Origin of the sequence: Dyadobacter jiangsuensis (genome assembly GCF_003014695.1) — a bacterium.
Classification (GTDB): Bacteria; Bacteroidota; Bacteroidia; order Cytophagales; family Spirosomataceae; genus Dyadobacter; species Dyadobacter jiangsuensis.
In genome coordinates this window covers 634,386-692,056 of sequence record NZ_PYAS01000001.1, presented here as the reverse complement: position 1 = coordinate 692,056, position 57,671 = coordinate 634,386, and the positions used below count along the sequence as shown (strand labels likewise).

The following is a 57,671-nucleotide window of genomic DNA, read 5'->3' as shown; positions in this document are numbered from 1 at the left end:
CACATCCGCTGAATACCCGCCAAAATGGCTCGCCGCCGGGTCGAAATTCGGGTAGCGCGCCATATGCAGCTTTTTCTTTGCGATAAAAAGCTGATCGAAAATGTAGTCGCCAGTAATCGCCGCTTTTTTCACATTCCCTTTGTATTCCTGCCATTTCACCGCCACTACTGCCGCCCCGCTGATGGTAACTTTTTCACCCGGGTACGACTTGAAAGTAAGCGTCTGCCCATCACTCCGGGAATCCTCCGGCCCGAAAACCAATGGCTTGGAGAGCATATATGTACCCTTCCGCAGAAATACGGTAACCGCCCCACGCATTCCACGTACTTTGTTACGAGCAGCTTCCAGTGTTGCAAGCGGCCTCTCCCGTGATCCCGGGTTTCGATCGTTGCCATCCGGTGCAATGTAAATGTCCGCGGCGAACGACGGGCCGGTAAATACCGTGTACGACACGACGGTTATCAGGCTGGCAATAAGGAATCTACCAACACGACTTCTAAATAAGGTCATAAAGAGCGGGAAAATGTTCTGCTATTCTTTACAAATCACACGTAACAAAGCAATCGATCGGCTGATATCTACCTAAGACGAAAACTCATTAATACCCACCGATGGCTAAATGACCGAATAAGAACTTCCGTAGCGAGCCTTATATCTAAACCTTGTTACCCGGATTAATTTATCACTTTTCAGAACTTTCATCAACCTGACTTATGAACGAAGCACTTATCTTTTTAGAGCAGAGAGTCTTTTGCCAATCGTTTATCGCCGATATCCTTTCGGGCTTCATTACTTCCTTTTCCTTTCTTTTTGCGCTCCTGTTTTTATTTCGTCCCCGGATCAAAATAGGCCGTCAGATTGCAACACATGTCAAATCGTACGGCGGTCGATCCAACAAATGGTATTGCTTCAAAATCATCAACAGATCGCTGTTCAGGGCATTTGACCTTCGTGTGGAAGTCACTCAAAAGATTCCTATGACCGGTCCGGAGGGGAAAACGAATCATCGGACTGCCCCGCTGGCGCTGGTAAAAGATCACTATAACTATGTAGCACCATACCGAATTGGCGAAAAATCCGAATATGCACTTTGGTTTCTAACCACCGACGACATTTTGACTATACTTAACGAAAATGAACATCACATCGTCGAACTAAGAGTAATCTGTAAACATGAACTCACCGGCTTAGGAAGCGTATTTGTAAGAACATATTCAAAACATGATATCAAGGAAGGTACTTTCAAGTCTGGGAACACATTTGAAATTGTAAATTGAAAACCGTATCATTACATTACTTTTAAGGCATTAAGATTAAAACTCAATCTGATATGAAACTAGACATTATCGTGATCTAAGCCCTTCCGGGTATAAGATCAAACCAGAACGACAAAGGGCACCTCTGATACGAGGTGCCCTTTGTCGTTCTGGTGCATAGCCAAACCGCGCGTTTACCGTCTGGATTGCCCAATCCCTACCACCCCATATAATAACCATCACTCAACCACGTCGGCCTTGTCAGGTGGAAATGGGATTCCAGCATCTTCTCTGCCTCGCAGAATGCACCTTCTACCCAGCCCTGCTGATCGGAGTAGGCCTCACCTACGACGTAAATGTTCTCGCCGTCATCAGGCTTGCGCATGTAGGGCATGACGTTCCAAACCGCGACGCCGGCTTTCCAGGCGTGGTATCCGGCGCCAAACGGGTCGTCGGACCAGTCGCGGAAGTAGGTCACGTATGGCTCGGGGATTTCTACCTCCGCACCATGCAGCTCGCGAAGCTGGTTCATGATTTCGTTCACCATCAGTTGCGTAGCCTGCTCTCTTTCAAGCGCTTTCAATTCCACGAGCGAAGCCGATTCCGCTGCACTCACTTTGAAAAGCACGGTATCATCCGAAAGCGCCTTCCAAAACGTCTCCGTTTCCATATCCCCGTAGCTGCCTAGCAGCATCGAGTTATTGTTCCGCGGATCGGTTCCGAAATAATAGCACTGGCGCATCGGGAGGTCGGTGATAGAATGCCCGGAGTCAATGCCCAGCTTCTTCCACCACGGTTCCCGGAAGCCCATCAGTATTTTGAATGCCGGCTCCATGATCACCGAGCGGATATTACGGTCGAGTACGGTATTCTCATTGGAATTGAAGAAGAAGTTCTGCTGATCGAGCAGTTCGAGCGACTTCCGCGGCATACCTAATATAATATGATTGGCATAGGCATGCCAGATCTGGTTACTCGGGATGTTCAGGAACGTCAGCTCGTAGCGGTAGTGCTCGCGCTGGTCGTGGCCTTTCGAGAAGGTCAGCAGCTTGTTCTCCGACCAGATACAAGCCCCCTCAATTCCCATGTATTGGTTCGCCAGCGCGTAGGCAATGCTGTCGTAACCTTCCTCGATGGTTTTGTAAGTCACATCAGCCGAAAAATCGCCTACCATATAAGGAAATGCTTCCGCCGCATTCCAGTTGATCGTGTTGGAATAATAACCACCGGCATTCGCCACAAAGGTGTAACCCTCCTCGGAAACCTGGTCCTTGATCAGGTTCCAGAAGCCCAGGTCGTTTACTTTCCGCCCGTCATACGGTGAACCTGCAAAATGGTAGGTAAGGTTAGGCTTCACTTTGTCCCAGTCCTCGCTGGTAAGCTTGAATTCGTAGTCGTACTCCCCTTTCTTGGTAGCCAACCCTGGGAAATTGCTCACATACCAGGGATCCGCGACGAGTACGTCGTAAATGATTTTGTTGAAAAGCTGGTCGGAGCTGAAACCAATGTCGTCGTCGTTGAGATAATAGCGGGTTACCAGTTTCTCGCCTTTGTCCTGCGCCACATTCCACGCATTCTGTTTGAAATGCTGCTTGCGTAGGTAAAAAAGAAGGTCAGCCGGATTGCCCATCGGGAACGGAACGGGCGTCATATGGTCTTTGAGCACCGGCGTGCGTTTGCTCAAATCCTTTTCAGACAGCGGGTAACCTTCGATGAGCGTGGTCACGATCTCCTGCGAGGTGAGGTAGCGCATGCCGCCCAGTTCGCCCCAGAAGTTCATTCCCGGCAGGATCACCGATTCGAGCCGCCCACCGAGCCGCTCACTCATATCGAAGATCTGTACCTGGTCGCCGGTGTATTTGCCCACGTCCGTCAGACGGAAGGCGCTGTACAAACCTGATGTTCCCGCACCAATAATCGCGACTTCCGTCTGTAAGCCGGGCTTCATCCCGTTGTTAAGTGGTGTGTTTTTATTCATGTTGATGGTTTTAAATGGCTTTGAAATAATTGTAACCCAGCTTGAACGGCGAGATATCGAACGTCGAATGGCCATCAAGCGCCAGCTCTGTCAGTATTTTGCCCAAAAACGGCGTAAACTTGGCCGCCCAGCCGGTGGCATACACCACGATATTCTGGCTATTGGGCACATAAGGCGGTGCAAAGTCGATGAGCAACTCCTTGTTCGGGATCTTGCTGAGCGCAATGAGGCATGTGGATGTGAAATAAGGTGTCGGATCGAGGCCCGTCATGTGGTCGCGGACCCACGCCGCCGTGTACGCGAGCTCCTGCGGGTTGGGCACGAGCGTGCGCTGCTCGGGGCTCGCGAGCGGATCAATCACAAAATCGGGTGCCACGCGGATGTATTCCGGGTGGTCCCAATCCACGCCGGGAAAACCATAAAACTGGTTCCCATTCGAGCCGATCGCGTTCTGGAACACAAACCACGTCGGGTATTGAATCTTCGGATCGGTCTTTTTGAAATAGCACGAGGACATATTCCAGTAAGTCGCCTCGATCGTAAAGCCGAGCAGATTGATCACGCCATCGATATACGGGCCGGGCACCAGCACCAGTTTTTCACCCGTAAAAACCCCTTTCGGCGTAGACACGGTAAACAGTTTTCCGTCCTGTTCGATGGCCGTCACCGGAGACTCGTCTTGTAAGATCGTATAAGGGTCACGCTCGCAGGCCTGGTACAAGGTTTCGATCGTAGCACGGAAATCGATGCTGGCGCCGTCCGCCTGAAAAAGGCCCGTGTAGGTCTCCGGCAGGTTGCGGAAATGGTATTGTGCCTCAATTTCCTTTGCCGTAAGGCTGGTGTACGGCACATTAAGTGCTTTAAGCGCCTGCTCCGCCTCGGCGATATTTCCCTCGGTTGAATGTACCGCCGGGTCGCCAAACCAAAGCGTGCCCACCTTGTCGAGCAGCGTTTTGGGAGTGAGGGTTTGTAGCTCATCCCAATACGGTTGCGCGTCGAGCGCCATTTGCACCATATATTCCTCGGGGTACGGAATGCGGTATTGCCGCGAAACGCCCGCCGAGCTACCGAGCTGGTTTTTGAAATTGAACTGTTCCAGAACCAGTGTTTTAGCCTTTCTTTTTCCCAGATGGTAACCGGTGGAGAGGCCAATCGCCCCTCCCCCGACCACGATCACATCAAAATGATGATCTGCTGGTTGCGCCATGAATATTCTACTTATTGTGAAGGTTTTAGGAATCGCTTATTGTTTCACCAGCGTATTGATATTCACGTGCGGCCACTCGATCAGCTTGGACGGATCATGGAACTGCGGGATAAATTCGATGATGGAGTTCTGCGAATATTGCAGTTGCAGGAACGAGCCGCCCGTGTTCGGGTTCTTCACGGTTTCAATCCAGAAAGTAGCCTCGAAGCTCGTCGTGTTGGCGTTTTGAACGATGAATGGAATGTTGGTAATACCTCCCTTGTTGGCTGTGCTGACCGAAATAGTGGTGGTCGAGGTAATCGTCTGACCGGCAATCGCGTCGCGCAGGGTAGCATTCGGGTTCACCTTGTTGAAACCTTCCAGCGGCGTGAGGTAAGGATCGGTATAACCCAGTGGCTTGGAGCCCAGCCCGGTAATGGGCAATGTGCTGATATCCGGGATGTTGGGCGCACCAGGCGTCACCGACGACCCGCCTAACGCCAGCAAGGAGTCTCCGTGCGGTACCGAAGCCTGGCGTGCGATGCTGAATTCATCCGGGCAATCCTGCAATAGCAGCCACGTTCCGTTTTCGGCATGGAGCAAGCTGCCGTCGATATTGCTGTGGATCGAAAGGCTGTACAGCAGCGTCGGTACCTGCTGCACGATATGCGTTCCGCGGTTGGGTGTAGGCGTGCTTAGCGGCGTCACCGTCAGCGTTTCGGTGTAAGGCTGCACCAGGAGCAGGAAGCCGCCTTTCTGGTTGGGAACGGCCACCAGGTTCCACCCCTTCCGGCCTACCCAGGTACCGATCAGGTCGGTCAGCGGACCGAACATCGATACGGTTTCATCGGGCGCGCCGCCTAAGCGTACGGTTTGAAGGGCATTACTAGTAACTTTTAACATGGTGTATGATGGTTTAAGTGAAAAAAGAGAATGCGTACCGGGCACTCATGGCCTGTCAATCCGATCGTTACCAACCTGCCACAACTCACCCGATCCGGATTTCACCATGTTGTTCATTATAGAATTAGTTTTATAATATTTGACAAACTAGCTGAAATAAGGTGCAACCAAACTAATACTACCTTCGAACTTATTTAACGGTCAAAGGATTTCGCTGGCCCCCAAGCAAATTTCCACCGCCCCCATTATGTCCTACAAAAGGAATTATTAGCTTTACAGCCGAAATCCATTTCCGGTCGGGACTACCGGCTGCTGCATTTTATGAGTGATCTGAAAAACGATATCCGGCCTTTGGAGCCATCCACGATGACCGATCTGGTTGAATCCAGGCTTCGGGAGTATTTGAAACGCAAGTCATTTGTGCCCGGCGACGCGCTGCCGAAGGAGCAGGAACTGGCCGATGCGCTGGGAGTGAGCCGCAACGTGGTCCGCGAGGCACTTAGCCGCCTCCGTATGCTGGGGATGATCGATACCCGAAAAAAACGGGGTATGATACTCGCACAGCCCGACATCCTCGGCTCGCTCGAACGCGTTCTCGACCCGCTGCTCCTCGGCAAAAACACTTTGAAGGATATCTTTGAACTACGCCTGGTATTGGAAATGGGCCTCGCCGACCTGATATACCTCCGCAAAACGCCCGAAGACATCGCCGTGCTGGAAGACATCGTCGCGCAGGAGGTGAACAAGCAGCAGAAGCCCTTCCGGGTGGAACACGAAATCGCTTTCCACGGCAAGTTGTATCAGATGACGGGTAACGATACCTATATGCGTTTTCAGAAAATGCTGCTGCCGGTGTTCGAATATGTGCTCGATTATGAAATCCAGGTCGATGGCCGCGCCGACGTCGGCAAAGTCACACACCGCGACCTGGTTGAAATCCTGAAAACCGGCGATTCCGAAGATTTCCGCCGCGGTATGAAGGCGCATTTGAAACCCCATTTCGATCGGTTGAAGCCCTGATAATAGCGTTCAATGATGCCGTAGCAGATCGGTAGTTTACATCGCTACGAGATTGAGGAAAATAACGTATCCTGGTTATACAGGGTAAAAGTACATTGCTGCGTGGTTCCCCTCTAGATGCAGGCCGTCGCGGCCTTTGATTGAAAGTCCTAAATGCCGTCAGGCATGCAACATTGGTAGAAAAGAGTAGATGCAAGGTTCAGAAATCCTGTCAAGGATGCAACAACAAGTTTAGACGCGCACATTCCAGCCAACATTTTGCATTATTTTCTGAATAAATATTTGGATGTTCAGCCTCAATGCTTTTACATTTACTAATATGTAGAACATAACTACTAATTATGATCAAAAAGACATGGCTGCTCCTGATCGTCCTGGGCGCCACTCGTGCATTCTCACAAGATATTCCCCAAACCCGCGCATTGTTCAGCGCAGGTGAGAGCGGCTATAAAAGCTACCGCATTCCTTCGCTCATCCGGGCTAAAAATGGCGCACTGATCGCTTTTTGCGAGGGCCGCAAAGAGGGAGCCGGGGATGCGGGAGACATCGATCTGCTGATGAAGCGCTCGACGGATAATGGCAAAACATGGAGCCAGCAAACGGTCGTCTGGGACGATGGAGCCAATACCTGCGGCAATCCCTGCCCGGTACTCGACGAACAGACCGGCGAAATTCTCCTGCTGCTGACCCATAATCGTGGCGACGCATCTGAAAAAGACATTATTACTAAAAAATCCGAGTCGACTCGGACGGTATGGCTCTCCCGGAGCTCCGACAACGGCGCCACCTGGGCTAAACCGGTTGAAATAACCCAAACCACCAAAAAACCCGAATGGGGCTGGTATGCGACCGGCCCGGGTATTGGCATACAGATTCAGAACGGCCCCCGCAAAGGCCGCCTCGTAATCCCCTGCGATTTCAGCTACGACGACCCGAACGGAAAAGTCCGCAACGGCCCGTTCGAATATGGCGCGCACGCCATTTACAGCGACAACCACGGCAACACGTGGCAGCTAGGTGGCACAATTACACCAAAAATGAATGAATGCCAGGTTGTTGAAATCGAGGACGGTAATGGCACACTGCTGATGAACATGCGCTCCTACCTCGGTCGAGGGAAGCGGGCGCAATCGCTGAGTTACGATGGCGGCGTGAGCTGGACGGCACCGGAGGACAACCCGGAGCTCGTAGAGCCGGTATGCCAGGGATCAATCATCCGCTACCGGCGCCCGAATGCAAAAGGCCTCAGTGCAATGCTTTTCCTCAATCCTGCCAGCACCACCAAACGTCATAACCTGACGTTGCGGGCCAGCTTCAATGAGGGAAAAACGTGGCCGGTAATCCGCACCATTTTCCCCGGCCCATCGGCCTATTCATCCATGGCCGTATTACCCGACGGTAATATCCTGTGCCTCTATGAAGCGGGAAAAACCGGCGCTTACGAACAGATCGTGCTGCAAACGATCACCCCAAAATGGCTATTCCGGCCTCACAAATAGCTGTTTTTCAATACATCCATTCCATATGCCTACCATCCAACACACCGACGGCCTCATTGCCGCGCTTTTCACGCCGTTACATCCCGACGGCGCCGTACATTACGAGCTGCTGCCCGCATTGGTCGAGCATTTGATCGCCTCCGGCATTTCGGGCATATTCATTTGCGGCAGCAACGGCGAGGGCCCCAACCTCACCCTTGAAGAACGCATGCAGGTTACCGAAACCGTGATTAATGCCGGTAAAGGTCGCCTGCGCATGATCGTACACGTGGGGCACGCAAGCATCGCGGAGGCACGCAAGCTGGCACGTCACGCGCAGGAAGCGGGTGCGGATGCCATATCGTCGGTGGCGGCATTTTATTTCAAACCCACCTCCGTGCAAAACCTCGCCGACTGCATGACCGAAATCGCGTCCGGCGCACCGGAATTGCCATTCTATTATTACCATATTCCCTCGCTCACCGGCTTTTCGGTGGATGTCCTTGATTTCATGCGCATTGCGGAAAAGCAAATTCGGAACTTCGCTGGTGTCAAATACACCGCTTCGACTCTATGGGAATACCAGGAATGCCTGAATTACGAGGGTGGTAAATATGACGTGTTATATGGTTTTGATGAAAACCATCTGCCTGCATTGGCGATGGGTGCCAAAGGCTGCATCGGCAGCACTTTCAACTTCGCAGCCCCATTCTATTTGAAAGTAAGGCAGTATTTCGAAGCGGGTGAGATCGATAAGGCACGAAAACAAATGCTTTTCTGCGTAGAAATGGTGCGTATTGTGGTACAATATGCGCCGATTCCCGCTCAAAAGGCGGTGATGAAAATGCTCGGTTTCGATATGGGACCTTGCCGGCTCCCGCTCGAAGCACTGTCCGACGAACAATACCACGCGCTGCATTGCCAACTAACCGACATTGGCTTTTTCAAATTCCTGCCCACCGGGGAAGCCCTCCCTGCGCCCCTGACTACCCTTGACAACTCCTGACCACTCTTGACCTAATGACAACCAATGATTGAATGACCGAATTTCAAATGAGTGAATGAGTAACTGAAAGACCTCATGACCCGCTTCCTTTTCTTCCTGACCATTTTCATGCAAACTTTGGTTTCCTACGCCCAGGAGGCCGGTCCGTCGCCCTTTGTCTGGAAAGACCTTCCGGCGCTGCCCGATGCGGTTGGATTTGCGGGTGCTTATGCGGGCGTCAGCAACGGTGCGCTGATCGTCGGTGGCGGTGCTAACTTTCCTGGGAATGCGGGTCCCTGGAGCACAGTGTCGAAGAAATGGTACGATGCAGTATTTGTACTGGAAAGTCCGTCGGGAAGTTGGAAGAAAGTAGGAAAACTGCCCCGAGCTATGGGTTATGGCGTTTCGATCACCACACCCGAGGGTGTTTTTTGCATTGGAGGCGCCGACGGATCGCGTCATTACAGCCAGGCATTCTATCTGCATTGGAAAAACGGACAGGTTAGTACCACACCGCTTCCGGCTTTGCCGGTTCCGCTTGCCTATGCTTCCGGCGCGTTGCTGAGCGACAAAATATATGTAGCAGGCGGCACGGGCTCGCCGTCCGACACCCTTGCATCAAGCCGCTTCTGGGAATTTGATTTACACCAAAAACAATGGACCGAACTACCCGCATTACCAGGAAACGGCCGGATGCTGGCTGTCGCGGGGGCGCAGGATGGCCGATTCTTCCTTTTCAGCGGTGCGGAACTGCATTATGATGCAACTACCGGCGCAGTACAGCGTAATTATTTGAAAGAATGCCTTGCTTATAATCCGGTAACCAAAACCTGGAAACGCATGGCCGACTTGCCTCATGCGGTCGTAGCTGCGCCCTCGCCTGCGTACGCGGCCGGGCAGTCGCACCTACTCGTCGTGGGCGGTGACGATGGCACGCTTGCGCAACGGGTGATGGAGCTGCGCGAAAAGCATCCCGGCTTCCGTAGCGACATCCTGGCTTACCACAGCATTACCGATACCTGGGCATCGCTAGGTGCGTTTCGCGAAGGAAAAGCCGCTGTTACGACGCCTCTCGTGACCTGGAATGGGCAACTGGTGATCCCTTCCGGCGAAATCCAGCCCGGTATCCGTACGCCCCGCGTGATAACCGGCAATCCCGTTATGGGTACTGGTACATTCAGCGGAATCGACTGGGGTGTAGTGGCCGTTTATTTTCTGCTGGTACTGGGCATCAGCATTTATGTTTCCCGCAAAATGAGCGCCAGCACCGACGATTTCTTCCTCGGCGGCCAGAACATCCCCTGGTGGGCGGCCGGGCTAAGCATTTTCGGAAGCAAAGTGAGCGCGCTCACTTTCATTGCCATTCCCGCTAAAACCTACGCTACCGACTGGGTGTATATTTTTGCCAACGCGATGATCGTCGCCGTGGCGCCGATCGTGATCTGGTTTTTCCTGCCCTATTTCCGCAAACTGAAAATCACCAGCGTGTACGAATACCTCGCATTCCGGTTTAACAAAACGGTGAAACTGGTAGGGGGCCTCACATTCGTAATTTTTCAGGTGGGAAGATTGGGGATCGTGATCTACCTCCCCGCATTGGTACTGAGCACTGTTACGGGCATGAACCTCATGCTTTGCATTGTTCTTACCAGCCTCATCACCACCGCTTACACGATCTCCGGCGGCATTGAAGCCGTGGTTTGGACCGAGGTAATGCAGGTCGGCGTACTGCTGGGCGGGGCGTTCGTCAGTTTATTCTTCATTGCCCACGCATCCGGCGGCTTCGACGCGCTGTTCGGGCAGGCACACGATGCGGGTAAGTTCCATATGGTCAACACCGGCTGGGCCATTACCGAGCCGGTGTTATGGGTGGTTCTGGTGGGTAATTTCCTGACGCAGATTGTCACCTATACGTCCGATCAGGTGGTGGTGCAGCGATACCTTACCACACCCACCGAGGCGGAAGCCCGCCGGTCGATCTGGACTAATGCATTCCTGGTCATCCCCGCCACGCTGATATTCTTCCTCGTCGGCACGGCTCTGTGGGTCTATTTCAAACAAAGCCCCCACCTGCTGAACCCGATGGCGCGTACCGACGATATTTTTCCGTGGTTCATCTCCACGCAATTGCCCGCCGGGCTGCGCGGGTTGGTGATTGCCGGCCTTTTCGCGGCCACCATGTCGACCATCAGCTCTTCCATGAATTCGATAGCCACGGTCGTGACCACTGACTTCTTTCAGCATTTTGTTCCCCAATCCAACGATCTGCAACGCTTCCGCTTTGCCCGCTATACCACGCTTGCATTGGGTGCGGCGGGGATCGGCATTGCGGTGTGGCTCGTTTTTATGGAAAACAACAGCATATGGGATCAGTACCTTAAACTGATCGGTATATTCGGCGGCTGCCTGGCGGGAATGTTTGTAGCCGGGATATTCGTCCCTTCCATTCATAGCACGGGCATCCTCGCCGGCTTTTTCCTGAGTGCGGTACTGCTCTATTTCGTGCAGGCCAATGGTTGGGTGCATTTTTTCCTGTATCCCGGCGTCGGCATTTTCGGATGTCTCATTTTCGGGTGGCTGGTCAGCAAAGCCTTCCCCCGGCTTTACTGAGCAAGTTGTCAGGAAAAACTATGCACGCGGCATTTTATAGCCATTATGATATTCGCTGGTGATCAATTGATTAGCCATAGAATCATCAAACTCTCCTTTTTGCGCATTCCAATGCAGCATATTGCCGGTGCGGTAAGCGATGTTGCCCATTTGCGAAAGTGTCGCCACCTCTGCGCCTGCCTGTATGGGCGCGTGCAGATCCTCCATTCGCCGCGAGCGGATTACTTCCACGAAATTTTTGGCGTGCTCATCTAACCCATTGTCCGAAGACTTCGTGAACGGAACGGCCTCCATACGCTTTTCGTAGGGTACCACTTCCCAGCCCTGCCGGTCGACGATAAGCGTGCCATTCTCCCCCATGAATGCGATGCCGTGCTGGCGGTTGTAAATACCAGCGCCATAGCCGATCACGTGCTCCCATTGGATGTTAAAATCGTCGTATTCGAAGAGTGCCGTCAGCGTATCAGGTGTTTCAGCACCAGGGTTACGGAGCATGGCCCCGCTGGCGCTAACCCGTTTCGGCGTGGCATTTGCCTTCATTCCGAGCAGGGCATAGTCGAGCAAATGCACGCCCCAGTCGGTCATGATACCGCCTGCGTAATCCCAAAACCAGCGGAATGAACCATGGAAACGGTTTGGATTAAAGGGCCTCGTAACAGCGGGACCTAGCCACAGCCCGTAGTCGACACCGGTCGGAGCCGAGCCATCGGGCTGCTTTAAAATAGGATTACCATAATTAAAATACCCCCATACTTTCACCAGCCCCACTTTTCCCAGCTTTCCCGAATGCACGAAATCGACGGCGTCGCGGAAATGCTTCTGGCTGCGCTGCCATTGCCCCACCTGCACAACCCGATTGGTCCGCTGCTGCGCCGCTACCATCGCCCGGCATTCCGCGATCGAATTCCCGATCGGCTTTTCGACGTACACATCCTTACCGGCATCGCATGCTTCGGCCATCATAAGGCAATGCCAATGGTCGGGCGTACCGATCACCACCGCATCGATATCCTTGCTGTCCAGGATCCGCCGGTAATCGCTGAAAGTCTTGACCTGCATTCCCTTCCCGGCCAGTTCCGCTGCTCGCTTGTCGAGCACATTACGGTCGACATCGCATAGCGCCACACATTCCACACCCGGGTTTTTCATCACCGCGTTGACGTCCGCCCATCCCATACTGTTGATCCCGATCGCCGCCACCCGGATCTTGTCTGCAGCCGCAGATCGGATTGGCCTTTCAGCATACGCGAAGTCGGTGATAACGGGCGAAACGGCAGCGCCCCCGGCGACGGCAGCGGCAGTATGGATGAATTTTCTTCTGGAAATAGTCATGACAACTCAGGGGGATGATGATGGCAAAACAAAGCAGGTTTCCGCACACTTTTACCGCTGTTTTTACACAAAGTATTCTTGCAATATTTCAAATGTCAATCTGACAAATCTTGCCTTATAATTTGGTATTGCCGGGAAAAAGTATGGCTTTCCCTATAAAAATCACGAATGATAACGTTCCCGGCAACGTCTGCGTAAAAAAATCGGCCGATTGCATTGGTCACGATTAAAAATGGATTCAAATTAAGTCCGGGCAAGGATGACCGGATTTACACCATACCGGAAAAATCCAATTTCAAAAAACATCCAACCCATCGCATTTTCACAGTATCGGTAACCACTCATGAACCTCAGATCTCTCCCGGACCAGCATCTTGTCGAAGCCCTGCGCGACGACGACAGCCTGGCGTTCCGCGAGATTTACCAGCGTTACTGGAAAAAAATGTACCTGCTCGCCCTCCGCAAGGTCGACGACCGCGAAGTCGTGGAAAGCATTGTCCAGGATGTATTTCTTCGGTTATGGGAGCGACGCAGTCTTTTGCAGATCGATAATCTCGAAGCCTATCTGATCACATCCGTGAAATACACGTGCATCAACCATTTCAAATCGGCGATGGTGCATGAAAAATACCTCGCTCACACGTTCGCAGGCTATTCCGACGCGACCTACACGACCGAAGATCAACTGAATGCAAGCGAACTAATGAGTAACATCGAGGCCCGCCTGAGCCATTTCCCCGAAAAAGCACAGACCATTTTCCGCCTCCACCGCCTCGAAAACCGCTCTACGAAAGAAATTGCCTCGGAAATCCAAATGCCGCAAAGGACCGTTGAGCATCATTTGAGTCTGGTGGTGAAGGCGTTGCGCAGCTATCTGAAAGATTATCTTTGAAATGGAGGAAGGACGAAAGGGAGGAAGGACGAAAGGGAGGAAGGAGGAAAGGGAGGAAGGAGGAAAGGGAAAATGCTCTTGGGCATGTAACAACCATGCGTTACAAACATTATTCGCTGTTGTCACATCCCTGACGGGATTTCCGGATGGTACCCACGATATTGATAGCTACCAATGTTACATCGCTACGCGATTTTGCACTCCATCGTACCTTCCTCCTTCCTCCTTTTCTCCCCATTGCACAAAAGCCAGAACATTCGTCCATAAACGCCACAGAAACATAACTTATCCAATAATATTTAAAAAGTTTTGCGGATCAGCGGCGCGATGGTTGACTACTCACTAAAAAGCAAGTAGCCAACCATCGGCCATGAATCGGGAACAATTCGCAGCATTATTGGAGAAGTATCAAGAGGGCCGATGCACAGAGCAGGAAAAGCAGCTGGTCGAGCATTGGTATGCACTCCTTGAAAACGACAATGCGGGGGGTGTTTCCGAAGACGATCTCGACGGTGCCGAAGAGCGGATGTGGTCCGGTATGCAGGAAAAGGCCAGTATTCCAGACCTCAATGGGCGCGACGGCAACAGCCCGTTTCGATCCATTTACCTCCGATGGGCAGGTATGGCCGCCTCCCTCCTGCTGATTGCCTGGTTTTTTGCAGGGAAGGTCCTCGACCGCCATGTGCCTCTAACGGCTTACACCTGGCAGGAAAAACGCAACGACAGTCAAAATGTCCTTCCTATTGTACTGGAAGACAGCAGCGTGGTGGAGCTCCGCCCAGGCAGCTCGTTGCGCTACCCGAATCGCTTCGAGGGAAGCAAGCGGGAAGTGGTGTTAAAGGGAAATGGCTTTTTCAGCATTCGCAAGAATCCCAGGAAACCTTTTTATGTGCATTCGGGCGGGGTTACTACCAGGGTATTGGGTACCAGTTTCCACGTAAGTACGGCGCCCGGCGGCCGGCAAACAAAGGTGGAGGTAGTAACCGGGCTCGTCTCGGTTTACAGCGAAAAAACGAGCGAAGAGGCTGTCGATATGCTGGTGAGCCCCAACCACACCGCCACATTCGACCGTAACTCGGGTAAATTCTCGCCCGGGCTGGCGGAGCGCCCGCGATTGCTCAATGCGAATATCTCCTTCCAATTCCATCACGCGCCGCTTGCGCAGGTCGCCCAGCATATGCGTGATGCGTGGGGCGTGGATGTACAGGCCGAAAACGGCCAGATCATGAATTGCACACTGACGGCCGATCTGAGCGGGCAACCGCTTTACACCCAGCTGGACATTATTTGCGCTGCATTAGGCGCGAAATACAAAGTCCGCGGCTCGACGATCCGCATTGCGGGTCCGGGATGCAAAATGCGCGGAACACACGCTTTTCAAACACGTAAACCCAATCCTATGCAAACATAGCCGCAAACGAAAACGCTGGCCATGCAGCGAACATGGGCCAGCGCCAGCAAATCCTGCGAGGCCGACAGCGAATCGCGCCTTTTCGGGAGCTTCATTTTATCAAATCTCCATTTAATAAAACATTTAAAGGTATGAAAAAAACGGAACCTTTACTTTTCAAGGCCTGCCGGCGTACAAAAGCCGTCGGAAACATACTGCTGCGAATGCTCCTCGTGGCGTTGCTGGTTTGCCCGGCAGCCCTCGCCGCCGATCAGCAGGAAGTGATGTCGCGGCTTGTCACGCTGAAATTCCAGAACCAGCGCTTCGAAAAGGTCATTAATAGCATTGAAAAACAAACCAAAGCCCGCATTGTGTACAGTTCCGAGCGGGTGAATGTCGCCCGGAATGTGAGCGTTGAAGTCAATAAAAAACGGCTGGATACGGTGCTGGACGAGATCCTTGCTCCGCTGAACCTCACCTACCGCCTCGTGGGCGGGCAGATTGTCCTGGAAAACGCTGTTCGCGAAGAATCGGCGGCGCCGACAACGCAGCAGGCCATCGACAGGACAGTTTCCGGCGTGCTGACCGACGAAAAGAACGCTGTACTTCCAGGCGTGAGTGTGATCCTGAAAGGTACCAACCGCGGTACCAGCACCGATGGCCAGGGTAAGTTCAGCCTGCTCGTCCCCGACGATGCTACGGCGGTGCTGACTTTCTCATTTGTGGGTTACCAAAGCCAGGACATCGTTTTGGGTTCGCAAACGACCTTCAATGTTTCGCTGAAACCGGATGTGAGTGCATTGGAGGAAGTAGTCGTGATCGGCTATGGCGCCGTGCGCAAGCGTGACCTGACCGGATCGGTCGTGCAGCTTAAAAGCGAACAATTGAAACAGGTACCCTCCAACAACGTCCTCGATGCCGTGCAGGGTAAGATCGCGGGTGCGGACATTACGCGCAGCAGCGGTCAGGCCGGTGCGGGCGTGAATATCACCATCCGGGGTAACCGGTCGATAGGCGGGAATAACTCGCCGCTCATTATCGTCGACGGTGTGCAATATGGCGACCTGGCCGACATCAATTCGAATGATATTGAATCGATGGAAGTTTTGAAGGATGCTTCCTCGATAGCCATCTACGGTTCGCGCGGTGCGAATGGCGTTATCCTCATTACCACCAAAAAAGGTAAAAGCGGTCGCCCGGATATTTCGTTCAACTCTTACGCGGGCGTTTCGCAGGTAACCATGTACCCGCGCGCGATGAATATCAATGAGTTCCGTGATTTCAAGCGGGAAGCATGGCGCGCAGCCGGTGTTTGGAATACCCCCGCCGACGACCCCGCGATTTTTACCAATGTGGCCGAATATGATGCATTGCAAAAAGGCATCTGGACCGACTATCAAAAGGAACTCATTCATCCGGGTTTCCAGCAAAACTACCAGCTGGGTTTCCGCGGCGGTTCCGAAAAATTGAAATCCTATGTTTCTGTGGATTATTTCAATGAAAAAGGAATCCTGAAACTGGATGAAATGAAGCGCTATACCGCGCGCCTCAACGTGGACTACACGCTGACCGACTGGATGAAAATCGGCTTGCAAAGCCAGTTGACCTATTATAACCAGAGCGTCCGCCGCGACCCTTTGAACCAGGCCAACAAGATCAGTCCGCTCGGCTCGCTGTATGACGAGAACGGCAATTTCAACTTCATTATGCTGGATGGACAAACCGCCAACCCGCTATCCGACGAGCAGCCGGGTGTTTTTAACAACAACATCCTGACCACCCGCACCCTGACCAACGGCTACGTCGAAATCACGCCGCTGAAAGGCCTGACATTCCGCAGTACCCTTGGTGCAAACCTGTCGAGCACGCGAAACGGAGCTTACTCTTCGCCCAAATCGATCGACCGCTCGCTGACCGGGAAATCGCTTGCTACCTACAATGTTTCGAACGGCCGCACCATCAACTGGGAGAATGTGGTAACCTATCAAAAGGCATTCGAGCAGCATAGCTTTACATTTACCGGTATCGGGAGCTCGCTGGCCACTGTTTCCGACAATGCTTCGGCATCCGGCGTGAATCAGCTGATCCCTTCGCAGCTATTCTACTCATTGGGCAGCGCTACCGAAGAGATTAAAATCAATTCGGCCTATTCCAAAAACAACCTCGTGTCGTTTGCTGCACGGGTGAATTATGGTTTTAAAGACCGCTACTTACTTACGTTGACGGCCCGGAAAGATGGTTCTTCCAAACTCGCACCGGGTAACAAATGGACGTTCTTCCCGTCGGCTGCATTTGCGTGGCGGATCATCGACGAGGGTTTTGTGAAGAATATCAAAAAACTCAGCGACCTGAAATTGCGTGTCAGCTACGGTATTGCGGGGAACGACCCGTCGGGCCCTTATGCGACGCAGACCACGCTCACGCGCATTGCATTCGGATTTGACGAGGTGGCTTATCCGGCCTACACTTTCTCCCGCAATGTCGGAAATGCAGCCCTGGGCTGGGAGCTTTCGGCTACGCAAAACCTGGGTCTCGATTTCGGATTGTTCGATGGCCGCATTAATGGTTCGATTGACTATTACGACACCCGCACCTCCGACCTGCTCCTCGACCGTGGCCTGCCTCCTACCACCGGTGTAACGACTGTAAAGCAGAACATCGGTAAAACCCGCAACCGGGGTATTGAAGTCGTGCTGGGAAGTACCAACATCCGTACCGCCGATTTCACCTGGAATTCCAGTCTTACATTTACCAAAAACAAAGAGGAGATCACCGAACTCGTGACCGAGGGCAACGATATCGGCAACGGCTGGTTCATCGGCAGTCCGATCAGCGTCTTCTACGATTACGAGAAGCTGGGCATCTGGCAAACTTCGGAAGCCGAGCAAGCCAAAGCCATGTCTCCCACGCAATTACCGGGTGAAATCAAAGTAAAAGACCAGAATGGCGACGGCAAGATCGACGCTGTGAACGACCGGGTGATTCTCGGCACGCCACGCCCGAAATGGAGCGGAGGCTTGGATAACACCATCAAATACAAGGGTTTTGACTTGAACTTCATGATCTACGCACGCATCGGATCGATGATCAACTCCGACCGCTATGCACGTTTCGATCAGCAAGGCGTAGGTAACAGCACCGCAGGCCTCGATTACTGGACGCCCGAAAACCCAACGAACGAATACCCGCGCCCCAACAAGAACGCGGGATTGAAATACCTGTCCACACTGGGTTACCGCGATGCCTCCTACGCACGTATCCGCAACGTAACGCTGGCGTACAACCTGCCGGTCGACAAGTTCAACTGGAAGATCATCCGCGGCCTGCGCATTTACGCGACTGCCAAAAACCTGGCGACATTCACCAAGCTCGATTACGACCCCGAACGCGGCGGATCGGAGAACTTCCCGATGACGAAACTGTTCATTTTTGGCCTGAATGTGAACCTGTAACCCTTTAAAACAGTCAAGACAATGAGATCACAACTATTGAAAACAGGGGTTATAGCGGTTTCCCTCATGGGACTGTTTGCCTGTGAAAATACATTGGAAGAATACAACCCCTCCGGCCTGACGTCCGAGACCGTTTACACCACACCCGAAGGTTTCGAAACGCTCGTGAATGCCGCCTACTCCTACCAGCGCTGGTGGTATGGCAAGGAAGAAGGCTACAACATCGCCGAAACCGGTACCGACATCTGGACCAGCGGCGCCGGCGAAGTATACCGCGATTTGACCCAATACCTGAACCTCCAAGGCAGTAATGCGGCCCTTACCAACGAATGGAGGGAGTTTTATGCGGCTATCAACCTTTGTAACGGCGGCATCAACCGCATCGAGGGGGCCGGTCTTTCGGCTGCGTTACGCCCCGTGCGCGAGGGTGAGCTGCGGTTTCTTCGGGCATTTTACTATTGGCATATTGTCGAAACGTGGGGCGGCGTGCATTTCACCACCACCGAGACCAACGGCATTGTGACCACCGCCAACAAAACACCGGTAGAGACTTTTTATAACCAGATCTTCGAAGATCTCAAAATTGCCGTCAACAACCTGCCCGCTACTCAGCCGCAATATGGCCGGGTTACGAAAGGGGCGGCTCAGGCGTTTCTGGCGAGAATGTACCTTACCAGGGGTATGAACAAAGAGGCTCTGGAAATGGCCAAGGCCGTTTTGGATGGAAATTATGGGTATAAGCTCGAAGCTAATTATGCCGATCTATGGAAAATGAGCAACCTCAAATCCAAAGAGGTGATTTACACGGTGGATTACTCCGCTAACCTTGCTTTGAACGACCTGGCCAACTCGACGTTCAATCCATACGGACACAGCCGCGGCAGTAACAATGCGCATTTGCTGTTCCTGATGAAATACGACGACCGCCCGGGCATGACCCGCGACATTACCAACGGCCGGCCGTTCAACCGGTACATGCCTACCCGCTTCCTGCTCGACCTTTTCTCGGCCGACGACGCGCGTTATGAGGGCAGTTTCATGGAGTCGTGGTATGCCAATTCTGCGACATTGCCGACTGGCATCGCCAAAGGGGATACCGCTGTGTATTGCACTAAACTCGACATTGCCGACGCCGTGGAGGCTTCTAAAAAGTACCAGACTTACGACCGCAGCGACATTTACCTTGCCGACGGCACCGTGAAGGATAACCTGCGCTACCCTACTCTTTCCAAATTCATGGATCCCACCCGCGCCAGCCTGAACGAGGCCCAAAGCGCACGCGACGTGTTTGTGATCCGGTTGGCGGAGGTGTACCTCATCGCTGCCGAAGCTGCGATGCAAACCGGCGACCTTGCCAAAGCAGCGGAATATGTAAATGTGGTGCGCACCAGGGCCGCCAAACCGGGCAAAGCAACGGCTATGCAAGTGAAAGCAGCCGATATCACGCTGGACTTCATCCTCGACGAGCGTGCACGCGAGCTCGCAGGCGAGCAGCTCCGCTGGTTCGATCTGAAACGCACCGGTAAACTGGTGGAACGGGTCAAAAAGTATGCACCTGATAATGCCGTCAATATCCAGGAACACCATATCGTCCGCCCTATTCCGCAGACGCAGCTGGACGCGGTGGTGAACAAGAGCGAGTTTAAACAGAATGCCGGTTACCAATAATAATCCATTTAAATGCCTTCCTGCCCTGAGAAGCGGGAAGGCGCTTTTGCTATGACCTACAAAAAACGAATTGCAGCATTGGCCACCGCCGCATGGGCGTGCTATGGCGTATCCGCCCACGACGCATCCGGGCAGGATGCATACAGCTGGTCGAACCTGCCAAAGATCCAGCAGCCGGTTTTCCGGAAGGACACTGTCCGCATTACCGCATTCGGCGCATTACCCGACGGCCATACGCTGAATACCAAAGCCATTAACCAGGCTATTGAAAGTTGCAGCAAAAAAGGCGGCGGTGTGGTGCTGGTGCCTGCCGGACTCTGGATCACGGGCCCGGTGGTGCTGAAAAGCAATGTAAACCTGCATTTGCAGGAAGGCTCGCTGCTGCTTTTCACGACCGACAAGTCGCAGTATGCGATTACCGAAGGCTTTTATGAGGGGAAAGCCGCAGCCCGGAACGAGTCACCCATTTCAGGAAAGAATCTTGAAAACGTTGCCATTACCGGCAAGGGCATTGTCGACGGGAATGGCGATGTGTGGCGGGCTGTCAATAAAAATCAGCTTACCGAACCGCAATGGAAAGAGAAAATCGAGTCGGGCGGTGTGTTGAAAGACGATGGCAAAGTTTGGTACCCGAGCGAGCAATTCAAAAAGGCCAGTGTCGAAAACAAAAGCATGCTGCTCACCGGCGGTAAAAAACCGGCAGATTTTGCGGATATCAAAGACTTTCTGAGGCCGAATCTGGTGGTTTTCAACAACTGCAAGAAAGTTTTGCTGGAAGGCGTGACGTTTCAGAACTCCGCCGCCTGGTGTCTGCACCCGCTGATGGTCCAGGATCTGACGATCCGTAATGTGCGCGTCAAGAACCCCGAATATGCCCATAATGGCGATGGGATGGACATCGAATCCTGCAAAAACTTCCTCATCGAAGGCTGCGTGCTCGACGTGGGCGATGATGCAATTTGTATCAAGTCCGGCAAGGACGAAGAAGGCCGCAAGCGCGGCATACCCACTGAAAACGGCATTATCCGTAACAACATCGTGTACCAGGGCCACGGCGGGTTTGTGGTAGGCAGTGAAATGAGCGGAGGCGCACGCAACATTTTTGTGGAGCAATGCACCTTCATGGGCACCGACAAGGGCTTGCGTTTCAAGTCGGTACGCGGGCGCGGCGGCGTGGTCGAGAAGATTTATGCGCGAAATATCAATATGAAAGATATCAAGCAGGAAGCGATCTTTTTTGACCTCTATTATTTTGTCAAATTCGCCACCGATGGCGAGCGGGATATGCGCCCGGTGGTGAATGAAGGTACGCCGGTTTTCAAGGATATGATTTTTGAAAACATCGTGTGTAATGGCGCTACCAAAGGCGTTTTCGTGCGCGGCCTGCCCGAAATGCCGGTCCGGAACATTCGCATGGAAAATATGGTGCTTTCCGCCGAAACCGGGGTCGAACTCACAGACGCCGACAAGATCAGCTTCAAGAATGTGAAACTGATTACGAAGCATTCTAAACCCGTTATTCTCGCCGATAATGCAACCAACATCAGCATCGACGGCCTGCAATACAACGATCACGCCGAGACGCTCATTTCGGTTACCGGCGAGCGCAGCCAGAACATCAGCATAGCACATACTGACGCTTCGAAGGCCAAAAAAATAAAGGAATTTTCAAAGGGAGCACAGGACAAGAGCCTGGTCATTCATGAAGGTAAATAATCACTTTTGGGTCGCCGGCGCATTGCTGGCGACCTCCGCTTTTGCACAGAACAGGACTGTTTCAACTACAAAAACGCAAACCGAAGTTTCAAAAGCATTCATTTCGAAACCAGCCGTTTCCGAAACCTGGGTCGCCGATTTGCAGGACGGCCGTTACAAAAACCCCGTTCTCCATGCCGATTACTCCGACCCCGATGCCTGCCGCGTTGGCGAGGATTATTACATGACCGCTTCCAGTTTCGATGCGATTCCGGGACTTCCTATACTGCATTCCAAAGATCTGGTCAACTGGGCATTGATCGGCCACGCATTACCCCGGCAAGTACCGGTCGAACATTTCGAGCAAACACAGCACGGAAATGGCGTGTGGGCACCGGCAATCCGCTTCCACAAAGGCGAATTTTACATTTATTATCCCGATCCGGATTTTGGTATTTACGTAATGAAAGCCCAAAACGCCGCCGGGCCGTGGAGCGAGCCAATACTTGTGGAAGGCGGCAAAGGACTCATTGACCCATGCCCGCTTTGGGACGACGACGGCCAGGTGTACCTCGTACATGGGTGGGCGGGCAGCCGCGCGGGGATCAAAAGTGTGCTCACCGTCAAGAAAATGAATGCGGAAGGTACAAAAGTGCTCGACGCAGGTGCGCTTGTGTACGACGGCCATAAGGTAGACCCGACCGTCGAAGGACCTAAGTTTTACAAGCGAAATGGCTACTACTACATCTTCGCACCGGCTGGCGGCGTCGCTACGGGCTGGCAAATTGTGCTGCGTTCCAAAAATGTGTACGGGCCCTATGAGCGAAAAGTGGTCATGGCCGAAGGGAAATCGGGCATTAATGGTCCGCACCAGGGTGCCTGGGTTACGACCAGCCCCGTGAATGGTAAATCCGAAGATTGGTTCCTGCATTTTCAGGATAAAAACGAATATGGCCGCGTGGTGCATTTGCAGCCGATGAGATGGGTAAACGACTGGCCGGTGATCGGCAACGACCCTGACGGCGACGGTATCGGAGATCCCGTTTTGACCTGGAAGAAACCAATGACCGCCCGCAAATATCCACTGGCGACGCCGCCGGAATCGGACGAATTCAACGGACCGGCGCTGGAAAAACAATGGCAATGGCAAGCCAACCCAAAAGGTACCTGGGCGATGCCGGCGGCCGGATTTTTGAGATTATATTCTTACAAAACACCTGATAATGCGAAAAACCTGTGGGATGTGCCGAATGTCCTCCTGCAAAAATTTCCGGCCGAGGAATTTACCGTTACCACCAAACTACGGTTTACCCCGAATGAGAAATTGACCAACGAAAAGACAGGATTAGTGATCATGGGACAAAGTTACGCGGGTATTTATCTGAAAAGCGGCAAGAATAAATCCGAACTGATTTACGCCGTTTGCCAGAAGGCTTCGGATGGGAAACCGGAAACGACGCGTATTGTGGCTGAATTCAAGCCGGAAACCGACTTGTATCTTCGTGTGAAAGTCAGTAAAGGAGGTAAATGCGAATTCGGGTTCAGCGAGGATGATGCGAACTTCACAATGACCGGCGAAATGTTCCAGGCGGAAGTCGGCAGGTGGATCGGCGCGAAGGTGGGGTTGTTTTGTACCCGGGATACCCAGACGAACGATTCCGGGTATGCGGATTATGACTGGTTTAGATTAACCCAATAAAAGAAATGCTATGCCGGGCGAATGCTATCCAGGTTCAAAACCACGGAGCGCTTGCGGCCTGAGTAATTGTATTTGACCGAAACGCGGTCGCCGGCCTGGGGAATGCGGGTAAGTTGTTCCCGCAGCACATGGACTTCCGTCACAAAGTTACGTCCCCGGGCCGGCTTCACATGCACCTGAAACGTGTAGTAGCTTTCCCCCTGAAGGTAGGACCCGCGATGCTCTTCCGAAAGCAGTACCACCGCGTCGGCAACCTGCCCATCCCGGAGATTCTTTCCCCCCAGTAACAGCATCATCCGGCGGAACCGCAGCACGAACCAGAGCCCGCCGATGATCAGAAATGCCAGTAATAAAATGAGCAACAATTGCCCTGCGCGTATCGCCAATATCTCCATAGCCAATAGAATTCGATGGCTTCAAAGAAAAGACGCAATGTTCCAAAGAACGACAATTGTGATTTAACGGACAGTTTCACTTATCGAGTGGCTGGTTTCCGAGGGGCAATTGTAAAAGCACTTCCTCCTTCTTTCGCCTGGATATTTCTACGCGGCTGCCGTCCAGTAGTTCTACTAAATCGTGGTCGGCCATGAGTTTTGCAATAAATTTGGGGTTCACCAAATGCGACTTGTGCGTCCGTATGAAGCCAAACTCCGTCAGCATTTCCTCATAGTATTTCAAAGTCTTGCTGGCCAGTACCGGCTTGCGGCTTTTGATGAAGATATTGGTATAATTTCCCTCCCCCTGCAAACGAATGATCTGATCCAGGGTAAAGAAAGACACGCCGTCCTGATAAGGTACCGCGAGCCGGAACTCGCTCGCCCGCTTATGTGCGATGTTGCGCACGAGGTTATCGAACAGGACAGGGTTCTGGTGCACGTTCTGCTTTTTCAGAAACCGGTCCACTGCCGAACGCAATTCATCGGGATCGACCGGTTTGAGCAGGTAATCCAGCGCGCTGAACCGGATCGCCTGCACGGCATATTGATTGTAAGCCGTCGTGAATATGACCTCGAAAGCGGGCTCCTTCAAAGCCCTCAGAAAGTCGAAACCATTTTTACCAGGCATTTCGACATCTAGAAAAACAATATTAGGGCGGAACGTTTTGAGTATGTCGAGCGCACTATCCACTGATTCGGCCTGCTTCACTTCGCGTATCTCTTCCACGTAGGTTTCAATGTAATGCGCCAGCACGTTTCTTGATTTCGGCTCGTCGTCGACAATAAGTGCTTTAATCATCGTCTAGGTCTGATATAAGTAGGTGGATAATTCTATTCTGACAAGCGTTCCGGTAGCATTGCCGGCGGCATCGTACCGGTCGATCACTTCCAGGCGGGCGTGGTTGCCCTGGCGGGCGAGGACATCGATCCGGTCTTCACAGATACGTATTCCGCGCGATTCGTGTTCCCGCGTGCGCGAAGAATTTGCTTTGAGTTCGGCCGACTTTTTCCGGCCAATGCCGTTATCCTCGATTTCGCAGGCAAACTGCTCAGGACCGAAGAGAAAAAAACGAATGCTCATGTGCCTTTCGCCATCTTTATGCATCAATCCGTGCCATAAGCCGTTCTCCACGAAAGGTTGAAGCAGCATGGACGGCAGCCGCACGTAGTCATCTTCCAGCTCGGGATCCAGTTCAATGGAATATGTAAATCCCTGCCCGAAACGCATTAGTTCCAGTTCGAGATACAGTTCCAGCACATCCCGCTCTTCGGCGATCGTTACCAGGTTCCTGCCCGAATTGTTCAGTACCAGCCTGAACAGCTTGGCGAATTTGTTGAGGTACTTACTGGCCTCGGCGTATTTTTTGGTAACAATGCATTCCTGGATGCTATTGAGGCAGTTAAAAATAAAATGCGGGTTCATCTGCGCACGCAGGGCCATCAGCTGGCTTTCCGCGAGCATTTTATTGATCCGCAGGAGCATAATTTCCTGCCGCTCGGCCTGTGCGCGGGCCATCGCTTCCGTGATCTTGTTGGCACTGATGGCTGCGATCGTCGAGATCACCCGCACGTGGTTATGGTTATAGAAATTCCTGCGCGGGTGCTCCGAATCGATAACGCCAATTACCTGCCCCTCATGCAGGATCGGCACCGCCAATTCCGACGCCCTTGCCTGATCGTCGATAATGTAGCGCGGGTCTTTTGAGGTGTCACCGATAATCTGGGGCATGCCGGTAGCGGCGGCGGCACCCACAATCCCCTCGCCTACCGGTATTTCGATCGGATTGAGGATTTCATACTCCTTCGGACTTTTCGGCCCGTACGCCGCTTTCTGGATCAGTTTGCCGCTCTCTTTATCCAGCAAGTAAACCACGCAATCCTCGAAATGCAGCTTGGAAATGCAGTTACGGGCAATGTCCCAGCATATTTCGTTCACGGAGTTATCACCGTAAACGCTGTTTGCAAAGTACTCGATGGTGTCGTCGAGGTCCTTTTTACGCTGCCTTTTGGTATAAACACTATAAATCCAATACAGAATGCCCATGATGCCGATAGTGCATGCGATCAGAAACCACCAGGTCTGCCACCAATGCGGCAGCACGCGTATTTTGAGGGTTTCGGCTGATTTCATCCACCGGCCGTTCTCATCGGTACTCCTTACCTTAAAGACGTAGTCGCCAGGAAGCAGGCTCGTGTAGGACGCCATGATATTGCGCCCGGCCACGACCCAATCGTCGTCCAGCCCCACCAGCTGGTAACTGTATTGGAGCGAGGGAATATCGCGGTGACTGAGCGAGGCATATTGAAAGGCTACGAATGATTCGTCCGGCTTTAATTCCAGCAAATCCCCTTTGAGGTCGCGAATGCGCTCCTGCCCGAAAATCTTCACGGAAGTAATGGCAGGCGGCTTTTGCACGGGAACGGAAGCAAAATGCCGCGGATTGATCACCACCACGTGATCGAGCATGACTGCATAGATTTTGCCGCCGGCCACAGTTACATAGTTCCAGTAATCCTGCAAAGTCTTGCCCAGATCGAGTTCCACCTTACTTACATTGTTACTGACGGGGTCGTACGCGGCAAGCCCTTCGCGCGTAGCCGCCCACACCACGCCATTGTCGTCGATATCCAGCGAGGAAACCTGATCATAAGGCAAGCCATTTTTCGTACTGATGCTGCTAATAACCTGGCCATTAGCATCAATTTTCACCAGTCCGGCCGCCGTTGACGCAGCCCAGATATCGCCGGTATTGCTCTGGCGCATGGCATATATGTACTCATCCGCGATGGCAGGCGTATTCAACTGCGTGAAGCGTTCGGTGGCATAATTGTAGCGCAACAGTCCTTTTCCCTCTACCGCAAAAAGGATGTCGCCGTTGGCAAGCAGGACGAACGCTTGCGAATTGGCAAATTTGAACAGCCCGTATTTCGGGTCGGTGCCATCGAAGCGGATGCAAACTTTGGTAACCGGATTGTACCGATAGAATGCATCCCCATCGATTTCGAACCAGATATGACCTTGTTTATCCAAAAACACGAAAGGTGCCTGATACGACGACAACCCTTTCTTCATCTGGTCGAAACGCTGCAAAACCGTTTGCCCGGGCGCAAGCGAATAAATCCCATCGAATCCTGCAAACCACCAGACATCACCCACTTTGGCTGTCATCACAGAGCGGTTATTCCGCAACCTTTTGCTGGGGGTAAGGTATTTCTGATAGGTGCGATCATCGGTATTATAGAACACGACGCCGTCTTCCTTGCAGGCGATGATCGTCTTACCCTCAACGGTAATGGAGTTGGCATGGGCAAAACTCGTTTCCAGAAAGAAATGAAAACTGGGGAGCTTGTAAATCGCCTCGATAGGGTTCTTCGGTAACGTTTTGCTCACGCCATTGATGGTACCCAGCCAAACGTTGCCTTGCGCGTCGGATATAGCATCCCGAAAATGCCCGTAAGCAATCGTATAAGCCTGATCCTGACTGTACTCCAACTTTCGAAATGGCTGCCCTGGCTCTTTCAGAAATGCGGCAAACAGCCATGTAGAAACCCACACCCTGTCCTGACGATCGATAAATATAAAGTTGCACCCCTCGCCGATCTGCTTGCCGTCCAGCTCATAATGCTTATCCAGCTTGCCGGTGCGGTAATCCCAGTAGTTGAGCGTCGGCTCGGTGTCGCAGCCATACCATACATTTCCGCGACGATCGAGCACAATGGCATTCACATGCTCCGATTCGAGCAGCGGGCTTTTCAGGGGATTATTGCCTTTGAAATAAACCCGGTTGGATTTGCAATCGACGAAAAAAGGCCTGTTTCCTCCCACCCATAACCCTCGCCGCAACGTGTCATACACCATGAAAGTGAGTTGAAAACGCGAAAAGTCGAACTTTCGGGCTTCGGGGAATGCCTCCGTCAGCGGCCTCAGCTTTTGATGATCATACAAGTAAAGCCCGTCGGATGTGCCGATCCATATGCGTTGCTGGGCGTCGGCACGGATACTCACAACATAGCTTTGCGCAAGCGACGCAAACCGGGGATCCCGCGAGAACCTGCCCGTCTTTTTATCGAACAACAGAATGCCTCTACGCAGCCCGATCATGAGCGTATCTTCGCCCTTAAACGGCAAAATGGCATTCACAAAGTGTTTTTGCACTCCATTTGCATCCTGAAACCGCTGCACGACGGCACCGTCGTAGCGATCGAGCCCGGCAGAAGTGCCGATCCAGAGAAAGCCCGACGAATCTTTATACAGACATCTGATTTGCTTCGCGCTGAGCCCGTCCTGCCACCTGATGTTTTGGAACAGCGTCTGCGCCCCAAGTTGTCCTGCGAACAAGCACAGACTTACAAGGGATAATGCATGAACCAGCTTTTTAAGGGATAGCAACACTGCCGACAGGATTTTCATTGATGATTCGCGCCCAATATCTGCGATCTCGAGACCAAATACGTCAATTCTATACAACTGTACTACCTGATTTATTTATCGGTAAAAACCCATAACCGCCTCAAAATCGTTGAAATGGCCTTTTTCGGAGCTCCGGATAATCAATGATTTACCGGTAAATAGTCAATAGTTACCGTTGCATCATTAATACTGGACGTTACTTGCCCCGATATGCACTTTTGCGGCTCTATTGCCAACGCCATGAAAAATAAACCTCATCACACTCAACCTCATCCTATACCGTTATGCTGATCCTGCTTCTGATAACCAGCGTATGTCTGACACTCGTCGTCGCAAGTCTGTTCCTGCTCCGCCCTGCTACCGAATCTTTCGTCCCCTCGCCGTCCTTCGACGTTTACGAAATCGAAAACAAACTGGTTTTTTACAAAGGAAAAGATGGCAGCAAATCACCGATCGCCGAAGCGCACGCCAGGACATTCCAGATTCTGATGACTGGTCAGCTCGGGCAATCGGATCCGTCGCTTTACGCACGCGATTTTGAAAATGTCTACTTCCGGGGCAAAAGCATTCCCGGAGCGAATCCGGTTTACTTTCAAATACTGGGGCCTGATCTCGGGCGAGATGACCGGCATGTTTTCAAAGCCAACAATCTGATGTCTTCCGACGCCAGAAATTTCAAATGCCTCGACGAACACCTGAGCAAGGACAGTCAGCGCGTGTACTTCGACGACCAGGTAATCTCAGAAGCCGCCAGCCATTTCAGATACATTGGTAAATGGCAGAAAACCTCATTCTACAAAGACCACAGCAAGGTATTCGCAAACGGAAAGGGTTACCGTGTCGCCGACATCGACACTTTCGATTACGCAGGAAATGGTATTTTTACAGATCGTTACCAGGTTTACAGATTCAACGGAGATGGCTTTCAAAGCAACTCCGGGCAACCGGTTTTCAGGGCAATGATGCAATTCCAGCCAGCCTTTGGGTAAAAATATGAACTATCTGAAAATTGTCACCATCATCAATTGGGTGGTGATTGCCCTGTTGTTCCTCCTAGTAATGGCCGAAACGCTGTTCCCGACGAAAGGCGGCGGAGATGCTGCTTCGGGTATGGGAAGAGCCATTTACTACCTGGCGATCATTCTCCTCGTCATTTTGGTGACGCTCAATCTGCTTCCATTTAATTGGAGCAAGTACACGGCATTCATCATCGTGGCGGTGCCTGTTTTTTGGATAGCCTTCGGGTCTTCCATCGGCAATTTCAAGAGAGGCATTACAAACATGATTGAGGCAAAGCCGTTTTTTGAAGATAAGGAGAGGAACAGAATGGCTATTGCAATCTTTGATGCGAAGCCCGATAAACTGAAAAAATACATCGCGGAAGTACAGCCAAAGCTTCGGGATAACGCTTATGGCTATCCGTTGCTTGAACTGGCCATCGCAAACGCCGGTTCGGTCAACAATGACGGCGAACAACGCCTGGAATGCATTCGTGCGCTGTTGCAGGCGGGCGTGAGCATTAAAAGTGACGATCCTGAGGTCGAGAAGATTCACTTCTCGCCCGCGACAGGCGGAAACGCGCCCGTACTTCGCCTGCTACTGGAACACGGGGCTGACGCCAATGCAAGGGTGACCGATTACGGTAGCGGCAAACGCGACGTAGTTCCCATCATTTTCGAAGCGCTGTCAACTTCCTATGGCGCCTACGATTGTGTAAAAGCATTGCTGGACCACGGTGCCGACCCAAATGCCATCATGCCATGGGATGGCGACCATGAAAAAATGTCGGCCCTGCTCTACGCCGCCGAGCGGCAGTACTGGGGCGTATGCAAGATGCTCATCGAAAAAGGCGCCGACCCGCGCTATACCACGCCGGACGGCACCTCTATACAAACGTTTATCGAACAGGGTGATAGCTTCTATCCCGAAAACGAGCAAGCTTTGGCCGATTTTGAGGCCGTGCGGGGGATTGTGGAAGGGCGGTCGGCAGACCGCTGACGGCCGTCAGCGCCCCTACTTCATCCGCTTGGCAGTCGCGTCGAACATGCTCATCATACTTCCTTTCAGATTGTCATCATCCACCTTCGAAAGGTCTACCGTCACGTCGTAGCCCTGAGCGGAAAAACCGATTGTAATCTTGTCAGCCGCTTCGTCGACGCTGGTGATGGCTATTTTTTCGGCGCTGGGGTCCGTTGCATTGGTGATTTGGCCGGTCAGCTTTCCGTCGGTCCGGGCGAGATCCGCAACGAGTTTCGCATCGCCATTGGGTGTTCCGAAAACGGTGATCTCCCATTTACCGGCAAAGAAATCGGCAGGCGCCGTTTGGGCAATGCTCGTATAAACCGCGCCCAACAGGCACAGGATCATCATCATAGAGCTAATCCTTCTCATAATCAACTTGTTTTTAGTGAAGAAATGAAACCATCCGGCAAGGGGATGTCGACCTCCCGCGACCGTCGTACAGCAAATGTAAAGAAGAAGTTTATTTATTGTCTATATTTAAGACAATAATATTTTTCCAAATACTTATTTATTTAATACAAATAGTATTTAAAGACCGTGCACACACAAATTTGTCCGGATTACCCCTCGCAAAAGTCTATTTTACACACCTTTATGGCTCTTCAAACTGGCTAACTTTACCAAAAACATCTCACCATGAAAATGAGACCCGGCGAGTTCATCGCCCTTTCGGCCTGCACAATGACGCTCACCGCATTGGGCATCGACATTATGCTGCCCGCATTCGGTGAAGTACGAAAGCATTTTGGACTGAGCGCCGACTCTACCGATACCGCCCGGATCATTTCGTTCTTCTTCATGGGCCAGGTGGCTCAGATCCTCTTCGGCGCCCTCTCCGACCGTTTCGGACGTCTGGCCATTCTGCGGATCGGGTTCCCGTTGTACATCGCCGGCGGTATAATTGCCGCATTGGCCCCCGACATGCCTACCATGCTCGCTGCCCGTTTTTTTGCCGGTATGGGCGCGTCCGCCGTATTTATGACTACCATCGCAGGTGTCCGCGACCGTTTCGTCGGAGATGAAATGGCACGCATTCTGTCCCTGATATTTACAATCTTTCTGTTCACGCCGGTAATTGCACCGTTTTTGGGTTTGGCGATTATGTCGGTGGGAACGTGGAAAATGGTGTTTCTCGCGCCACCATTGTTCGCGGTAGTTGTGTTCCTGTGGTCCTTACGGCTCGAAGAATCGCTGCCGCCCGCGTCACGCACACCGCTCAACCGCGCACACGTGGGACGCTCCATCGCGCAGGTGATCGGCAACCGCACGTTTCTGCGATACACCACAGTCACCACATTGCTTTTTACTGCTTTGAGTTCGTACGTATCCAGTTCCGAACACATCGTGGGAGAGATTTACGGTAGGCCTGAACTATTTGCCTGGATATTCGCTGGTATGGGCGCCATGATGTCCATGTGTGCGCTGCTGAACTCCCGGCTGTCGTCCCTGTTCGGTGCCCGGCGGACGATCAAATGGCTTCTTGCGATTTACACTATTGTGGGAGCAGTGCTACTCGCATTCACGTGGGCGTTTGGCGACCCACCGGTAATGCCCCTGTTTTTCATCGCCGTTACCATGATGCTCGCAATCAATCTGGCTGTGGAACCCAACAGCAGCGCACTGGCGCTGGAACCCATGGGAAATATGGCAGGAATGGCTTCGGCCGTTTATGGGACCTGCTTCTTCTTTGTAGGCGCTACCCTCGGCTCGGTTACGAGCCATATGATGGCGCACGGGGTATTTCCACTGGTGCTTTGCTTTTTTGTGTTCGGGCTAATCGCTGTGCTGCTCGCATTCAGCGACAGGTCACAAACCGCTGCGGAAGTACCCTAGTGCCGCTTCTTACCCCAATTTTTCTTCATTGCGGCATACGACTTCTTGCTGACGGTTTTCTTGCTTTTCGACCGGGAAGTACCTTTCTTTTTGCGGGCATTGATATTATTTACGAGCGAATTCTTCACGCCAAGCTTATTGCGTTTCGCGGTTCCCTTCTTTTTAGTTGCTGACATATCCCTTTTGTTTTAAGGAAATGATATGTCAATATCCGTGCCCCGTTGCAACTGCCGCAGGAGAATCGTCGCAACGGCACGATTAATCCCCGGAAAAACTCGTGCAATCGCCCGAAGAATCGGAACCGGAATCGCTGCTGCCGGAATCACTCGTTCCGGAATCGTCGCTGCTGAAATCGCCTCCTTCCGTATAAGAACTAGATATGTCGCCGGTGTTCATGTCGAAATCGGCAAAAGCATTGCCCATTGGATCTACCGGGCCAATATCATAGGAATCGCCGGCACCGGCACCACCAAACTCCCCTCCCTGGAATGCCAGTGCGTCCTGAAATGTATGATCTGACGGAGGCGCGTTATCGGTATAATAGTTAGTAGTAGCAGACTGATCGAAAGCACAGGGATGATCCCGAATCGAATATCCCCGATCGGGCGGGGCTACCTTTTTCCTGTAAACAATGGTATTCTGCCTGCCGGCGCGCAAAAAAAGCAGCACCAATGCAATGATAGCCAGCACTACAACAACTTCGAGCATAGGAGGTGGATTTTGGTTGAAATCCAATTTAACTCCCATCGAAACCCCAACATCGATCCGATTACCAGACGGAATCAGGCAATTATCTTCCGTCGATCAGCTGCTTTCCTACCACAAGTTTATCGCCTGAATCGTCCACCTCAAAAAGCTTCGGATAGCGGATCGTCCTGCCATTTACGCTTTTATGGCTGTGAATGGACATCCGCAGTTTGCCGTCAAATGTGCGGAACAGCATCCCATGCCCGAAGTTAGGCGGGGTAATCGGCTCTTTTTCCTGAATCCACGGACCATCCAGTGTACCGCTTTGGGAATAAGCAACGCCCTGGGTGTAAACGTCGTAAATCCAGCTTGTCCAGAGCATGCCCAGCTTGCCGGTTTGGGTACGAAAGACCCAGGGGCCATCGGTAACTTTGTTCGGACGGTCGGAGCCATCCTTGTTTTTCTCGCGGCTCCATGGCGAGTCACTTGCGCGGAACAGCAGCTTCGGCGAACCGGTAGTGCCGCTGAAATCGGGTTTTAAAGCAATTTTTTCGATTGTCCCATTATCATTTTGCAGCCACTCATGGCAAAAAAGCATATAAGGTTTGCCGTCGGTATCAGACCAGAGCGTGGCATCCAATGTCAGTTTATCGGCCGGCAGATAAGTAGAATCTCTCATAGGCACGTATGGCCCCTCCGGCCGGTCACTCACGAGCACGTGGCACGCGCGGCGTTCGAGCCCTTCGCCGAGCTTGATAGCCTTGTTGGTAAAAGTTGCGAAATAGTAGTATTTGCCATTGTGCGCATGCAGCTCGGCAGCCCAGATCATCGGAGCCGGTCCCATCCAGGAGTTTGGGTCCGTTTGCGCGATGGTGAATGGGCCTGTCCATTTTTTCAGGTCCTTGCTTTTCCAAAGTTTACCTCCTGTGCCCGTCATATAGTAAGTCTGAGTAGGCTTGTCGGCCAGAATAAACGGATCGCTCAGGCGAATAGAGTCCAGCGGCAAATCTGTTTTCACTGCGGGAGCGACGTTTTGCGCAGCAATTTTGTCCGTTACGCACAATAGCGTTACCGTGCATGCCCATAAGGTATATTTGAAAAGGCTGAGGATCATTTCTGGTTGCTTTTTGAAACTAGAAAGGCGCACAGGCGTCCTTTTACTGCGTGCAACTAAGTTTTTGTTTCAGGTGGTCTTTAAAACAAATAAAATCGGCCTTTTAAACAAAACCCTCCGAAGCCCGTCCGGCTAATTTTGTTCCATCACTAACAATCAGACTTTTATGGAACATTCAGCAACAACCACCGTTCAATTCGATCATTACCAACAACCGCTGGGCTCAGGTTTCGACGCCTTTTCTACCGCCGACGAAGTGATCAGCGGCATCGATCTCACCGGGAAAACGATTATTGTAACCGGCGGCTATGCGGGCATCGGACTCGAAACTGTGCGTGTATTCGCGAAAGCAGGTGCACACGTGATCGTTCCTGCCCGCGACCTGGCCAAAGCTACCCGCAATGTAGACGGCTTTCCCAACACAACGGTTGAATCGCTGGACCTTATGGACCCGGCTTCGATTGACGATTTTGCCCGGAAATTCTTGCAAAGCGGCCGTTCGCTGGATATATTGGTCAACAATGCAGGCATCATGTGGGTACCGCTCCAACGCGACGCCCGCGGGTTTGAATCACAGCTTTCGACCAACCACCTGGGGCATTTTCAGTTAACGGCACGGCTCTGGCCGGCATTGAAACAAGCCGGTACCGCACGGGTGATCAGCGTCTCGTCGTTCGGTCATCATATCGCGCCGTTTAATTTTGAAGATCCTAATTTTCAAAACCGTGAATACGAAACGCTGGCAGGCTACGGACAGTCGAAAACAGCCAACAATCTCTTTGCCGTCGAGCTCGACCGTCGGGGCAGAGCATCTGGAATCCGCGCATTCGCATTGCATCCGGGGTCTGTCAACGGAACGGATCTCGGCCGTGTGGCGCCGATGGAGCTTTTTCAACAAATGGGCACCCACGATGCCGACGGCAACATTTATCCGGAAGTGGCTCAGAAGCTGAAAACCATCCCGCAAGGCGCGGCGACGACCGTTTGGTGCGCCACCAGTCCGCAATTGGAAACTCTGGGTGGGGTATATTGCGAGAATGCAGACGTTTCGGAGATCGATAACGGCGACATCGAGCACCGCTACGACCAGCCTTGGACATTACGGGGCGTGAAACCCTACTCCATCGATCCGGAAAATGCCCGCAGACTTTGGATTTTGAGCGAGCAAATGACAGGTATTACTTTCGAAACCAATTGATCAGCTGTGGCACACGAGGCACATTATATCCATCCCGACCTGAAAATCTCCCGTTTTACCGAGCATTTTCACAAAAGCGACGTGCTTTTTGAGGAGCATTTGCTGGTGTGGTTAATTTCAGGTGAAACCAAGATTGTCCAGGGCGGACAAACGCACCGATTCGGAGGCGGGGATACACTTTTCTTTCCCAGGCACGAACTGGTGACGGTGATCAATTATCCGAAGGACGATTTGCCTCATCAATCGGTCGTCATGCATTTGACCTCAAAACGATTGGAAGCCTATTATGCCAAAAACAAAGTGGAAGTAAAACCGGTATCCAAACCGGATTTCCGGACATTTGACAAACACCCGCTGCTGCAAAGCTGCCTGGCGTCACTAATCCCCTATTTCGACCTCCGCGACCCGCTGCCCGAGGCGCTGGCTGCCATCAAAATAGAAGAGGCTATTACGATTCTGAGAACGCTCGCGCCCGATATCGATCATTTGCTGGCGGATTTTGGTGAGCCGGGCAAAATCAACCTCGCCGATTTCATGGAACAGCATTATATGTACAACCTGCCCATGAGCAAATTCGGCTACCTCACCGGCCGCAGCCTCACCACTTTCAAGCGTGATTTTAAGAAGACCTTCCAAACTACGCCGCAGAAATGGCTCACCGAAAAGCGGCTCGACCTGGCGCATTACCTCATCCGGGAAAAGAAAAGACGGCCGTCGGAAGTATATCTGGAAGCCGGGTTCGAAAATCTCTCGCATTTCGGGTTTGCATTCAAGAAGCATTTCGGCTACGCGCCGACAGAATGATTTTGAAAAGAAACTGGGGATGGTGTTGTATTAGCACCATCACGCATTGCCCTTCGACTTCGCTCAGGGTGACATTTCGGCTGTCATCCTGAGCGAAGTCGAAGCAAGCTATTCGCAGGCACCTATCTCAAAAAGTAGGCGGTCTCCGGTTAGGCCGCTCAGCCGGTGCACCTATCGGATTTGCGGGTTTGATCTTCTCATAATCCACGACCCCGGTTTTCTCGGCCCACCGGAAATAGTCGGCCGAGAGCTGATCCACCACGTTAGGGTTCGCCGAGGCTACGTCGGTGGTTTCGCCGCGATCGCTTTCCAGGTCATACAGCTCCCATTTGTAAGCCGGGTAAGTGGACACGATTTTCCATTTCCCTTTCCTTACGGCCCGGTTACCGGCGCGTTCCCAGAAAATCGGCTCGCCGCCACGGTCCACCTCGCCAGCCTTGCCCGTGAGCACAGGCACGAGGCTCTTTCCCGGAAGCGGGTTGATATTAATGCCCTTTTCAGTGGCCGGATAGGCCGCTTTGGCCAGGTCATAGAAAGTCGGGGCAAGGTCGATCAGGTGACCGGTACCTTTTACGATCTGCCCGCCTTTGATCTGTTTCGGGAACCAGGCAATGAAGGGTGCGCTGATACCTCCCTCATGCATATTGTTTTTGTAAGCCGAATGCGGCGTGTTGGAAACATACGCCCAGGGCTGATCCTGATACACATAAGACCCTGCCGTACCTGCGGGGCCGGTGTTGCGCTGCGGTCTGCGCGGCGATGCGCCTGCGTAGCCACCCTGAGCACCGTTATCGGAAATAAAGATAATCAGGGTGTTATCGTCCTTTTTCAATGCTTTCAGCTTTTCGCGAAGCTTTCCGATATTCTGGTCCACCCGGTCGACCATCGCTGCGTAAATCTCCATTTTCCTTTCCCATAGCTGTTTTTCATCATAAGGCACATTATCCCAGGGCGTCACATCCTTGTCGCGGACGGCAATGGCCTGCTTCGGATCGGCGATACCCAGCGCTTTCTGGCGTTGAATGCGTTCGCTACGCAGTGAATCCCAGCCGATGCTATACCGGCCTTTGTATTTGGCAATATCCGATTCGGGCGCTTGCAGCGGCCAGTGCGGGGCGTTGTAAGCCAGGTACAGGAAGAATGGTTTGGCCGTTTTGCTTTGTTCATCCAGGAAACCGAGCGCGTGGTCGGTGATCTCGTCGGTGAGGTATTTATCGGGCGGAAGATTGATACGCTTGTTGTTCTCCACCAGCTCCACCGCCGGGCCTTTGCCGTATTTACCAAGATCATAATAGTTGCTCGCACCATTGATGAACCCGTAGAAACGGTCGAAACCGCGTTGGTTAGGCCACGCGATACTGTCGTTACCAACGTGCCATTTGCCACTCAGCAATGTACTGTACCCTGCATTGCGCAGCACCTCTCCGAATGTGAGTGATTCCTTATTAAGGTAACCCTGGTAAGCAGGCAAACCCAGGTTTACATTGAAATACCCCACTCCTGCCTTGTGCGGGTACTGGCCCGTAATGAGCGACGCCCGCGTAGGTGCACAAATGGAATTGTTATAAAACTCGCGAAAGCGGATACCCTCGCCGGCGAGCTGGTCGATATTCGGAGTCTTGATTTCGGAACCGTACGCGCCGATATCGGAATAGCCCAGGTCGTCGACCATGACCAGAATGATATTAGGGCGAGCGTCCGGGCCTTTGGGCGCAGGTTTCTTTTGCGCCACAACACCGGAGAAGGTCATCAGTGCCAGGGCGAAAAATGCAGAGGTCTTCATGATTTTGGAAAATGGTGTAACAAGAGATGCATAGCCGCAAAAATATATTTATTCTATATATCCTATATACTATATTGAAAATAAAATTATTATCATCTGAGGTTTTGTTGTTACATGCCTAGGGCATTTTAATTGGCTTGTCGATTTTCTTACTACCGATGTTATGTGCCTGACGGCACTGGTCTGCGCGGTTGACGGCAATTCATGCGGTAAATAAATAGCGTGGGCGAGATGAAAGCATTAAGGTCAGTAAATGCAAAAATCGCGTTAGCGATGTAATATTGGTAGCAACTGCGGTCAATCGCCCCCGCTGAATGCCGTCAGGCATGCAACAACAATGAATGAGCAGTGTATTATCGAACACCTTCGGTTGTCATCACCACCCTTCGCATTGAACCATCTTCCTCATAATACAAACGGTCAATACACACCGACCGCCGGTGGCTACCGCCCTCCGGTAATGCGCCATTATGATAGAAAAAGTAATCGGAACCTCCGAATTCGATAATGGCAGGACGGTTGGTCGCGCAGTTACCCGCTATTTCGTTCAATATGCCTTTGAACTCCCACGGACCTCCGATTTGCCGGCTTGTGGCATAGGCTACTCTTTCGGGGTAACCATAGCCGTATGCCAGGTAATAAGTGCCGTTCTTTTTGTGAATATGCGCGCCTTCTGAAAATTCCGGGAGATCTATTACGGAGATCGGGCTGGCAAGTTGGGTGAGGTTGCTTTCCAATTCAGCAAAGTAACATCGGCCGTTGCCCCAGAACAGATACGCTTTGCCATCTTCATCGATCAGGACGGTCGGATCGAGGTTGGCTTTGTTGCTTTCCGCAGCGGGCAGCATATCGTGGGTAACCAGTGCCGAGCCTTTCGCATCGGCAAATGGCCCGGTCGGATTGTCCGAAACGGCCACACCGATTGCCTTATAAGGCCCGCCCGCATGCGTCACGGACACGAACCAGTAGAACTTACCCCCGTATTCAACCACCTTCGACGCATAGGCGTCGCCACTCGCCCATTGAAAATCAGTAGCTTTCAAAGGCGAGGAATGCTCTGCCCAATGCAGGAGATCTGTGGAAGAAAAGCAAAGCCAGTCGTGCATTCGGTAGTCGTCTACACCGGGAGGCGGATCGTCGTGGCCCGTGTACAAAAAGACCGCTCCCTCATGCACAAGTACCGTCGGGTCGGCGGTGTAGGGGTTTCGGATAATGGGGTTACCTTCCTTAATCATATCTTCTGAATGCGGTTGAGAGGAGCATTACCCGTCAAAAACTGTTCCAAGAGCGGATGCCGCTCAACCGATGTCACCACCCGCTACGCCCATTCTGGCTGCCGATGTGTCCATTTGGGCATGATAGCCCATGCGCAGCAACTCGTTTCAGGCCAGTTTTGTGTCATCAATCACTCAAAAACAATCAAGATCATGACACAGAAAACAACAACGACGATCTACTGGATAGGCACTGCATTAACATCACTCTGGTTCGGCGCAAGCGGCTTTTTTGAACTAACTAAAAATCCTGTGGTGTGGGACATTACGGTACAACTCGGTTATCCGGCCCATTTCATTTACCTGCTCGGCGTTTTCAAACTTTCAGGCGTGGCGGTGCTCCTTACCCCCAACAAACTGCACCGGTTGAAAGAATGGGTATTTGCCGGGATATTCTTCGATATCATTTTCGCATTCGTGTCCAAACTGGCGGTGATCGGCTTTCCGGCAACCGTCGACGCGATCGTAGCATTTGTCATGGTATCGGTCACTTACACCATGTTCCGCAGGCTTGAAAAGTACTCCGGCAACGCGTTCGGCCAAGGTCAGGTCTTAGCACATTAAGCAAAATGGATTTCATACCGAACATATCTGGCCCAGCTGTTTTTGTAAAAACTGCACCAGAGCAACAGTCCACCAACGACCTACCTTCGTATTGCGATTTCGCACTGAACCATTTTAAATCGAAAACAATGAAAAAGGCCATTTTCTTTCACGCCGGCTGCCCGGTTTGCCTCAGCGCAGAGCAGGACATATTGAACCTCATCCCGGCCGACCAGATAGAAGTAGTGCATCTCGGTGAGGACAAAGGCAAAATTGCCGACGCCGAGCAGGCTGGTGTACAGTCGGTACCGGCGTTACTTACGCCAAACGGCAACGTGCTGCACATTAATTTCGGCGCGGCCATCGGCGATCTTAAATAGTGATTTACAATGCATTGCGAACAGCCCGGGATATTCCTCCCGGGCTGTTTTGCTTTTTATTTAAAAAAATATTACTCTACTATTTCTATATACTAAATAATATCCATAGCTTTGCCGGAGAAACTTACAATCCCTACATATGAAACCACCGATTATACCTTACTGTTGTCGACCGAAGCTCCGTAAGCAGCACTAGGAAAGGCTGTTGAGCAGTAACCACCACGCATAACACCATCGAAAACAGTAAAGCAATTCCTCATTTATGAAGACATTTTTAACGACCCTATTCAGTTCAGCAATTCTACTCATCTCATTTGTTGCACAAGCCCAGAATGCCCCGATCGTGAATGCCACGGTTTCAGGAAAGATTCTGGATGCTTCCAACGACTCCCCACTCATCGGAGCGACCGTCACCATCAAAGGAACGACCAACGGAGCGGCCACAGATGCCAATGGTGAATTTCAGCTGGTAACGGGTCAAAAACTTCCATTCACACTGGTGGTTTCATTTTTAGGATATATCAAAAAAGAAACCGTGATTGAAGGCAGCGGGGTAACGATCAAACTCGACCCTTCGGCCGGTAACCTCGAAGACGTGATCATTTCTTCACGTCGCCGTCAGGAATCAGCGCAGGAAGTACCGATCCCGATCTCGGTAATCCGGGGTTCGGCTGCGGAAGATGCAGGTGCGTTCAATGTGAACCGTTTGAAGGAACTCGTTCCGACCGTTCAGCTTTATGTGTCCAATGCGCGTAACACGACCCTGAACATCCGCGGCCTCGGCTCGACGTACGGTCTAACCAACGACGGTATCGACCCGGGTGTAGGTTTTTATGTTGACGGCGTTTACTACGCTCGTCCGGCTGCCACTGCACTGGATTTCATCGACATTGAGCGTATTGAAGTACTCCGCGGACCACAGGGAACGCTTTTCGGAAAGAATACCACTGCCGGTGCATTCAACATTACTACCCGCGGCGCCAGCTTCGATCCGGGCGGCAGCTTCGAGCTGAGCTACGGTAACTTCGGCTACATTCAGGCCAAGGGCTCATTCACCGGCCCGATCAACAAGAAACTGGCAGCCCGCGTTTCGTTCACAGGGACACAGCGTAACGGCCTGTTTTACAACGAGCATACCCAACAACGGATCAACGACATCAACAACATCGGTGTACGTGGTCAGATTCTCTACCAACCAAGCAGCAAGGTTAACATTACCGTGATCGGTGACGTTTCTGACCAGAAACCCAACGGATACGGCTGGCCAGTGGCGGGTGTAGTGCCTACCAAGCGCGCGGCTTACCGCCAGTTCGACGCGATTATCGCCGATCTGGGGTACAAACTCCCCTATTCGAGCGCATTCGAACGCAAAGTGGACCTGGATACGCCATCCAAAGCAGATAACAGACTGGGCGGCGTGTCGGCTAATGCAGATATCAAAATTGGCAACGGAACGCTTACAGCTACTTCGGCATGGCGCTTCTGGAAATGGGTACCGCTTAACGACCGCGATTACCTTGGATTGCCTGTATTTACGATCTCTTCCGGTAATTCGGTGCACGACCAATGGTCACAGGAAATCCGCTACTCCGGCAAGATTTCACCGAAACTCAGCGGTGTAGTGGGCTTGTTCGGCCTCTGGCAGGACCTGAAATCAGATCCTGTGCAAACAGAAGAAGCAGGTTCGGCACAATGGCGTTTCGCACAAAGCACCACCAGCGAGCTTTGGAAAACACCGGGCTTGTTCGATAACTTCGGTATCCGCACTACCAACCGCATTAAAAGTACCAGCTTGGCCGTTTTCGCACAGGCCGACTGGGCAATCACCGAAAAGCTGCACGTATTGCCGGGTGTGCGCTACAACTACGACAAGAAGGTGGTAGACTATAAAAGAGAGACTTACGGCGGCCTGCAAACCACCGACCCTGCATTGCTTGCATTGAAAAGACTCGTTTACACCGACCAGGCATTCAATACCAACTACGACCAGGGTAATTTCTCAGGGCAGTTGTCGGTCCAATACAAAGCCAGCAGCAAATTCAATGCCTATGCTACCTATTCGATCGGCTACAAGCCTATCGGCGTGAACGTGGGCGGTCTGCCGACGGCCAATGGCGCGGTGCTCCTTGACCTGGCTAACGTAAAACCTGAGCACGTTGATCACAAGGAATTGGGTATCAAAACCAAACCGACCGCTAACTCGGTGCTGAACCTGACACTTTTCCGTTCCGACATCAACGATTATCAAACACAGGTTCAAACGCCTGAGCCGGGCGTGAACCGCGGCTATCTTGCGAATGCGGAGAAAGTACGTGTACAAGGTGTGGAAGTGGATGGAAATATCCGTTTCAGCAACTTGTCGTTCAACGCGGCGGTAGCATATACTGACGGTAAATACGTGACTTTCAAAAACGCACCGGTGCCTTTGGAAGAAGTAGGCGGTGAGCAGGCGTTCAAAGATATTTCGGGCGGCCGACTGCCGGGTATCTCCAAATGGTCGGGTTCTGTGGGCGGTGAAGGAACCGTGAAAGGCACATTCCTGGGCTTGAAAGGTAACTACTTCCTCGGCATCGATGTGTTTGCGCGGTCAGAATTCTCGTCTAACCCGTCGCCATCCAAATACCTGAACATCGGAGGTTACTCGCTGACCAACAGCCGTCTTGGCTTCCGCGCTTCGAACGGTATTTCGTTCTTCGTTTGGGCCAGAAACATATTCAACAAAGACTATTACGAGCTGCTTCTGGCGGCACCGGGCAGCTACGGCCAATACGCGGGTGTAGTAGGCGATCAGCGCACCTACGGCGTGACATTGCGCTACTCGTTCTAAGATTTCGAGCGAAATACGAATATTATAACACTATCGATCGGGGCGTTCCACTTGGGACGTCCCGATTTTTTTGTCTTAGCCCAAAAGTCACGCCGCTCCTAAGCCATTACATCATCAGGCTCGGCTCTTTTCGTTTTCAATGGCTCAATGGGGCCATTGGTGATTTGAAAAATCGCAGCGCCTAATTTCACTTCGAGCAACGCCAACGTCTTGATCGTGAAGTTGTGTGTACCGGTCATCCATTTGCTCACCTGCGATTCCTTTTTACCCAGCATTTCAGCGAGGTCTTTCTGCGTCAATCCTTTTGATTCGAGTATTTCATGAATCCGGTCGGATAGGTCGAAGCTCGTGTCCACGAATTTATCAATTGCCGGATCCGGAACGATTTTGTCTAATGCATTCATAATTATAAGTCTACAAAAAGTTCTCCCTGCAAAGTCATCAGGTCGTCGGAATAGTGAATTGTCTTTTCGCGAATCTTTTCAATGAGTTTTTTGTCGATCGCCATCATAAGCTTCATCGCTTTCCAGGTTTCCGCACCATCCTGCGTTTTCTGGCCTTTCTTCTCTCCTCCACCATCCAAAATGATGATGCTGTCGCTACACCTTATGCAATAAATGCGCAGCCTGGAACACGTTACAGGTCCTGCGCCGACATTATTTTCGGACCGGAAGTACCGAAGCTGTGCTCCCCGGATTTTAATATTTTCCAGCCAGCGCTTAATTAACCGAGTATCTTCGAAAAAACCATTTTCAAGATATTCGTCTAGAAAATAGTCGGTCTCTGTGACTTGACAACCCTCAAACCTGATCGAATAGATAGTCACCTTCTCCGAGCGGGAATACAATTCAAAATAGATACGATTCACTTATAAGTTAAGTTCAAAGATAAAACATTTCCTGACAAAAAGGAATGTTGAGTGAGATCGATCTTGTTGGCAATATCTTAAAATTTCCTCTTATTGTCTAATGAGTAGATATTAAGCCTGCGCCGCTTCACCATCCGGATATCCCAGTTTCCCGGCAGTAAATCAGCATATTACTATGAAAAAACTCGCGCTACTTGCCTGGGCGCTTCCTGCGCTCGCATTCGGACAAAATCCCTCCCTCCAACAAGGCTTTCAAACCCCGCCCGACGCCGCCAAACCACGGGTATGGTGGCATTGGATGAACGGCAATATCACCAAAGAAGGCATTACCAAGGACCTGGAATGGATGAAGCGTGTAGGCATAGGCGGTTTCCAGAATTTCGACGCGAGCCTTTTTACACCCAACGTAACGCCGAAGAAGCTGGTGTTTATGACGCCGGAATGGAAGGATGCATTTAAACACACGACCGATCTGGCCGAAAAACTAGGCCTCGAGATGGCTATCGCGGGTTCACCCGGATGGAGCGTAACGGGTGGCCCTTGGGTACCGGCAGCCGATGCGATGAAAAAATACGTGTGGACCGAAACCCGCGTTGCCGGCGGTCAGACATTCACCGGTCAACTCCCCCAACCCAGGCCCGTAGCAGGCAAGTTTAAGAATGTGCCTCTCCCCGCCGAGGGCGGTATTACAGGCCCCACGGGCGAAGTGCCTGATTATTATGCCGATGCAGCGGTGATCGCCTACCGCTTGCCGACAGCCGACAAGCTCATGACCGCATTGAACCCCAAAGTAACGTCCAGCGGAGGTACCTTCTCCGTAACGGAACTGACAGATGGCGACCTGGGCAAAACCAGCCTGCTACCACCCATGGAAGTAGGCCAGGATATGTGGATCCAATATGAATTCGACAACCCGCAGACGTTTAAGGCATTGACCATCGTGGGCGCGAGCTCGGGCGGGGCGTTGGCGGAATTCAACGGCGCGCCTAATAACCGGACATTGAAGGTCAGCGATGACGGCGTGAATTTCCGGGAAGTGGCAACTATCAAAGGCAGCACCGTGCCCCAAAACACGCTGGCTTTTGCCCCGGTAACAGCCAAATACTACCGCATTGCTTTCAAGACATTGCCGCCCCCGTTCAGTCCATTCGCAGCGATGTTTGGAGGTGGTAGCGCACAGCCCGCCAAGCCGGAGGGCGTACAGGTAGCCGAAATCGTGTTCCATAACACCGACCGGATGGACCAGTTTGAAGAAAAGGCGGGTTTCAGTCCATGGCGTGAAAATACCGGTTCCTATATCCAACCAAATGCGGATGCAATTCCGCTCACCGATGTCGTCGACCTGACGTCAAAAATGACTGCCGACGGTAGCCTGAACTGGACGCCGCCGGCTGGTAACTGGATGATTGTCCGACTCGGTTACGCTCTTACCGGCCGCAAAAACCACCCCGCTTCACCGGAAGCCACCGGCCTGGAAGTCGACAAGCTCGATAAGGAAGCGGTTTCCAAATACATTAATACTTACCTCGACATGTACAAAGACGCTACCGGGGGGCAAATGGGCGCCAAAGGCCTGCAATACATGGTACTGGACAGCTACGAAGCAGGGCACATGACGTGGACGAAGGCGATGCCTGCTGAATTCAAAAAGCGCCGAGGGTACGATCTCACACCATGGATCCCTGTACTGACGGGCATAGTCGTAAAGAGTGCGGCAGAAAGCGACCGGTTCCTGTGGGATTTCCGCAAGACCATCGGCGAGCTGATCGTCGAAAACCATTATGAGGTAATCGGCGATGCATTGAAGGCCCGCGGTATGAAACGTTATACGGAGTCGCACGAGGGCGGGCGCATTTACCTGGCCGATGGCATGGACGTGAAGCGAAAAGCGGATATCCCGATGGCTGCGATGTGGACGCCGGGCAGCCTGGCCGGCGGTGCCGATGAAGAAGTCCGCAGCGAGGCAGATATTCGCGAATCGGCGTCGGTAGCGCATATTTATGGACAAAACATCGTTGCGGCGGAGTCGATGACATCCGTCGGGAATGCATTTACCTGGTACCCCGAAAAACTGAAACGTACCGCCGACCTTGAAATGGCGTCGGGCTTGAACCGTTTTGTGGTCCATACCTCCGTGCACCAGCCGCTCGACGATAAAAAGCCGGGCTTTTCGCTGGGGCCATTCGGACAGTATTTCACGCGTCAGGAAACATGGGCCGAGCAGGCAAAGGCCTGGACAGGCTACCTGGGCAGGAGCTGCTTCATGCTGCAACAAGGCAAGCCGGTGGTGGATATGCTTTATTATTATGGGGAAAACTCCAATATTACGCAGATATCGACCCAAAAACTGCCCTCGATCCCGACAGGCTACGCATTCGATTTTGCTAATTCGAGCGTAATCAGGAATGTACTTAAAGTGGAAAAAGGAATGATCGTGACGCCTTCGGGCCAGCAGTATCGGCTGCTAGTGCTCGATTCTACTGCCCTGAATATGACATTGCCAGTACTTCAAAAGATCGGCGACCTGGTGGCTGCGGGCATGAAAGTGGCCGGTGTAAAACCCGAACGTTCGCCGAGCCTGGCCGACGATCCAGCCGCTTTTACATTGCTCGTGAATAAGATTTGGGGTAATTCGAATGTTTCAACACAACCGCTGGAAACGGTATTAAGTGCTATTGCTCCCAAAGATGTGACCATTACCGGTGAGAAAGCGAAAATTCTGTACGTACATCGTCAAACGGCCGATACAGACATTTACTGGCTCGACAACCGCAGCAACGACAGCAACGAAGCGCAGATCAGCTTCCGGGTGACCGGCAAAATCCCGATGCTCTGGAACCCTGAAACCGGCAAAACCAGTAAAGTCTCGTATCATATTGCCGACGGTCGCACTACGATCCCATTGAAATTCGATTCCTGGCAGGCATATTTCATCGTTTTCAGCGGAAAAGCGACCACCAGCGCCTACACGACCCCTACCTTATCCGAATCGGAAATCACTGGCATTACGGGTACATGGACGGCACGCTTCCAGCCTGACCTCGGCGCCCCCGCACAAACGCAGCTAACCGCATTGACTTCGCTTTCAGACAATACCGACCCCGGCATCCGGTATTTCTCCGGAACGGCTACCTATGAAAACACGCTCAATGCGCCTGCTATCAATAAAAATGCGCAATACTGGCTCGATCTCGGGGATGTCAAGAACCTGGCGGAAGTAATTGTGAATGGCAAAAACGTAGGCATTACCTGGAAAAAACCATTCCGCATTGAAGTGACCAATGCATTGAAACCAGGCTCCAACAGCATTCAGGTGAAGGTCACGAATACCTGGGTGAATCGTCTGATCGGCGACGCGCAGCCCGGCGTAACCAACAAAATCACCTACACCACGATGCCATTTTACAAGGCAGATTCTCCGTTACTGCCCAGTGGCTTGCTCGGCCCGGTGAAACTCATCGCGGCCACGCCGGCGAAATAATGGTCAGGGGTGGTCAAGTTTAGTCAGGGGTAGTCATGTGTAGTCATGTATGGTCATGGATGGTCATGTTTAGTCATGGATCGTTCCATACCTGACTAAACATGACCATTCCTGACTAAACATGACCATTCCTGACTACACATGACTACACATGACCACACATGACCACACATGACTAAACTTGACCATTCCTGACCACGCCCGCCCGATACCGTTTAGCAAGTCCGCGGACAAGGGGCACTCAGGTCGTAGTAACCGCTGTCGGGGTCAATTCCCAGCGCACCGCTGCCGTCCTCTTTGTTGGATATTGCCTGGAATAGTAGTCCAAATGCATAGGAACCCGTCAGTTCCTTTTGTACTTCCTCATTGGCAGCCGGGAAATAGCGGTGCAGCACGAAGCGAAGGTAGATCTTTGGCATTTTCTCAAACCTGAAAAGCGCAGCCAAAAGCTCTTTCACAGGATAGTTATATCCATTTAAAAATCCGTACTGTGTGCGGAACAACGGGCTGGTAATCTCACCTTCGTGGCCTTTCCGTTCCCAATATTTGATCCACTGCCTGGCCAGCACATCGGGAACATTTCCTCCCGGGCCTTCGCCTGCTTCACGGAAATCGGCCGGCGTGTGCGCGTAGTAAGGCGTGATAATCTGACCGGCACTATCGACGCCAAAAAGCACCAGTTTGAATGGGTTTTCACCGGGTTCAAAACCAAAACGAACTTTGATAACGGCTACTCCTGGTGTGGACACGAGGGTTTCGAAGTCGTCACCATCCAAATAATCCCCCAAAAGGAGTTTACTCCCCAAATTAAAAAGCCAAAGGGTTCGCGGCTGTGTTCCAGCGCCTGCCATTGGGCAGCCCATTTTGCAAAAACTTCATCACTGATAAACTTCGGCATGCTCGCTGAGATTTAATGGTTTAAAAGGATATTTGCTTCCCGATCGTGCAGCGCAACCCGCATCTGCACAATGGAAAGCAATATACCTAAGGGCAAGGAGGCATTGTAACTAATTCGTTGAAAAAATAGAATTAATTCGATTTATCGGTTAGGTTAATGATGACTGATTCGTTGTTGCTCCGTATCCCGAACTACGCGTCCCGAACTACGCGTCCCGGACTACGCGTCCCGGGCCGCGATCCGAAGAACTCGTTTTGAGTTCCCCGAACCTTCGTTCGCCCTGGTTTTTAGTTTGATGAGTCAGACGCAAGCATCAACCAGGTTCTTTTTTCAGCACCCCGTCCTGATTGACAATTCAAAATTGCACAAACCGGCGCCCGGTTGTAAGCGTGTAAACACGTGAATGTAAAAACAGGTGTTTTCCGGGGGGGCAGGGGGCTACGATCCGCTCGGCCAGGCCCAGTTTCAAAGCCTTCAAATCGACCAACACCAGTTGCGCCATTTTCCGCGCGCCGAGTTCATTGAAATGCGTATTATCTTCTTTTCCGGCGGGATAGTTTGGATTTTCACCCGGCATAAGGTGCAGAAACAGCAGTTTGGAATTTTCGACACCCATATTCTGGAGTAATGCCTGGCTCCGTTTATCGAGGTCGATCAGAGGAACCTTCTGCGCCGCAGCCACATCCCTCACCAGTTGCTAATACACCGCGTGTGTTTCCTGAATCTTGCCTCCCGCATCGAAGTTCCGCCGGGCCACAGGTGTGATCAGTACAGGGTTAGCGCTTTTTGCGCGGGTCTCTTCAATAAAGCGAACCAGATTTTTTTGGAAACCCGCTTCATCAATGTAGCTCTTTTTGGTTTTAACCTCATCATTGTGCCCGAACTGGATCAGCACGTAATCGCCTTCCCGCAAGCTGTCGGCCACGGATTGCCAACGGCCTTCCTCGATGAAGGTCCTGGTGCTTCGCCCATTCATCGCCCGGTTGTCCACTTTTACCGTCTTGTCAAAAAACCAGGCGAAAGGCATGCCCCAGCCGGCTTCCGGGTAGGCACTTACCTGCTTGTTGGCCATGGTGGAATCGCCGATCAGATAAACAGTTACAGGGCGGGCTGCCGGGAAAAAGCTCATGATCAGCAGCAGGCAAGGTGCCGCCAGCAGTCGGAAGAAACGCAGTCTATTCATTGTATTGATCACAAAAAATGTCGTTGACTAAAAACAGAACGACCGCAAAAGAATGCCGTTTTATGGGTTTACTGTAATTCAGGCGGGTTTCTTATCCCGAAATAAATGCCTTTCTTCGTAACGCCATCATTTGAGACACATCATGAAATTCCTGCCTGCCATACTGCTGCTCACCCTGTTTTGCTCCGTCGAAGTTTCCGCTCAAAAACCCGCACCCGCGAGGGTAATCACCTACCGCAACCCGGTGATTGCCGGCGACTTTGCCGATCCGTCAGTAATACGTGTGGGCGATACCTACTACGCAGTCGGAACCTCTTCGGAATGGGGCCCGGCCTACCCTATTTATAGTTCCAAAGACCTTGTGAACTGGGAATATGTGGGACCGGTTTTCGCGGAACTGCCCAAATGGACGATGGGAAGCTACTGGGCGCCGGAGCTATTTTTCCGGAACGGGACATTCTATGTGTACTATACTGCCCGGCGGAAATCCGATAAACAGTCGGTAATCGGCGTGGCGACCACGAAGGATATTACAAAAGGATTCAAAGATCACGGCCTTATCATCGAATGGACCAAAGAAGCCATCGATGCCTATGTCGTGGATGATAAAGGAAAGCTGTTTATCACCTGGAAAGCCTATGGCCTCGACAAGGACCGCGGCATAGAGCTGCTCGGAGCGGAGCTCTCACCCGACGGACTGAAAGTAACCGGCAAGGAATTCAGCCTCATTAAAGCCGACCCGACAGGCTGGGAAGCCGGTGGTGCAGAGGGCCAGGCGATATTTAAAAGAGGAAACTATTGGTATATGCTCTATTCAGGCAATGCCTGCTGTGGCGACCGCTGCGACTATCAGGTCGGGATGGCGAGGGCCGAAACATTGCAGGGCCCATGGGAGAAATATGCGGGTAACCCAGTCCTTTTCGGCGATGATACCTGGAAATGCCCGGGACATGGCACGGTCGTAACTACTCCCGATCGCCGGTGGTTCTACCTGCATCATGCCTACAATGGTATTGACTTTACATTTGCTGGTCGCCAGGGTGTGCTAAGTGAACTGATTTGGGACGAAACGACCCGCTGGCCTGCATTCCGATATGGCAAAACCACGCCTGCACAAGCGGAGTCGCCCGCCGGCGCTGGACCTGTTCCGCAGCATAGCCTCAACTTTTCGGTTAACTACGAACGCGATACGCTGAGACTGCCCTGGGTATTCGATGCCGGCCAGCCGAAGCCGAAATTCGGCATCAGGGCCGCTGCACTGGAAATCGAATGCGAGAACCCGGCCCCGACAGGTAATTTCCTGGGACATACCATTAAGAAAGGCAGTTACACCTATGCCGCCGAGTTCGTGATCAAGGATAACCTTTTCCAAAACATTGTCCTCTATGGCGACGCTCAGAACGCGATTGGCTACGGTGCAGGTCAGAACCGCGTCGAACTATGGCAGGTGAAAGACGGCCAATATGAAATACTCCAAAAGCAAGAAATTCCCGATAAATACAAGAACATCAGACTCGAACTGCAAAGCCGTTTCGGGCGCTACTACACGTTCAGCTGGGGCGTAAAAGGCCAGAAAATCGACTCGCTCACCAGTTCGGTACAAATAGAAGCACCCTGGTTGCCCCGTTGGGACAGGGCACCAAGGGTGGGTGTCAGCGTAACCGGGGCAGTTGATCAGAAAAGTGAGATTAAGGCAATTGAAATGAAGTACGATTAAAAGTACTGCTGCATCAGCTTCGGATACGCGGGTATCACCACCTCTGGCTCCTCGATCTCGGGGTGCCATTTTTTTTCCCATTCGAAACTGTAATAGCCTTTGTAATTGTCTTTCACCAGCACACTTATCGCCTCCTTCAAAGGCCCCTCGCCCTTGCCGACCTGCACGTATTGGATCTTGCCGTCTTTCAAAATGCCGTCCTTGATGTGAGTGTGGCGAATGTATTTTTTCAGTTTGGCGTAAACTTCCTTCGGTGGCTCCTTCGTGACCGACCACATATTGAATATATCCCAGATCAGGCCCACGTGTTTATGTTCCGATTTACCCATTACCGTTGCCAGAATGTCTTTTCCGGTCACGTCACCATGGGATTCCAGCAGCACCGTTACCGAAGTGTTTTTAGCATAATCACCCAGTTCGAGCAGTCCGGTGCTGATTAGCTCAACCGTTTGAGCCACTTCCTGATCTTTGGGTAAATCATTGGGAAACACCCGGACATACGGGCAATTCAGCTGCTGCGCGAGATCGATAAACCGCTTTGCTTCATCCAGGTTTTTCGCCCGTATTGTCGGATCGGCCATGTGTAATGCGGCCGACGATCCCAGGTCCACGATTCGCAAACCTTTATCCTCGGCTATCTTCTTCGACCGGACGATACTTTCCGGGCTGCTGAATTCGCCGCATTTGGGCAAATCCATGCAATCCAGCACGCCACGGATCTCTATTCCGTGGTAGCCGTTGTCGGCAGCATATTTGACGATCGTGGCCCAGTCCCATTTCGGGCAGGCGAGTGTAGAGAACGAAAAAAGCGGTTTGGCCCTCGCCAGCGCATTCAGAGGTTGCAATAATGGCAATGCCAGGCTGGCGGAAGCCGCCATAAGGAAATCCCGGCGGCTCGGGAAAGATGATGTGTTCATAAGGTTCAGGAAAATATCCTGAAATATATCGGCTATTGCGTAGATTGGCAAATCCGGCCGACTCCTTCCCTATTTCACGGCTTCGTCGGTCAATTCGCTCTTGCGCAGTTCCATTACGATCCGGATGCCGATGGCAGCAATTACTACCGCAATCCCGAGCTGGGCCAGTCCTGCCCACATACTAATTGTCCATTCCATGTTTGTGTCGATTTAATTTTCAATACAAAATAAAAACGAGCCAATATGGTATTAAAGCGTTATCAATTAACCGGTTATCAAATTTAGTAAACGGCAAAACAGAAACGATCACAAAAAAAATGCCAAGCCCCTATTGCAAAAGTTCAATTCCTATTTAACTTTGAATTACAAAGTACTTTTTAAGTACCAGAATTTAACCGCTCACCACAGAAAAAGCTGATCACCATTCTCAATCCTTGTTTTATGCGTGAAGAAATCCTGTTGAACCAAACCAACGCCCTGCAACTGGAAAAGCTGTACCGGGGCAACAAGCCGGACTTTAAGGCTGCTTTCAATGCATTATACCCCGAATTGCGGAGTAATCCGCTGGCCGAGGGCTGGTACCAGCGACTGAATTACAGTCCGGATGAGCGCTTTTGGGGCACCCCTTCCGAACGGGCCTTTGTGGTAACAGCTTCCCTATTGGCAGCGCTGCTTGCCAAGCTGCCCGAGCTGCTTTCCATTAGCGAAGACTTCTATTACCCGCGTAATGTAGGATTTATCGTCGCTCCCGCATTAATGGCCTATTTTGCCTGGAAAAACGCTATTTCGTGGAAAACCAGGGGGCTGGCGATATTGTTGCTGGCTGCCTCGGTGGTGTTTATCAACTGGCTGCCTCAAAACGAGCAGAGTGATACGCTGATCCTCTCGTGCATGCATCTGCCGCTCTGGCTGTGGTCGCTCCTGGGCGCTGCATATAGTGGCGGAAAATGGAAAAACGGTGCCAGCTGGCTGGAATTTCTGCGCTACACCGGTGAGCTGATTGTGATGTCGGGCCTCCTGGTGCTTGCCGGCGGGCTTACGACCGCCCTTACCATCAACCTCTTCGGGCTGATCGGCTGGGACGTTCAACCGATTTTCTCAAAATACATTGTCATATGCGGGCTGGCCGCCGTGCCCATTGTCGCGACGTTCATAACCCGCGTACAGCCCACGCTGGTAAATAAAATTCCGTCGGTAATCGCGAAACTGTTCAGTCCGGTAGCGCTCCTGATGCTGATTGTCTACCTTGTTGCCACGCTCATTGCCGGCAAAAGCCCCTACCACGACCGGGAGTTCCTCCTGATTTTCAATGGATTGCTCGTCGCGGTAATGGCGCTGATCTTCTTTTCACTGGCTGAAACCGATCATTCCGGCGGCAACCGCGGGCAAATCGTGTTGCTGTTCCTGCTATCGGCCGTGACTTTGCTGGTCAGCAGCATCGCATTGTCGGCCGTTTTGTTCCGCATTTCGGAATGGGGGCTCACGCCTAACCGCGCTGCTGTGCTCGGTGCCAACGTGCTGATGCTCGCCCATCTGTTTTATGTAGGTCTCAAACTCTTCGCGGTACTCAGCAAAAAGTCAGAACTTTCCGCGGTCGGTGCCTCGCTGGCGATATTCCTTCCGCTGTACAGCATATGGAGCGCGGTTGTGATCTTTGTTTTTCCATTCATTTTTGGGTTTAAATAATCCGCTCCGGAAATCACCTTGCAGTATTACTCTCAACTTCAAACCAATCGAAAAGCCGTCGGATTACCGATGGCTTTTCCTGCTTTATCGGGTATCTGAGAAATTTGCAACTCTCGCTGTAATCCTTGTACGCCCGGGGCGCCGCCAACCAGCCACCTTTGTAATGTTCTTTAACACTAAACAAAACGACCATGAACTCACTCGAAAACAAAGTAGCACTCGTCACCGGCGCGTCACGAGGAATAGGTGCAGCGGTAGCCCTCCATCTGGCCAAATCAGGCGCCAAAGTAATTGTTAACTACACCGGCGGACTGGAAGCGGCCCTGCAAACCGTAGCAGCCATTGAATCGACAGGCGGAGAAGCCATTGCATTGCAAGCCGACGTCAGTAATCCCGGCCAAGTGAAAGAGATGTTCGACGCCGCAATAGCGCATTTCGGGAAAATTGACATACTGGTCAATAATGCCGGCATTATGATCACCAAACTGCTCAAAGATACCACCGACGAAGATTTCACCCGCCAGTTCGAAGTGAATGTGCGCGGAACGTTCAACACGCTGCGCGAGGCCGCGACACGACTCGCAGAAGGCGGCAGCATTATCAACTTCTCGTCCACCACGACGCGCGTCATGATGCCCACTTACGCGACCTATGTAGCAACCAAAGGCGCCGTCGAACAGCTTACACGCGTTTTTGCCAAGGAAGTGGGGGCACGCGGTATCAATGTCAACGCCGTGCTCCCCGGCCCCACCAACACCGAACTTTTCACCAAAGGCAAACCCCAGGAACTCATCGACCGCCTCGCCTCGCTGAATGCCTTCAACCGCCTCGGCGAACCGGACGACATCGCCAAAACCGTCGCATTCCTCGCCAGCGACGACGCCAAATGGATCAGCGGGCAAACGATCGGTTTGAATGGCGCGATGGCGTGATGCGGACGAGGGCAGTAGTTAGTACATTTGTTCATGCCACTTGATCATTATCATTTCGGTCATTAATCGCTAGAAACGCACGAATCTATCCTGATAAACAAAACCTTACGACTTAACAAAACGCCGTGTTTGTTTGGAATGAACTAATTCAATTCAGTGTATTTCAAACTTTTTTTCACAATTTTGAAGAAACAATTACGGCCGGAATCCTATGTCGCACATCGAAATGAATATTCTGGGAGAAGCAGGGAACGATCTTCTCGACAGGCTAAAACTTTTGCCTCATGAAGTCGTGGGTACCCTCCGGATTTTCAGCGGGCAGCAAGGCGAATATTGGGTTGGCATTATCCCTTCCTTAAATGTGAGCGGTTATGGAGAAAATGAAGTTGATGCATTTGAAGCATTGAAGGAAAACCTCGACACGTTTTTCGAAGACCTGTTCCAATTATCAGAAGCTGAACGTGGTATTGCAATGGCGAATATCGGGTGGAAAACAGAGAAAACTTTCCCTAAAAAATTTTCGAACTCGTATGTGGATGAACAAAAAGTCCTCAAAAACTTTGATCATCCTGAACAAGTCAAAAAATCAATTTTACAAACGGCATGAGCATTGGGAAACAACAGGCCAGTTAAAACAAAAGACTGGATTCGCTTTCTCGAAGCCCACGGATGCACACAGACCAGACACAGCGGAGGATCACACGAACAATGGAAATGTCCCGGCTGTTGGAGAACCATCACGCATCGCAGCCATTTGAAAGAGATTCCACCCATGCACCTCAAAACGAACCTGGCAAGTATGGGCAAAACGCTCAACTACCTGTATGCGTGGATCGAAAATAACTAGTGCATTCGAAGTAGAGTAAAAGAAAGCAGGACACGCCTTCAAGGGGGTATGAAAAAGTTCTGCTTTCTTTTCTCTCAGCTATTCCTCCTGGTAACAGCCGCATGGGCGCAATCGGGCAAGTCGCCTGATTTCCCGGACGGCACGAAAATACCTGCCTGGTTTTCAGACACCTCCAAAATAGACATAAAAAGCCTTGGCAAGCAATTTATCATTACGGAACACGGCGTTTCGCGGGATAGCAATAAAGTGCAAACCGTGGCGATCCAGCGCGTCATCGACCGCGCGAACGAACAAGGCGGCGGCGTAATTGTGATCCCCAAGGGTACGTTTTTGAGCGGGGCCCTGTTTTTTAAGCCCAAAACACATTTGTATATCGATCAGGGTGCGGTACTGAAAGGTTCGGACAAGATCGCCGATTACCCGATCATGCCCTCCCGCATGGAAGGACAAAATCTGGATTATTTCCCTGCATTAGTCAATGCCTATGGGGTGAACGGCTTCACGATTTCGGGCAAAGGCATCATCGATGGCAACGGGCTTAACTACTGGATGGCATTCTGGCAACGGCGCAAGGAGAACCCGAACTGTACCAACCTGGAAGTATCGCGACCGCGGCTGGTTTTCATCTGGAAAAGTAATGATGTGCAAGTCCAGGACGTGACGCTGCGAAATTCCGGCTTCTGGACGAGCCATTATTATCAATGCAACAATATTAAAATCCTGAATGTCAGGATAACCGCGCCGCATGAGCCGGTGAAAGCGCCGAGTACCGACGCGATCGACCTGGATGTATGTAATAACGTGCTGGTTAAAGGCTGTTACCTCGCCGTTAACGACGACGCCATTGCGTTGAAGGGCGGAAAAGGGCCTTATGCCGACAAAGACCCCGGTAATGGCGCGAATACGAATATCATCATCGAGGACACCCATTTCGGGTTCTGCCACGCGGCACTCACGTGCGGGAGCGAGGCTATTCACAACAAGAATGTAGTGATGCGCAACTGCCATATTGAGAATGCAATGCGGGTGCTCTGGTTGAAAATGCGACCGGACACGCCCCAGAAATACGAATTCATCAGCGTCGAAAACGTGGATGGTAATGCGTACAGCCTCATTTATGTTAAGCCCTGGAAACAGTTCTTCGACCTGAAAGGCAGAAAGGACGTCCCACTCTCCTATTCAGACCATATCAGCCTGAAAAACATCAAACTGAAATGCGAGGTGTTCTTCGACGTGAGCCCGGGGGAGTATGATAAATTATCGGAATTCAGTTTTGAAAACCTAGAAATTACGGCCTCAAACGCCGCTTACGACAAATCTATGGTCAAGGGCTTTTCGCTCACGAATGTCAAAGTGAACAACAAGGTGATCCAATAGCTGTTACTTTCGAGACTTTCCCTTTTTGCGGAATAAAAAATAACAGATCAGCAACCCTGAATTGAGCAGGACCGAAAAGCCGTTCGACAATATGATGGGTAACTCGTCTTTCAGGAAACCATAATACGTCCACAATCCTACGCCGCAAATCAGGACGAGCAGCATCAGCGGCGAGAGGTTGCCTGCATCCCTTTCCCGGAGCACTTTGATAAACTGCGGCACCATGGATGCGGAAGTAAGCACGCCGGCGATGATCCCTATCACGGTTTGAGACATATTCAATTGATTTCGAAGGTTGGTGATTGAGCTACTGCCCTCAGGTGCCCAGGTACCGGCAGGCGAGGCGGTAAAGCTCGGCGACGAAAGCGTCATAGACGATGAAAATGTCGGGCTTGGCGATGAAATCCCGCGCTCCCGCACGGATACACTTCTCGCGCGTGGATACGACGGATGACGTCGAAGTTGCGAATACGGCAATATCCGGATGGGTCGTTTTGAGCTCATCTATAACATCATAACCGTTTTTGCCCGGCATATTCAGGTCCGACAATATGAGTTCCGGCAACTCCTTCGGCGAAGCGTACAGCCATTCGGTAAGCTGGTCGCCATTGCCGAACTCGCCGAGGATTTGAAATTCTCCGGAAGCCCTGAGCGCCTCCGACATAAAAAAGCGCTCATCTTCATCATTTTCAACAATGGCAAGTCTGAATGTTTTCATGTGCAGGGCTTAGATCTTGGGTAACATAATATGGAAGGCGGCTCCTTTTCCCTGTTCCGATTCGGCCCAGATGGTACCGCGGTGCCGCTCTACTACCTTTTTACAAACCGCCAGCCCAACCCCGTTTCCGGGATACTGACTGGCAAAATGCAGCCTTCTGAAAATTTCGAAGATCTTTTCCAGGTTTTCC

General features: G+C 51.8%; 50 protein-coding genes (2 of these 50 cut by a window edge). 26 read left to right on the top strand and 24 right to left on the bottom strand.

What is annotated here, in order from left to right:
• Positions 1–510 carry the 5' portion of a right-handed parallel beta-helix repeat-containing protein gene (locus tag CLV60_RS02605; RefSeq protein ID WP_106593803.1) on the bottom strand. Its footprint begins 1,860 nt before the window's first position, so the window shows 510 of its 2,370 coding nt (coding positions 1–510); the start codon lies at positions 508–510; its stop codon lies off the left edge, out of view.
• A 203-nt stretch (positions 511–713) separates the two neighbouring features.
• On the opposite strand from CLV60_RS02605, the gene CLV60_RS02600 reads away from it, so the two are divergent.
• The gene (locus CLV60_RS02600) at positions 714–1,277 is read left to right on the top strand and encodes a hypothetical protein (protein WP_106593802.1); all 564 of its coding nucleotides are present in this window, start codon (positions 714–716) and stop codon (positions 1,275–1,277) included.
• Positions 1,278–1,473: 196 nt separating this feature from the next.
• Here CLV60_RS02600 and CLV60_RS02595 read toward each other — a convergent pair whose 3' ends face one another.
• Genes CLV60_RS02595 through CLV60_RS02585 form a run of 3 tightly spaced genes read right to left on the bottom strand, consistent with a single transcriptional unit; the run spans position 1,474 to position 5,323 of the window.
• Complete coding sequence (locus tag CLV60_RS02595; RefSeq protein WP_106593801.1) at positions 1,474–3,234, bottom strand: flavin monoamine oxidase family protein; 1,761 nt, start codon at positions 3,232–3,234, stop codon at positions 1,474–1,476.
• Positions 3,235–3,244: 10 nt separating this feature from the next.
• Entirely contained in the window at positions 3,245–4,441 is a 1,197-nt protein-coding gene (locus CLV60_RS02590) for an FAD-dependent oxidoreductase (protein ID WP_106593800.1), read from the bottom strand.
• 36 nt (positions 4,442–4,477) lie between these two features.
• Positions 4,478–5,323 (bottom strand): heme-binding protein, encoded by an 846-nt coding sequence (locus CLV60_RS02585; RefSeq protein ID WP_229210780.1) that lies wholly within the window; start codon positions 5,321–5,323, stop codon positions 4,478–4,480.
• A 321-nt stretch (positions 5,324–5,644) separates the two neighbouring features.
• Here CLV60_RS02585 and CLV60_RS02580 point away from each other — a divergent pair, with 321 nt between their 5' ends.
• The 4 genes from CLV60_RS02580 to CLV60_RS02565 all read left to right on the top strand — a co-directional run bounded on the left by CLV60_RS02580 (position 5,645) and on the right by CLV60_RS02565 (position 11,416).
• Positions 5,645–6,343 carry a FadR/GntR family transcriptional regulator gene (locus CLV60_RS02580; RefSeq protein ID WP_106593799.1) on the top strand — a complete coding sequence of 233 codons (699 nt, stop codon included), beginning with the start codon at positions 5,645–5,647 and terminating at the stop codon, positions 6,341–6,343.
• Positions 6,344–6,684: 341 nt separating this feature from the next.
• A complete protein-coding gene (locus CLV60_RS02575; protein ID WP_106593798.1) occupies positions 6,685–7,842 on the top strand; it encodes a sialidase family protein in 1,158 nt (385 codons plus the stop codon).
• A 25-nt stretch (positions 7,843–7,867) separates the two neighbouring features.
• A complete protein-coding gene (locus tag CLV60_RS02570) occupies positions 7,868–8,827 on the top strand; it encodes a dihydrodipicolinate synthase family protein (RefSeq protein ID WP_106593797.1) in 960 nt (319 codons plus the stop codon).
• Between the two features lie 75 nt (positions 8,828–8,902).
• Positions 8,903–11,416, top strand: a complete 2,514-nt coding sequence (locus CLV60_RS02565; protein ID WP_106593796.1) for a sodium:solute symporter family protein — start codon at positions 8,903–8,905, stop codon at positions 11,414–11,416.
• A gap of 18 nt (positions 11,417–11,434) precedes the next feature.
• Here the strand turns inward: CLV60_RS02565 and CLV60_RS02560 are convergent, their stop codons facing one another.
• Positions 11,435–12,748 carry a Gfo/Idh/MocA family protein gene (locus CLV60_RS02560; RefSeq protein ID WP_106593795.1) on the bottom strand — a complete coding sequence of 438 codons (1,314 nt, stop codon included), beginning with the start codon at positions 12,746–12,748 and terminating at the stop codon, positions 11,435–11,437.
• Positions 12,749–13,091: 343 nt separating this feature from the next.
• Here CLV60_RS02560 and CLV60_RS02555 point away from each other — a divergent pair, with 343 nt between their 5' ends.
• From CLV60_RS02555 to CLV60_RS02530, 6 genes are all read left to right on the top strand, one after another.
• Positions 13,092–13,640: an RNA polymerase sigma-70 factor gene (locus tag CLV60_RS02555; protein WP_106593794.1), complete on the top strand. Its 549-nt coding sequence runs from the start codon at positions 13,092–13,094 to the stop codon at positions 13,638–13,640.
• Positions 13,641–14,010: 370 nt separating this feature from the next.
• A complete protein-coding gene (locus tag CLV60_RS02550) occupies positions 14,011–15,051 on the top strand; it encodes a FecR family protein (protein ID WP_106593793.1) in 1,041 nt (346 codons plus the stop codon).
• Between the two features lie 131 nt (positions 15,052–15,182).
• Positions 15,183–18,482: a TonB-dependent receptor gene (locus CLV60_RS02545; RefSeq protein WP_106593951.1), complete on the top strand. Its 3,300-nt coding sequence runs from the start codon at positions 15,183–15,185 to the stop codon at positions 18,480–18,482.
• A 21-nt stretch (positions 18,483–18,503) separates the two neighbouring features.
• Positions 18,504–20,150: a RagB/SusD family nutrient uptake outer membrane protein gene (locus CLV60_RS02540; RefSeq protein WP_170118700.1), complete on the top strand. Its 1,647-nt coding sequence runs from the start codon at positions 18,504–18,506 to the stop codon at positions 20,148–20,150.
• Positions 20,151–20,162: 12 nt separating this feature from the next.
• Positions 20,163–21,866 carry a glycoside hydrolase family 28 protein gene (locus CLV60_RS02535; protein ID WP_229210779.1) on the top strand — a complete coding sequence of 568 codons (1,704 nt, stop codon included), beginning with the start codon at positions 20,163–20,165 and terminating at the stop codon, positions 21,864–21,866.
• Positions 21,853–23,544: a glycoside hydrolase family 43 protein gene (locus CLV60_RS02530; protein WP_106593791.1), complete on the top strand. Its 1,692-nt coding sequence runs from the start codon at positions 21,853–21,855 to the stop codon at positions 23,542–23,544. The genes CLV60_RS02535 and CLV60_RS02530 overlap by 14 nt, the downstream gene beginning before the upstream one ends.
• A gap of 8 nt (positions 23,545–23,552) precedes the next feature.
• Here the strand turns inward: CLV60_RS02530 and CLV60_RS02525 are convergent, their stop codons facing one another.
• The 3 genes from CLV60_RS02525 to CLV60_RS02515 all read right to left on the bottom strand — a co-directional run bounded on the left by CLV60_RS02525 (position 23,553) and on the right by CLV60_RS02515 (position 28,392).
• A complete protein-coding gene (locus CLV60_RS02525; protein WP_106593790.1) occupies positions 23,553–23,939 on the bottom strand; it encodes a hypothetical protein in 387 nt (128 codons plus the stop codon).
• 76 nt (positions 23,940–24,015) lie between these two features.
• Entirely contained in the window at positions 24,016–24,780 is a 765-nt protein-coding gene (locus tag CLV60_RS02520; protein WP_106593789.1) for a LytR/AlgR family response regulator transcription factor, read from the bottom strand.
• Positions 24,781–24,783: 3 nt separating this feature from the next.
• Entirely contained in the window at positions 24,784–28,392 is a 3,609-nt protein-coding gene (locus CLV60_RS02515) for a histidine kinase (RefSeq protein ID WP_106593788.1), read from the bottom strand.
• Between the two features lie 284 nt (positions 28,393–28,676).
• On the opposite strand from CLV60_RS02515, the gene CLV60_RS02510 reads away from it, so the two are divergent.
• Together CLV60_RS02510 and CLV60_RS02505 are read left to right on the top strand one after the other, a co-directional pair.
• Entirely contained in the window at positions 28,677–29,381 is a 705-nt protein-coding gene (locus tag CLV60_RS02510) for a DKNYY domain-containing protein (RefSeq protein WP_106593787.1), read from the top strand.
• 4 nt (positions 29,382–29,385) lie between these two features.
• Positions 29,386–30,390 carry an ankyrin repeat domain-containing protein gene (locus CLV60_RS02505; protein ID WP_146151513.1) on the top strand — a complete coding sequence of 335 codons (1,005 nt, stop codon included), beginning with the start codon at positions 29,386–29,388 and terminating at the stop codon, positions 30,388–30,390.
• A 15-nt stretch (positions 30,391–30,405) separates the two neighbouring features.
• On the opposite strand, the gene CLV60_RS02500 is transcribed toward CLV60_RS02505, so the two are convergent.
• The gene (locus CLV60_RS02500; RefSeq protein ID WP_170118699.1) at positions 30,406–30,783 is read right to left on the bottom strand and encodes a hypothetical protein; all 378 of its coding nucleotides are present in this window, start codon (positions 30,781–30,783) and stop codon (positions 30,406–30,408) included.
• A 267-nt stretch (positions 30,784–31,050) separates the two neighbouring features.
• Here CLV60_RS02500 and CLV60_RS02495 point away from each other — a divergent pair, with 267 nt between their 5' ends.
• Positions 31,051–32,247 (top strand): MFS transporter, encoded by a 1,197-nt coding sequence (locus CLV60_RS02495; protein ID WP_106593784.1) that lies wholly within the window; start codon positions 31,051–31,053, stop codon positions 32,245–32,247.
• Here CLV60_RS02495 and CLV60_RS02490 read toward each other — a convergent pair.
• The 3 genes from CLV60_RS02490 to CLV60_RS02480 all read right to left on the bottom strand — a co-directional run bounded on the left by CLV60_RS02490 (position 32,244) and on the right by CLV60_RS02480 (position 34,048).
• Positions 32,244–32,423 (bottom strand): hypothetical protein, encoded by a 180-nt coding sequence (locus CLV60_RS02490; RefSeq protein ID WP_106593783.1) that lies wholly within the window; start codon positions 32,421–32,423, stop codon positions 32,244–32,246. The two genes, CLV60_RS02495 and CLV60_RS02490, sit on opposite strands and share 4 nt — an antisense overlap.
• A gap of 82 nt (positions 32,424–32,505) precedes the next feature.
• Entirely contained in the window at positions 32,506–32,955 is a 450-nt protein-coding gene (locus tag CLV60_RS02485) for a hypothetical protein (RefSeq protein ID WP_106593782.1), read from the bottom strand.
• Positions 32,956–33,037: 82 nt separating this feature from the next.
• On the bottom strand, positions 33,038–34,048 hold the full coding sequence (locus CLV60_RS02480; protein WP_106593781.1) for a glycoside hydrolase family 43 protein: 1,011 nt from the start codon (positions 34,046–34,048) through the stop codon (positions 33,038–33,040).
• Between the two features lie 166 nt (positions 34,049–34,214).
• Between CLV60_RS02480 and CLV60_RS02475 the strand changes: the two genes are divergently transcribed.
• Together CLV60_RS02475 and CLV60_RS02470 are read left to right on the top strand one after the other, a co-directional pair.
• Positions 34,215–35,246: an SDR family NAD(P)-dependent oxidoreductase gene (locus CLV60_RS02475; RefSeq protein ID WP_106593780.1), complete on the top strand. Its 1,032-nt coding sequence runs from the start codon at positions 34,215–34,217 to the stop codon at positions 35,244–35,246.
• 6 nt (positions 35,247–35,252) lie between these two features.
• Positions 35,253–36,050 carry a helix-turn-helix domain-containing protein gene (locus CLV60_RS02470; protein ID WP_106593779.1) on the top strand — a complete coding sequence of 266 codons (798 nt, stop codon included), beginning with the start codon at positions 35,253–35,255 and terminating at the stop codon, positions 36,048–36,050.
• A 127-nt stretch (positions 36,051–36,177) separates the two neighbouring features.
• Here the strand turns inward: CLV60_RS02470 and CLV60_RS02465 are convergent, their stop codons facing one another.
• Positions 36,178–37,833, bottom strand: a complete 1,656-nt coding sequence (locus CLV60_RS02465; RefSeq protein ID WP_106593778.1) for an arylsulfatase — start codon at positions 37,831–37,833, stop codon at positions 36,178–36,180.
• Between the two features lie 353 nt (positions 37,834–38,186).
• On the bottom strand, positions 38,187–39,068 hold the full coding sequence (locus CLV60_RS02460; RefSeq protein ID WP_106593777.1) for a glycoside hydrolase family 43 protein: 882 nt from the start codon (positions 39,066–39,068) through the stop codon (positions 38,187–38,189).
• 192 nt (positions 39,069–39,260) lie between these two features.
• On the opposite strand from CLV60_RS02460, the gene CLV60_RS02455 reads away from it, so the two are divergent.
• From CLV60_RS02455 to CLV60_RS02445, 3 genes are all read left to right on the top strand, one after another.
• Positions 39,261–39,671: a DoxX family protein gene (locus CLV60_RS02455; protein ID WP_106593776.1), complete on the top strand. Its 411-nt coding sequence runs from the start codon at positions 39,261–39,263 to the stop codon at positions 39,669–39,671.
• Between the two features lie 128 nt (positions 39,672–39,799).
• A complete protein-coding gene (locus tag CLV60_RS02450; protein ID WP_106593949.1) occupies positions 39,800–40,030 on the top strand; it encodes a thioredoxin family protein in 231 nt (76 codons plus the stop codon).
• A 262-nt stretch (positions 40,031–40,292) separates the two neighbouring features.
• Positions 40,293–42,857, top strand: coding sequence for a TonB-dependent receptor (locus CLV60_RS02445; protein ID WP_106593775.1), 2,565 nt, complete (start codon positions 40,293–40,295; stop codon positions 42,855–42,857).
• Between the two features lie 98 nt (positions 42,858–42,955).
• Here the strand turns inward: CLV60_RS02445 and CLV60_RS02440 are convergent, their stop codons facing one another.
• Complete coding sequence (locus CLV60_RS02440) at positions 42,956–43,261, bottom strand: helix-turn-helix domain-containing protein (protein ID WP_106593774.1); 306 nt, start codon at positions 43,259–43,261, stop codon at positions 42,956–42,958.
• 2 nt (positions 43,262–43,263) lie between these two features.
• Positions 43,264–43,725 carry a hypothetical protein gene (locus tag CLV60_RS02435; protein WP_106593773.1) on the bottom strand — a complete coding sequence of 154 codons (462 nt, stop codon included), beginning with the start codon at positions 43,723–43,725 and terminating at the stop codon, positions 43,264–43,266.
• A 175-nt stretch (positions 43,726–43,900) separates the two neighbouring features.
• Between CLV60_RS02435 and CLV60_RS02430 the strand changes: the two genes are divergently transcribed.
• Complete coding sequence (locus CLV60_RS02430; protein ID WP_106593772.1) at positions 43,901–47,206, top strand: glycosyl hydrolase; 3,306 nt, start codon at positions 43,901–43,903, stop codon at positions 47,204–47,206.
• 215 nt (positions 47,207–47,421) lie between these two features.
• On the opposite strand, the gene CLV60_RS02425 is transcribed toward CLV60_RS02430, so the two are convergent.
• The 3 genes from CLV60_RS02425 to CLV60_RS34580 form a co-directional block, all read right to left on the bottom strand.
• Entirely contained in the window at positions 47,422–48,012 is a 591-nt protein-coding gene (locus tag CLV60_RS02425; protein WP_146151512.1) for a hypothetical protein, read from the bottom strand.
• A 447-nt stretch (positions 48,013–48,459) separates the two neighbouring features.
• On the bottom strand, positions 48,460–48,795 hold the full coding sequence (locus CLV60_RS34585; protein WP_229210778.1) for an SGNH/GDSL hydrolase family protein: 336 nt from the start codon (positions 48,793–48,795) through the stop codon (positions 48,460–48,462).
• A gap of 6 nt (positions 48,796–48,801) precedes the next feature.
• Positions 48,802–49,287: a GDSL-type esterase/lipase family protein gene (locus tag CLV60_RS34580; RefSeq protein ID WP_229210777.1), complete on the bottom strand. Its 486-nt coding sequence runs from the start codon at positions 49,285–49,287 to the stop codon at positions 48,802–48,804.
• A 142-nt stretch (positions 49,288–49,429) separates the two neighbouring features.
• Here CLV60_RS34580 and CLV60_RS02415 point away from each other — a divergent pair, with 142 nt between their 5' ends.
• The gene (locus CLV60_RS02415) at positions 49,430–51,004 is read left to right on the top strand and encodes a glycoside hydrolase family 43 protein (RefSeq protein WP_106593770.1); all 1,575 of its coding nucleotides are present in this window, start codon (positions 49,430–49,432) and stop codon (positions 51,002–51,004) included.
• Here the strand turns inward: CLV60_RS02415 and CLV60_RS02410 are convergent.
• Both CLV60_RS02410 and CLV60_RS34840 read right to left on the bottom strand, forming a co-directional pair.
• The gene (locus tag CLV60_RS02410) at positions 51,001–51,921 is read right to left on the bottom strand and encodes a sugar phosphate isomerase/epimerase family protein (protein WP_106593948.1); all 921 of its coding nucleotides are present in this window, start codon (positions 51,919–51,921) and stop codon (positions 51,001–51,003) included. The two genes, CLV60_RS02415 and CLV60_RS02410, sit on opposite strands and share 4 nt — an antisense overlap.
• Before the next feature lie 69 nt (positions 51,922–51,990).
• A complete protein-coding gene (locus CLV60_RS34840) occupies positions 51,991–52,119 on the bottom strand; it encodes a hypothetical protein (RefSeq protein WP_262510528.1) in 129 nt (42 codons plus the stop codon).
• A gap of 243 nt (positions 52,120–52,362) precedes the next feature.
• Here CLV60_RS34840 and CLV60_RS02405 point away from each other — a divergent pair, with 243 nt between their 5' ends.
• From CLV60_RS02405 to CLV60_RS02385, 5 genes are all read left to right on the top strand, one after another.
• Positions 52,363–53,607: a hypothetical protein gene (locus CLV60_RS02405; protein WP_106593769.1), complete on the top strand. Its 1,245-nt coding sequence runs from the start codon at positions 52,363–52,365 to the stop codon at positions 53,605–53,607.
• A gap of 191 nt (positions 53,608–53,798) precedes the next feature.
• Positions 53,799–54,539 (top strand): SDR family oxidoreductase, encoded by a 741-nt coding sequence (locus CLV60_RS02400; RefSeq protein ID WP_106593768.1) that lies wholly within the window; start codon positions 53,799–53,801, stop codon positions 54,537–54,539.
• 211 nt (positions 54,540–54,750) lie between these two features.
• A complete protein-coding gene (locus CLV60_RS02395) occupies positions 54,751–55,146 on the top strand; it encodes a hypothetical protein (protein WP_106593767.1) in 396 nt (131 codons plus the stop codon).
• Between the two features lie 3 nt (positions 55,147–55,149).
• A complete protein-coding gene (locus CLV60_RS02390) occupies positions 55,150–55,386 on the top strand; it encodes a type II toxin-antitoxin system HicA family toxin (protein WP_106593766.1) in 237 nt (78 codons plus the stop codon).
• A 48-nt stretch (positions 55,387–55,434) separates the two neighbouring features.
• The gene (locus CLV60_RS02385; RefSeq protein ID WP_106593765.1) at positions 55,435–56,763 is read left to right on the top strand and encodes a rhamnogalacturonidase; all 1,329 of its coding nucleotides are present in this window, start codon (positions 55,435–55,437) and stop codon (positions 56,761–56,763) included.
• 3 nt (positions 56,764–56,766) lie between these two features.
• Here the strand turns inward: CLV60_RS02385 and CLV60_RS02380 are convergent, their stop codons facing one another.
• The 3 genes in view from CLV60_RS02380 to CLV60_RS02370 are tightly spaced (at most 40 nt apart) and all read right to left on the bottom strand, a layout consistent with a single transcriptional unit that may run on beyond the window.
• Positions 56,767–57,039: a SemiSWEET transporter gene (locus tag CLV60_RS02380; protein WP_106593764.1), complete on the bottom strand. Its 273-nt coding sequence runs from the start codon at positions 57,037–57,039 to the stop codon at positions 56,767–56,769.
• Between the two features lie 40 nt (positions 57,040–57,079).
• Positions 57,080–57,481, bottom strand: coding sequence for a response regulator (locus CLV60_RS02375; RefSeq protein WP_106593763.1), 402 nt, complete (start codon positions 57,479–57,481; stop codon positions 57,080–57,082).
• 9 nt (positions 57,482–57,490) lie between these two features.
• Positions 57,491–57,671: the final stretch of a PAS domain S-box protein gene (locus CLV60_RS02370; RefSeq protein ID WP_106593762.1), read on the bottom strand. It continues 1,703 nt past the right edge of the window; the window shows 181 of its 1,884 coding nt (coding positions 1,704–1,884); its start codon lies beyond the right edge, outside the window; the stop codon is at positions 57,491–57,493.

What these genes read in the sequence shown, in the direction of transcription:
- CLV60_RS02385 (WP_106593765.1), top strand. Translation starts at nt 55,435, where the DNA reads ATGAAAAAGTTCTGCTTTCTTTTCTCTCAGCTATTCCTCCTGGTAACA.
- CLV60_RS02550 (WP_106593793.1), top strand. Translation starts at nt 14,011, where the DNA reads ATGAATCGGGAACAATTCGCAGCATTATTGGAGAAGTATCAAGAGGGC.
- CLV60_RS02475 (WP_106593780.1), top strand. Translation starts at nt 34,215, where the DNA reads ATGGAACATTCAGCAACAACCACCGTTCAATTCGATCATTACCAACAA.
- CLV60_RS02560 (WP_106593795.1), bottom strand. Translation starts at nt 12,748, where the DNA reads ATGACTATTTCCAGAAGAAAATTCATCCATACTGCCGCTGCCGTCGCC.
- CLV60_RS34840 (WP_262510528.1), bottom strand. Translation starts at nt 52,119, where the DNA reads ATGGAATGGACAATTAGTATGTGGGCAGGACTGGCCCAGCTCGGGATT.
- CLV60_RS02595 (WP_106593801.1), bottom strand. Translation starts at nt 3,234, where the DNA reads ATGAATAAAAACACACCACTTAACAACGGGATGAAGCCCGGCTTACAG.
- CLV60_RS02380 (WP_106593764.1), bottom strand. Translation starts at nt 57,039, where the DNA reads ATGTCTCAAACCGTGATAGGGATCATCGCCGGCGTGCTTACTTCCGCA.
- CLV60_RS02535 (WP_229210779.1), top strand. Translation starts at nt 20,163, where the DNA reads ATGCCTTCCTGCCCTGAGAAGCGGGAAGGCGCTTTTGCTATGACCTAC.
- CLV60_RS02530 (WP_106593791.1), top strand. Translation starts at nt 21,853, where the DNA reads ATGAAGGTAAATAATCACTTTTGGGTCGCCGGCGCATTGCTGGCGACC.
- CLV60_RS02480 (WP_106593781.1), bottom strand. Translation starts at nt 34,048, where the DNA reads ATGATCCTCAGCCTTTTCAAATATACCTTATGGGCATGCACGGTAACG.
- CLV60_RS02565 (WP_106593796.1), top strand. Translation starts at nt 8,903, where the DNA reads ATGACCCGCTTCCTTTTCTTCCTGACCATTTTCATGCAAACTTTGGTT.
- CLV60_RS02460 (WP_106593777.1), bottom strand. Translation starts at nt 39,068, where the DNA reads ATGATTAAGGAAGGTAACCCCATTATCCGAAACCCCTACACCGCCGAC.
- CLV60_RS02545 (WP_106593951.1), top strand. Translation starts at nt 15,183, where the DNA reads ATGAAAAAAACGGAACCTTTACTTTTCAAGGCCTGCCGGCGTACAAAA.
- CLV60_RS02505 (WP_146151513.1), top strand. Translation starts at nt 29,386, where the DNA reads ATGAACTATCTGAAAATTGTCACCATCATCAATTGGGTGGTGATTGCC.
- CLV60_RS02575 (WP_106593798.1), top strand. Translation starts at nt 6,685, where the DNA reads ATGATCAAAAAGACATGGCTGCTCCTGATCGTCCTGGGCGCCACTCGT.
- CLV60_RS02450 (WP_106593949.1), top strand. Translation starts at nt 39,800, where the DNA reads ATGAAAAAGGCCATTTTCTTTCACGCCGGCTGCCCGGTTTGCCTCAGC.
- CLV60_RS02510 (WP_106593787.1), top strand. Translation starts at nt 28,677, where the DNA reads ATGCTGATCCTGCTTCTGATAACCAGCGTATGTCTGACACTCGTCGTC.
- CLV60_RS02440 (WP_106593774.1), bottom strand. Translation starts at nt 43,261, where the DNA reads ATGAATGCATTAGACAAAATCGTTCCGGATCCGGCAATTGATAAATTC.
- CLV60_RS02395 (WP_106593767.1), top strand. Translation starts at nt 54,751, where the DNA reads ATGTCGCACATCGAAATGAATATTCTGGGAGAAGCAGGGAACGATCTT.
- CLV60_RS02405 (WP_106593769.1), top strand. Translation starts at nt 52,363, where the DNA reads ATGCGTGAAGAAATCCTGTTGAACCAAACCAACGCCCTGCAACTGGAA.
- CLV60_RS02485 (WP_106593782.1), bottom strand. Translation starts at nt 32,955, where the DNA reads ATGCTCGAAGTTGTTGTAGTGCTGGCTATCATTGCATTGGTGCTGCTT.
- CLV60_RS02400 (WP_106593768.1), top strand. Translation starts at nt 53,799, where the DNA reads ATGAACTCACTCGAAAACAAAGTAGCACTCGTCACCGGCGCGTCACGA.
- CLV60_RS02490 (WP_106593783.1), bottom strand. Translation starts at nt 32,423, where the DNA reads ATGTCAGCAACTAAAAAGAAGGGAACCGCGAAACGCAATAAGCTTGGC.
- CLV60_RS02525 (WP_106593790.1), bottom strand. Translation starts at nt 23,939, where the DNA reads ATGGAGATATTGGCGATACGCGCAGGGCAATTGTTGCTCATTTTATTA.
- CLV60_RS34580 (WP_229210777.1), bottom strand. Translation starts at nt 49,287, where the DNA reads ATGAATAGACTGCGTTTCTTCCGACTGCTGGCGGCACCTTGCCTGCTG.
- CLV60_RS02555 (WP_106593794.1), top strand. Translation starts at nt 13,092, where the DNA reads ATGAACCTCAGATCTCTCCCGGACCAGCATCTTGTCGAAGCCCTGCGC.
- CLV60_RS02585 (WP_229210780.1), bottom strand. Translation starts at nt 5,323, where the DNA reads ATGTTAAAAGTTACTAGTAATGCCCTTCAAACCGTACGCTTAGGCGGC.
- CLV60_RS02580 (WP_106593799.1), top strand. Translation starts at nt 5,645, where the DNA reads ATGAGTGATCTGAAAAACGATATCCGGCCTTTGGAGCCATCCACGATG.
- CLV60_RS02520 (WP_106593789.1), bottom strand. Translation starts at nt 24,780, where the DNA reads ATGATTAAAGCACTTATTGTCGACGACGAGCCGAAATCAAGAAACGTG.
- CLV60_RS02430 (WP_106593772.1), top strand. Translation starts at nt 43,901, where the DNA reads ATGAAAAAACTCGCGCTACTTGCCTGGGCGCTTCCTGCGCTCGCATTC.
- CLV60_RS02515 (WP_106593788.1), bottom strand. Translation starts at nt 28,392, where the DNA reads ATGAAAATCCTGTCGGCAGTGTTGCTATCCCTTAAAAAGCTGGTTCAT.
- CLV60_RS02465 (WP_106593778.1), bottom strand. Translation starts at nt 37,833, where the DNA reads ATGAAGACCTCTGCATTTTTCGCCCTGGCACTGATGACCTTCTCCGGT.
- CLV60_RS02410 (WP_106593948.1), bottom strand. Translation starts at nt 51,921, where the DNA reads ATGAACACATCATCTTTCCCGAGCCGCCGGGATTTCCTTATGGCGGCT.
- CLV60_RS02570 (WP_106593797.1), top strand. Translation starts at nt 7,868, where the DNA reads ATGCCTACCATCCAACACACCGACGGCCTCATTGCCGCGCTTTTCACG.
- CLV60_RS02590 (WP_106593800.1), bottom strand. Translation starts at nt 4,441, where the DNA reads ATGGCGCAACCAGCAGATCATCATTTTGATGTGATCGTGGTCGGGGGA.
- CLV60_RS02445 (WP_106593775.1), top strand. Translation starts at nt 40,293, where the DNA reads ATGAAGACATTTTTAACGACCCTATTCAGTTCAGCAATTCTACTCATC.
- CLV60_RS02375 (WP_106593763.1), bottom strand. Translation starts at nt 57,481, where the DNA reads ATGAAAACATTCAGACTTGCCATTGTTGAAAATGATGAAGATGAGCGC.
- CLV60_RS02600 (WP_106593802.1), top strand. Translation starts at nt 714, where the DNA reads ATGAACGAAGCACTTATCTTTTTAGAGCAGAGAGTCTTTTGCCAATCG.
- CLV60_RS02415 (WP_106593770.1), top strand. Translation starts at nt 49,430, where the DNA reads ATGAAATTCCTGCCTGCCATACTGCTGCTCACCCTGTTTTGCTCCGTC.
- CLV60_RS02495 (WP_106593784.1), top strand. Translation starts at nt 31,051, where the DNA reads ATGAAAATGAGACCCGGCGAGTTCATCGCCCTTTCGGCCTGCACAATG.
- CLV60_RS02540 (WP_170118700.1), top strand. Translation starts at nt 18,504, where the DNA reads ATGAGATCACAACTATTGAAAACAGGGGTTATAGCGGTTTCCCTCATG.
- CLV60_RS02455 (WP_106593776.1), top strand. Translation starts at nt 39,261, where the DNA reads ATGACACAGAAAACAACAACGACGATCTACTGGATAGGCACTGCATTA.
- CLV60_RS02500 (WP_170118699.1), bottom strand. Translation starts at nt 30,783, where the DNA reads ATGAGAAGGATTAGCTCTATGATGATGATCCTGTGCCTGTTGGGCGCG.